General features: G+C 62.1%; 59 protein-coding genes, 1 tRNA gene and 2 pseudogenes (2 of these 62 cut by a window edge). 32 read left to right on the top strand and 30 right to left on the bottom strand.

Annotation, left to right across the window (positions count from 1 at the left end):
- Nucleotides 1–630, top strand: the 3' end of a protein-coding gene (gene deoA / locus ATY76_RS20020) for a thymidine phosphorylase (RefSeq protein ID WP_088676467.1). 678 nt of this gene lie to the left of the window's left edge; 630 of the gene's 1308 nt are visible here — the last part of the coding sequence; its start codon lies beyond the left edge, outside the window; it ends in the stop codon at nt 628–630.
- 6 nt (nt 631–636) lie between these two features.
- On the opposite strand, the gene ATY76_RS20025 is transcribed toward deoA, so the two are convergent.
- The 7 genes from ATY76_RS20025 to ATY76_RS20055 form a co-directional block, all read right to left on the bottom strand.
- Complete coding sequence (locus tag ATY76_RS20025) at nt 637–1206, bottom strand: TIGR02281 family clan AA aspartic protease (protein ID WP_088676468.1); 570 nt, start codon at nt 1204–1206, stop codon at nt 637–639.
- Nucleotides 1207–1332: 126 nt separating this feature from the next.
- On the bottom strand, nt 1333–1962 hold the full coding sequence (gene upp, locus ATY76_RS20030) for a uracil phosphoribosyltransferase (protein ID WP_004674949.1): 630 nt from the start codon (nt 1960–1962) through the stop codon (nt 1333–1335).
- Nucleotides 1963–2092: 130 nt separating this feature from the next.
- Nucleotides 2093–3061, bottom strand: coding sequence for an adenosine deaminase (locus ATY76_RS20035; RefSeq protein ID WP_088676469.1), 969 nt, complete (start codon nt 3059–3061; stop codon nt 2093–2095).
- A complete protein-coding gene (locus ATY76_RS20040) occupies nt 3058–4278 on the bottom strand; it encodes a phosphopentomutase (RefSeq protein WP_088676470.1) in 1221 nt (406 codons plus the stop codon). Before ATY76_RS20040 ends, ATY76_RS20035 begins: the two co-directional genes overlap by 4 nt.
- Before the next feature lie 113 nt (nt 4279–4391).
- A complete protein-coding gene (locus ATY76_RS20045; RefSeq protein ID WP_088676471.1) occupies nt 4392–4973 on the bottom strand; it encodes a TadE/TadG family type IV pilus assembly protein in 582 nt (193 codons plus the stop codon).
- Nucleotides 4973–5608 (bottom strand): TadE/TadG family type IV pilus assembly protein, encoded by a 636-nt coding sequence (locus ATY76_RS20050; RefSeq protein ID WP_088676472.1) that lies wholly within the window; start codon nt 5606–5608, stop codon nt 4973–4975. Before ATY76_RS20050 ends, ATY76_RS20045 begins: the two co-directional genes overlap by 1 nt.
- A 115-nt stretch (nt 5609–5723) precedes the next feature.
- Nucleotides 5724–6131, bottom strand: a complete 408-nt coding sequence (locus ATY76_RS20055) for a pilus assembly protein N-terminal domain-containing protein (RefSeq protein ID WP_088676473.1) — start codon at nt 6129–6131, stop codon at nt 5724–5726.
- 390 nt (nt 6132–6521) lie between these two features.
- On the opposite strand from ATY76_RS20055, the gene ATY76_RS20060 reads away from it, so the two are divergent.
- The 10 genes and pseudogenes from ATY76_RS20060 (at nt 6522) to ATY76_RS20105 (ending at nt 16092) form a co-directional block, all read left to right on the top strand.
- A complete protein-coding gene (locus ATY76_RS20060; RefSeq protein WP_088676474.1) occupies nt 6522–6710 on the top strand; it encodes a Flp family type IVb pilin in 189 nt (62 codons plus the stop codon).
- Between the two features lie 124 nt (nt 6711–6834).
- Nucleotides 6835–7347, top strand: coding sequence for a prepilin peptidase (locus ATY76_RS20065; protein WP_088676475.1), 513 nt, complete (start codon nt 6835–6837; stop codon nt 7345–7347).
- 110 nt (nt 7348–7457) lie between these two features.
- Complete coding sequence (gene cpaB, locus ATY76_RS20070; RefSeq protein WP_088676476.1) at nt 7458–8273, top strand: Flp pilus assembly protein CpaB; 816 nt, start codon at nt 7458–7460, stop codon at nt 8271–8273.
- A 12-nt stretch (nt 8274–8285) separates the two neighbouring features.
- A complete protein-coding gene (locus ATY76_RS20075; protein WP_088676477.1) occupies nt 8286–9776 on the top strand; it encodes a type II and III secretion system protein family protein in 1491 nt (496 codons plus the stop codon).
- Nucleotides 9773–10531 (top strand): CpaD family pilus assembly protein, encoded by a 759-nt coding sequence (locus tag ATY76_RS20080; RefSeq protein ID WP_088676478.1) that lies wholly within the window; start codon nt 9773–9775, stop codon nt 10529–10531. The genes ATY76_RS20075 and ATY76_RS20080 overlap by 4 nt, the downstream gene beginning before the upstream one ends.
- Before the next feature lie 14 nt (nt 10532–10545).
- Nucleotides 10546–11823, top strand: coding sequence for a CpaE family protein (locus ATY76_RS20085; protein WP_088676479.1), 1278 nt, complete (start codon nt 10546–10548; stop codon nt 11821–11823).
- Nucleotides 11824–11845: 22 nt separating this feature from the next.
- Nucleotides 11846–13321, top strand: a complete 1476-nt coding sequence (locus ATY76_RS20090) for a CpaF family protein (protein WP_088676480.1) — start codon at nt 11846–11848, stop codon at nt 13319–13321.
- A 4-nt stretch (nt 13322–13325) separates the two neighbouring features.
- Nucleotides 13326–14333, top strand: a complete 1008-nt coding sequence (locus ATY76_RS20095; RefSeq protein WP_088676481.1) for a type II secretion system F family protein — start codon at nt 13326–13328, stop codon at nt 14331–14333.
- A gap of 15 nt (nt 14334–14348) precedes the next feature.
- Complete coding sequence (locus ATY76_RS20100; protein WP_088676482.1) at nt 14349–15335, top strand: type II secretion system F family protein; 987 nt, start codon at nt 14349–14351, stop codon at nt 15333–15335.
- A gap of 125 nt (nt 15336–15460) precedes the next feature.
- Nucleotides 15461–16092, top strand: a pseudogene (locus ATY76_RS20105) (LysE family translocator).
- 7 nt (nt 16093–16099) lie between these two features.
- Here ATY76_RS20105 and ATY76_RS20110 read toward each other — a convergent pair.
- Entirely contained in the window at nt 16100–16936 is an 837-nt protein-coding gene (locus ATY76_RS20110; protein ID WP_088676483.1) for a tetratricopeptide repeat protein, read from the bottom strand.
- Nucleotides 16937–17079: 143 nt separating this feature from the next.
- Between ATY76_RS20110 and ATY76_RS20115 the strand changes: the two genes are divergently transcribed.
- The 3 genes from ATY76_RS20115 (at nt 17080) to ATY76_RS20130 (ending at nt 19901) form a co-directional block, all read left to right on the top strand.
- Nucleotides 17080–18471 (top strand): M17 family metallopeptidase, encoded by a 1392-nt coding sequence (locus tag ATY76_RS20115; protein WP_088676484.1) that lies wholly within the window; start codon nt 17080–17082, stop codon nt 18469–18471.
- Nucleotides 18472–18682: 211 nt separating this feature from the next.
- The gene (locus tag ATY76_RS20125) at nt 18683–19033 is read left to right on the top strand and encodes a MarR family winged helix-turn-helix transcriptional regulator (RefSeq protein ID WP_088676486.1); all 351 of its coding nucleotides are present in this window, start codon (nt 18683–18685) and stop codon (nt 19031–19033) included.
- Nucleotides 19034–19043: 10 nt separating this feature from the next.
- Complete coding sequence (locus tag ATY76_RS20130) at nt 19044–19901, top strand: NlpC/P60 family protein (RefSeq protein WP_088676487.1); 858 nt, start codon at nt 19044–19046, stop codon at nt 19899–19901.
- Here the strand turns inward: ATY76_RS20130 and ATY76_RS20135 are convergent, their stop codons facing one another.
- The 11 genes and pseudogenes from ATY76_RS20135 to ATY76_RS20185 all read right to left on the bottom strand — a co-directional run bounded on the left by ATY76_RS20135 (nt 19902) and on the right by ATY76_RS20185 (nt 34176).
- Nucleotides 19902–20765, bottom strand: coding sequence for an ABC transporter permease (locus ATY76_RS20135; protein ID WP_088676488.1), 864 nt, complete (start codon nt 20763–20765; stop codon nt 19902–19904). It abuts the gene before it with no gap.
- A 2-nt stretch (nt 20766–20767) separates the two neighbouring features.
- The gene (locus ATY76_RS20140; RefSeq protein WP_088676489.1) at nt 20768–21715 is read right to left on the bottom strand and encodes an ABC transporter permease; all 948 of its coding nucleotides are present in this window, start codon (nt 21713–21715) and stop codon (nt 20768–20770) included.
- Nucleotides 21716–22023: 308 nt separating this feature from the next.
- Complete coding sequence (locus ATY76_RS20145; RefSeq protein WP_190233711.1) at nt 22024–23553, bottom strand: ABC transporter substrate-binding protein; 1530 nt, start codon at nt 23551–23553, stop codon at nt 22024–22026.
- A 143-nt stretch (nt 23554–23696) separates the two neighbouring features.
- Nucleotides 23697–24617 carry a LysR family transcriptional regulator gene (locus ATY76_RS20150; RefSeq protein ID WP_088676490.1) on the bottom strand — a complete coding sequence of 307 codons (921 nt, stop codon included), beginning with the start codon at nt 24615–24617 and terminating at the stop codon, nt 23697–23699.
- Between the two features lie 51 nt (nt 24618–24668).
- Nucleotides 24669–25662, bottom strand: a pseudogene (locus ATY76_RS20155) (P1 family peptidase).
- Between the two features lie 126 nt (nt 25663–25788).
- The gene (locus ATY76_RS20160) at nt 25789–25983 is read right to left on the bottom strand and encodes a hypothetical protein (RefSeq protein ID WP_003544544.1); all 195 of its coding nucleotides are present in this window, start codon (nt 25981–25983) and stop codon (nt 25789–25791) included.
- A 519-nt stretch (nt 25984–26502) separates the two neighbouring features.
- Nucleotides 26503–29430 carry an aminotransferase gene (locus ATY76_RS20165; RefSeq protein WP_088676491.1) on the bottom strand — a complete coding sequence of 976 codons (2928 nt, stop codon included), beginning with the start codon at nt 29428–29430 and terminating at the stop codon, nt 26503–26505.
- 119 nt (nt 29431–29549) lie between these two features.
- On the bottom strand, nt 29550–30434 hold the full coding sequence (gene purU / locus ATY76_RS20170; protein ID WP_088676492.1) for a formyltetrahydrofolate deformylase: 885 nt from the start codon (nt 30432–30434) through the stop codon (nt 29550–29552).
- Between the two features lie 218 nt (nt 30435–30652).
- Nucleotides 30653–31669 carry an acyltransferase gene (locus ATY76_RS20175; RefSeq protein ID WP_088676493.1) on the bottom strand — a complete coding sequence of 339 codons (1017 nt, stop codon included), beginning with the start codon at nt 31667–31669 and terminating at the stop codon, nt 30653–30655.
- A 165-nt stretch (nt 31670–31834) separates the two neighbouring features.
- Nucleotides 31835–33115, bottom strand: coding sequence for a hypothetical protein (locus ATY76_RS20180; RefSeq protein ID WP_088676494.1), 1281 nt, complete (start codon nt 33113–33115; stop codon nt 31835–31837).
- A gap of 2 nt (nt 33116–33117) precedes the next feature.
- Nucleotides 33118–34176: a glycoside hydrolase family 5 protein gene (locus ATY76_RS20185; protein WP_088676495.1), complete on the bottom strand. Its 1059-nt coding sequence runs from the start codon at nt 34174–34176 to the stop codon at nt 33118–33120.
- 136 nt (nt 34177–34312) lie between these two features.
- Between ATY76_RS20185 and ATY76_RS20190 the strand changes: the two genes are divergently transcribed.
- Nucleotides 34313–35920, top strand: a complete 1608-nt coding sequence (locus ATY76_RS20190; protein WP_088676496.1) for a GumC family protein — start codon at nt 34313–34315, stop codon at nt 35918–35920.
- Between the two features lie 61 nt (nt 35921–35981).
- Nucleotides 35982–36314: a hypothetical protein gene (locus ATY76_RS20195; protein WP_088676497.1), complete on the top strand. Its 333-nt coding sequence runs from the start codon at nt 35982–35984 to the stop codon at nt 36312–36314.
- Here the strand turns inward: ATY76_RS20195 and ATY76_RS20200 are convergent.
- Nucleotides 36299–36574, bottom strand: a complete 276-nt coding sequence (locus tag ATY76_RS20200; protein WP_088676498.1) for a hypothetical protein — start codon at nt 36572–36574, stop codon at nt 36299–36301. The genes ATY76_RS20195 and ATY76_RS20200 overlap by 16 nt on opposite strands.
- A 97-nt stretch (nt 36575–36671) precedes the next feature.
- Here ATY76_RS20200 and ATY76_RS20205 point away from each other — a divergent pair, with 97 nt between their 5' ends.
- On the top strand, nt 36672–36968 hold the full coding sequence (locus ATY76_RS20205; RefSeq protein ID WP_088676499.1) for a DUF982 domain-containing protein: 297 nt from the start codon (nt 36672–36674) through the stop codon (nt 36966–36968).
- A gap of 159 nt (nt 36969–37127) precedes the next feature.
- On the opposite strand, the gene ATY76_RS20210 is transcribed toward ATY76_RS20205, so the two are convergent.
- A tRNA-Leu gene (locus ATY76_RS20210) sits at nt 37128–37212 on the bottom strand.
- A gap of 168 nt (nt 37213–37380) precedes the next feature.
- Between ATY76_RS20210 and ATY76_RS20215 the strand changes: the two genes are divergently transcribed.
- A complete protein-coding gene (locus ATY76_RS20215) occupies nt 37381–37794 on the top strand; it encodes a BA14K family protein (RefSeq protein WP_088676500.1) in 414 nt (137 codons plus the stop codon).
- Nucleotides 37795–37806: 12 nt separating this feature from the next.
- Here the strand turns inward: ATY76_RS20215 and ATY76_RS20220 are convergent, their stop codons facing one another.
- On the bottom strand, nt 37807–38100 hold the full coding sequence (locus tag ATY76_RS20220; RefSeq protein ID WP_088676501.1) for a SelT/SelW/SelH family protein: 294 nt from the start codon (nt 38098–38100) through the stop codon (nt 37807–37809).
- Between the two features lie 129 nt (nt 38101–38229).
- Here ATY76_RS20220 and ATY76_RS20225 point away from each other — a divergent pair, with 129 nt between their 5' ends.
- The 3 genes from ATY76_RS20225 to ATY76_RS20235 all read left to right on the top strand — a co-directional run bounded on the left by ATY76_RS20225 (nt 38230) and on the right by ATY76_RS20235 (nt 40063).
- Entirely contained in the window at nt 38230–38967 is a 738-nt protein-coding gene (locus tag ATY76_RS20225) for a type 1 glutamine amidotransferase (protein WP_088676502.1), read from the top strand.
- Nucleotides 38968–38978: 11 nt separating this feature from the next.
- A complete protein-coding gene (locus ATY76_RS20230) occupies nt 38979–39536 on the top strand; it encodes a sugar O-acetyltransferase (RefSeq protein WP_088676503.1) in 558 nt (185 codons plus the stop codon).
- 74 nt (nt 39537–39610) lie between these two features.
- The gene (locus ATY76_RS20235; protein WP_088676504.1) at nt 39611–40063 is read left to right on the top strand and encodes a GFA family protein; all 453 of its coding nucleotides are present in this window, start codon (nt 39611–39613) and stop codon (nt 40061–40063) included.
- A gap of 2 nt (nt 40064–40065) precedes the next feature.
- Here the strand turns inward: ATY76_RS20235 and ATY76_RS20240 are convergent, their stop codons facing one another.
- The 4 genes from ATY76_RS20240 to tenA all read right to left on the bottom strand — a co-directional run bounded on the left by ATY76_RS20240 (nt 40066) and on the right by tenA (nt 43261).
- On the bottom strand, nt 40066–40365 hold the full coding sequence (locus ATY76_RS20240) for a CcdB family protein (protein WP_088676953.1): 300 nt from the start codon (nt 40363–40365) through the stop codon (nt 40066–40068).
- Entirely contained in the window at nt 40365–40595 is a 231-nt protein-coding gene (locus ATY76_RS20245) for a type II toxin-antitoxin system CcdA family antitoxin (RefSeq protein WP_088676505.1), read from the bottom strand. The genes ATY76_RS20240 and ATY76_RS20245 overlap by 1 nt, the downstream gene beginning before the upstream one ends.
- 58 nt (nt 40596–40653) lie before the next feature.
- On the bottom strand, nt 40654–42486 hold the full coding sequence (gene lepA / locus ATY76_RS20250) for a translation elongation factor 4 (RefSeq protein ID WP_088676506.1): 1833 nt from the start codon (nt 42484–42486) through the stop codon (nt 40654–40656).
- Nucleotides 42487–42562: 76 nt separating this feature from the next.
- Nucleotides 42563–43261 (bottom strand): thiaminase II, encoded by a 699-nt coding sequence (gene tenA / locus ATY76_RS20255; protein WP_088676954.1) that lies wholly within the window; start codon nt 43259–43261, stop codon nt 42563–42565.
- A gap of 135 nt (nt 43262–43396) precedes the next feature.
- Here tenA and ATY76_RS20260 point away from each other — a divergent pair, with 135 nt between their 5' ends.
- Nucleotides 43397–43966 carry an XRE family transcriptional regulator gene (locus ATY76_RS20260; protein ID WP_088676507.1) on the top strand — a complete coding sequence of 190 codons (570 nt, stop codon included), beginning with the start codon at nt 43397–43399 and terminating at the stop codon, nt 43964–43966.
- A 24-nt stretch (nt 43967–43990) separates the two neighbouring features.
- The gene (locus tag ATY76_RS20265) at nt 43991–44509 is read left to right on the top strand and encodes a GNAT family N-acetyltransferase (RefSeq protein ID WP_088676508.1); all 519 of its coding nucleotides are present in this window, start codon (nt 43991–43993) and stop codon (nt 44507–44509) included.
- A 15-nt stretch (nt 44510–44524) separates the two neighbouring features.
- Here the strand turns inward: ATY76_RS20265 and ATY76_RS20270 are convergent, their stop codons facing one another.
- Nucleotides 44525–45136: an HAD-IA family hydrolase gene (locus ATY76_RS20270; RefSeq protein WP_088676955.1), complete on the bottom strand. Its 612-nt coding sequence runs from the start codon at nt 45134–45136 to the stop codon at nt 44525–44527.
- A gap of 133 nt (nt 45137–45269) precedes the next feature.
- On the opposite strand from ATY76_RS20270, the gene ATY76_RS20275 reads away from it, so the two are divergent.
- From ATY76_RS20275 to ATY76_RS20285, 3 genes are all read left to right on the top strand, one after another.
- Entirely contained in the window at nt 45270–46295 is a 1026-nt protein-coding gene (locus tag ATY76_RS20275) for a histone deacetylase family protein (protein ID WP_088676509.1), read from the top strand.
- A gap of 9 nt (nt 46296–46304) precedes the next feature.
- Entirely contained in the window at nt 46305–46856 is a 552-nt protein-coding gene (gene recX / locus ATY76_RS20280) for a recombination regulator RecX (protein WP_088676956.1), read from the top strand.
- Nucleotides 46857–46949: 93 nt separating this feature from the next.
- A complete protein-coding gene (locus ATY76_RS20285) occupies nt 46950–47843 on the top strand; it encodes an EamA family transporter (protein ID WP_088676510.1) in 894 nt (297 codons plus the stop codon).
- A gap of 4 nt (nt 47844–47847) precedes the next feature.
- Here the strand turns inward: ATY76_RS20285 and ATY76_RS20290 are convergent, their stop codons facing one another.
- Entirely contained in the window at nt 47848–48315 is a 468-nt protein-coding gene (locus ATY76_RS20290; RefSeq protein WP_088676511.1) for a truncated hemoglobin, read from the bottom strand.
- Between the two features lie 170 nt (nt 48316–48485).
- Here ATY76_RS20290 and mbfA point away from each other — a divergent pair, with 170 nt between their 5' ends.
- Entirely contained in the window at nt 48486–49469 is a 984-nt protein-coding gene (gene mbfA, locus ATY76_RS20295; RefSeq protein ID WP_088676512.1) for an iron exporter MbfA, read from the top strand.
- A 223-nt stretch (nt 49470–49692) separates the two neighbouring features.
- Here mbfA and ATY76_RS20300 read toward each other — a convergent pair whose 3' ends face one another.
- Both ATY76_RS20300 and ATY76_RS20305 read right to left on the bottom strand, forming a co-directional pair.
- Nucleotides 49693–50292, bottom strand: a complete 600-nt coding sequence (locus ATY76_RS20300; protein WP_088676513.1) for a transglutaminase-like cysteine peptidase — start codon at nt 50290–50292, stop codon at nt 49693–49695.
- Between the two features lie 159 nt (nt 50293–50451).
- On the bottom strand, nt 50452–51276 hold the full coding sequence (locus ATY76_RS20305) for an alpha/beta hydrolase (protein WP_088676514.1): 825 nt from the start codon (nt 51274–51276) through the stop codon (nt 50452–50454).
- 176 nt (nt 51277–51452) lie between these two features.
- On the opposite strand from ATY76_RS20305, the gene infC reads away from it, so the two are divergent.
- The 5 genes from infC to pheT form a co-directional block, all read left to right on the top strand.
- The gene (gene infC, locus ATY76_RS20310; protein WP_082928759.1) at nt 51453–51989 is read left to right on the top strand and encodes a translation initiation factor IF-3; all 537 of its coding nucleotides are present in this window, start codon (nt 51453–51455) and stop codon (nt 51987–51989) included.
- A 310-nt stretch (nt 51990–52299) separates the two neighbouring features.
- Nucleotides 52300–52503 carry a 50S ribosomal protein L35 gene (gene rpmI / locus ATY76_RS20315; protein WP_004108077.1) on the top strand — a complete coding sequence of 68 codons (204 nt, stop codon included), beginning with the start codon at nt 52300–52302 and terminating at the stop codon, nt 52501–52503.
- 39 nt (nt 52504–52542) lie between these two features.
- Nucleotides 52543–52947 (top strand): 50S ribosomal protein L20, encoded by a 405-nt coding sequence (rplT, locus tag ATY76_RS20320; RefSeq protein ID WP_088676515.1) that lies wholly within the window; start codon nt 52543–52545, stop codon nt 52945–52947.
- Nucleotides 52948–53095: 148 nt separating this feature from the next.
- Nucleotides 53096–54178, top strand: coding sequence for a phenylalanine--tRNA ligase subunit alpha (gene pheS, locus ATY76_RS20325; protein WP_088676516.1), 1083 nt, complete (start codon nt 53096–53098; stop codon nt 54176–54178).
- A 16-nt stretch (nt 54179–54194) separates the two neighbouring features.
- Nucleotides 54195–54656, top strand: the beginning of a protein-coding gene (gene pheT / locus ATY76_RS20330; protein ID WP_088676517.1) for a phenylalanine--tRNA ligase subunit beta. Its footprint extends 1962 nt past the window's final position; the window shows 462 of its 2424 coding nt (coding positions 1–462); it begins with the start codon at nt 54195–54197; its stop codon lies beyond the right edge, outside the window.

The raw sequence follows: 54656 nt of genomic DNA on the forward strand, positions 1-54656 counted from the left end.
GGCGCAGGCGTGAAAACCTCGGCGCTGATCACCGACATGAACGAGCCGCTCGCCGACAGCGCCGGCAACGCCGTCGAGTTGCGCAACTGCCTGGATTTCCTGGCGGACAGGAAAGGGAATACGCGGCTCGAAGCCGTTGTTCTTGCCTTCGCCGCCGAGATGCTGGTGAAATCGGGCATTGCCGCTTTGCCTGAGGAAGGTGAGGCGATGGCGCGCCAGGCGCTGTCGTCGGGAAAGGCGGCGGAGGTTTTTGCACGCATGGTATCCATGCTCGGCGGCCCGGCCGATCTTGTCGAGAACCCCGACAAATACCTGGCCCGAGCGCCAGTGGAAAAGCCTGTCATGGCCGCCCGGTCCGGCTGGCTTGCCGCCTGCGACGCTCGCGGCATCGGTGTCAGCGTCATCGATCTTGGCGGCGGAAGACGCCATCCCGCCGACCGGATCGATCACCGCGTTGGCTTCTCCGAGCTTCTGCCGCTCGGCACCCGCGTGACTGCCGGCGAGCCGATCGCTCTCGTTCACGCCGCCGACGAAGCCGCGGCCGAGAGGGCAGCCGCAGCGCTTGCCGCGCACTACATCATTGCTGAGCACGAGCCGGCGCTGAGCCCGGTCATTGCGGGCCTTATCTGACGCAGTCTATTGCTTGAGGCTGAGCGAGCCGTCGGCCACGGAATAGGAGGCGAGCTTCTGCAGGAAGCTCATGCCGACCAGCGTCGTCGTCAGCGCTTCATCCTTGAGGACGAAGGCTTCGACATCGCGGACGCGGATGCCGCCGATTTCGATCCGGTCGAGCGTCACATGCGCAGCCTTGGTCTGGCCGTTCGCGGTGTTCACGCCATAGCGGAAATCGAGCTGGTTGGCTGTGAAGCCCAGCCGGCGCGCGAGCGTCTCGTTGAGCGCGACATAGGTGGCGCCGGTATCGATCAGGCCTTGCACCGGCTTGCCGTTGATCTTGAAGCTGCCGGTGTAGTGACCCTGCGCATCCGCCCGCATGCGGATCACATTGCTGCCGGAGACGGGTGCGGAGGCTGCGGGCTTCTCGCTTTCGGTCGAGATGTAATTGGCGGAAAGAGTGTCGGCGGGCGACTGGCCGGTGCCTGTGAAGAAGGACGGCACCTGTGTGGCGAGCACCGCGGCGATGCTGGCGAATATGGCGGTACGCACGAGCATGAAACAGAAATCCTTCCTGTATAAACCCCGCTTCATGCGGGGCCTCATGCTTCCAGACTGCTAAGCCTGAAGTGCTGACAAGTTGCTAATATCGACAGGAAAAAGGCCCGGGCGAACCGCCGGGCCTTGAAAGTCTTTCGATTTGGTAAAGGAAGGCTGAAATTACTTGGTGCCGTACATGCGGTCGCCGGCATCGCCGAGGCCGGGCACGATATAGCCCTTCTCGTTGAGGTGGCTGTCGATCGCCGCGGTGAAGACGGGTACGTCGGGATGCGCCGCGCGGAAATTGCGGATGCCTTCCGGGGCGGCAAGCAGGCAGAGGAAGCGGATGTTGTGAGCGCCGCGCTCCTTGAGCTTGTCGATCGCCGCGATCGAGGAGTTGCCGGTCGCAAGCATCGGATCGACGACGATGATCAGGCGCTCGGCCACATCTTCCGGCGCCTTGAAATAATATTCGACCGGCTGCAGGGTCTCGTGATCGCGATAGACGCCGATGTGGGAGACGCGGGCGGAAGGCACGAGATCGAGCATGCCTTCAAGCAGACCGTTGCCGGCGCGCAAGATCGAGGCGAAGACCAGCTTCTTGCCTTCCAGGATCGGAGACTCGATCGTCTGCAGCGGCGTCTCGATCGTTTCCATCGTCAGCTCGAGATCTCGGGTCACCTCGTAACAGAGCAGCGTGGAGATTTCGCGCAGCAGGCGCCGGAAACTTCCCGTCGATGTCTCCTTGCGCCGCATGATGGTGAGTTTGTGCTGCACAAGCGGGTGATCGATGACCGTGACGCCGTCCATGGGGAAGCCTTTCATTCTTTCTATCGAATGTTTCTTTCACGGAAATTGGCTCAACCGCAAGAGCGGAGCCGAATTTGCGCCAATCTTCCCCAACCTCCGGAACCTTTCCCGGTCAGGGAAGCTCTAGCCCTCAAAGGCGAGAAAGCAAAGCCTTCCGCGTCTCGTCGTCGACGAAAGCCGCTTCGATTGCGGTGCGCGTCATGGCGTCGATCTCCGCATCGCCGAAGCCGAAAGCTTCGGCGGCAAGCGCATATTCCCGCTCGAGCGACGTATGGAAGAAAGGCGGATCATCGGAGCTGATCGTCACCTGCACCCCCGCTTCCTTCAGCCGGCGCAGCGGATGCGAAGCGAAATCGGGAAAGACCCGCAGCGCGATATTTGAGCCGGGGCAGACCTCGAGCACGGTGCCGAGATCGGCAAGCCGCTTCACCAGATCGAGATCCTCGATGGCACGCACGCCATGGCCGATGCGCGCGGGACGCACGGCATCGAGCGCGTCTGCGACGCTGAACGCGCCGCAGACCTCGCCAGCGTGGATGGTAAGTCCCAGGCCGGCATCGCGGGCGATATCGAAGGCCCTGATATAGTCGGCGACGCGGCCCATGCGCTCTTCGCCGGCAAGGTTGAAGCCTGTGATCAAGGGATTGCCGGCCTTGGCAGCATATTCGGCGGCGCCGATCACGCTCTCCGGGCCGAAATGTCGCTCGCCGGTGACGATCAGCCGGGTCTCGATGCCGCTCTTTTCCCGAGCGCGCCGGATGCCTTCGCAGACACCCGAGATATAGGCATCGGCGCCGAGCCCGATGCGCTTGCCGTGATCGGGTGACACGATGAGCTCGCTGTAAATCGTGTTGATGGCGGCCAGTTCGTCGAGATAGGTTTCGGTCAGGAGCGCATAGTCCTCCTCGGTCTTGTAGACCTCCGAAACCTTGTCGTAGCATTCGAGGAAACTTGCGAAATCATGCCAGACATAGGCGCCGTCGCGAAGCTGCCCGCTAATGTCGATGCCGTATTTCCGCGCCTGCGCCTCGGTCAAAGCTGGCGGTGCCGCACCCTCCAGATGGCAGTGCAGCTCGGCCTTCTTCAAATGTGATGTCACAGAAAACCCCTTCCATGCGGCCCGGCGGGAATGCCGAGATGCCGCGCAATACTTTCGCCGATATCGGCATAGGTGCGGCGCACGCCGATCGAACGCGACCTTATGCCGGGGCCATAGGCGATAACAGGCACGCGCTCGCGCGTATGGTCCGTGCCGCGCCAGGTCGGATCGCAGCCATGATCGGCGGTGAGCACGACGAGATCGCCCGGCTTCAACCTCTTATGGACTTCGGGCAGGCGGGCATCGAAAGCTTCCAGCGCCGCGGCATAACCCGGCACGTCGCGGCGATGGCCGTAATTCATGTCGAAATCGACGAAATTGGTGAAGACGAGATCGCCGTCCTCGGCCTCGTCGATCGCCGACAGCGACGCATCCATCAGCGCCTCGTTGCCAGTCGCCTTGATGACCCTCGATATGCCCTGATGGGCGAAGATATCGCCGATCTTTCCCACGGCATGCACGCGCCTGTTGTGCTCGACAAGCCGGTCGAGCAGCGTCGGCTCCGGCGGCAGCACGGAGAAGTCGCGCCGGTTTCCGGTGCGCTGGAAGGTCGAAGCAAATTGGCCGATGAAGGGCCGGGCGATGACGCGGCCGATATTGTAGGGATCGAGCAACCCGCGGGCGACGCGGCAGAAGGCGAGCAGCCGATCGAGGCCGAAATGTCCCTCATGCGCCGCGACCTGGAAGACCGAGTCCGAGGAAGTGTAGCAGATCGGCTTGCCGGTGCGGATATGCTCCTCGCCGAGACGGGCGATGATCTCGGTTCCCGAGGCATGGCAGTTGCCGAGAATGCCGGGCACATCCGCGTCCCTGCACAATGCCTCGATAAGCTCCGGCGGAAAGGCATCGCCTTCCGTCGGGAAATAACCCCAGTCGAAATTGACCGGGGTTCCCGCGATCTCCCAATGGCCTGAGGGCGTGTCCTTGCCGCGGGAGATTTCGGTGGCGGCTCCGTAAACGCCGTAGATCTTTTCCGGCAGAGGCATGCCGGCCGGAAACTGGCCGGACGCGGCCCGCGCGATATGCATCAGCCCGAGCTCGGACATATTCGGCAGGCAAAGCGGCCCGCTGCGCAGACCGGCGCGATCCCCGGCTCCGGCTGCGCAGAACTCGGCGATATGGCCGAGTGTATCGGCGCCCTCGTCGCCATAGGCTGCCGCATCCGGCGCGCCGCCGACGCCGAAGGAATCCAGAACGAAAAGAAAGGCACGCGCCATTTTAAAAACCCGAAAAACCGATCGCCGGCCCCTGAGACTGCAGGGGGTGGCCCAGGCTCAGGCATATAATGCCGCGATCGGCTTGGCAAATTCGTGAAAGAGGTGAAAGTCGGTCAGCAGTCGCCGCAGGGGATCGAGTCTCCCTGCCGCTGGCGATAGAAATAACTCCGGCTGATGGTGATCGTCCTTATGCCGTCCGGCATGAAGTTCGGCGCGAATAGGAACATCGTGTAGGGGATGCTGAGTTCGGTGCGGACCAGGAAGCTGTTCGCCGTCTTCATGTCCGCCGGCACATCGGCCACGGTGGCGTTCTTGGCATAGGGCACCGTCCCGTCCTGCGCCCAGGACCACAGCACTTTGGCGTTGGCGCCGGCGTCGATGGTAATTCCGGTGATCTTCAGCTTCAGCGACGTGGTGTTGTAGGGGACGAACATTGCGGTAGCGACCGACGGCATCTGCGCCAGCGTGCTCTTCGTGACGGATTGCTGCTGGGTGACGATATCGGCGATCGTTCCTGCGGCGCGGGTCACGCGCTTGCTGACGCTGAGGCCGATCGTAATCTCGAAAGCACCGATATAAAGCATGATGAGCACGGGAAACAGGATCGCGAATTCGATCGCGCCGGCGCCCTTGCGCTCCCGTGCCAGCCGCCGCGCCGTCGATACAAGCCTGGTGAACGGGTTGCGCAACGCCATTATGGATACTGCTCGTTCTGGAAGGCCGTGGTCGCGACGATCAGATATTGCGTCGGCATCGAGCCGTTGGACGGCCGTATCGTCGTGATGTAAGGCCGCACCAGGTCCGTAATGATTTCCCAGCGATAGTAGGCGCGCAGCATATTGATGGTGCCGGCGCCGCCCGGCGTATATTTGAAAGCCGCCGCGTTGATGTCTGCATATTTGTCAGTGGAGAGCTTAGGGACCGTCGTCGGGATAGCCGAAAACGTGCTGAACGTCTGCACATCCAGGTACAGTTTGCTCGGTGTAGCGACCTCGGTCGCCGAGCATCTGATCAGGATCGAGATCTCGTTGCAGAAAGCCTGACGGAACTGCGTCTGGCTCATATCGGTCGTGCGGCCGAGATTGTAGGTGATCTGGCCGGTTCTCATCCGCCGGCCCATCGTGTCGACAGCGTTGGAGACGAGTTCCTCGGCGGCGAAGGCGACGAAGGTTTCGAGGATCGCGAAGATCACCATGAAGTAGGGAATGGCGAGCAGCGCGAATTCGATCGCCGCCGCGCCGTCGCGCGAGCGGGCAAGCGAGCGCAATCGCGAAAGACGGAACGGCGCGAAGGCGCGCTGCTTATCCGTCTTCTGATCAGTGACCGTCATTGCCTGGACCCATGCGAGATTTTCCAGCCGTCACACTAAGGGTCGTTCGTTGATTTTCCGTTTCAGCCTGATACGACGATTTTAACAAATGGCCGAAGAAGACGGGGCTAGCCGATCAGGGCGAGGTGGCGGTCGTGGCCTGCTGCGCATGCTGCTCGCAGTTCGGCGTGCAGGAAAGCACCGAGCGCTCTGTCTGCCGGTAGACGCGCACCGTATTGCCCTCGTCGATCGATACCAGAATGCGCTCGTCCAAGATCGCATTGCCGTCGGCATCGAGCAGGACCAGATTGGTGGTGCCGAAGCTGCGTCCCGTCAGCACGATGGTCTTGGCGTCGGCCACGGTCGCATCGGCGACTTTGGCGTTGCCGACGATCACCTTGCTGACCGGGCGATCGAGCTTCAAGACGCGCGCGTGATCCATATAGACACGCAGCATGTCATCGTCCGCGGCCGCACAAATGCCGGAAATACCGAAAACGGCGGCCATGCCGGCAAAGAATATAATTTTGCCGCTCGATGACATCTGGTCCTCTTTCACGATCACAGCGCAATGACACATAGAATGGGAAAAAATGGTGAACGAAGCCTTAAGCCATTTATTCTATGTTCTGGAATGAAGCGCAGTGGCTCGCTTTGAAACGGACGCAATCGCCAGTTGTCATAACGAGACACGCTGCTCGTTCTATTCCGGGATGATCGCAGCCTCAGCCGTGCAGCATCCTTTGGAATATAAGTAGATATTTAGAGAATCGAGTAAGAAAACGCTTACCCTACAAGGGCCTGTTGTCTCATTCACAGGTTGTTAACGCTCTTCTTTAAGCGGATGGAAACGCCCATTCGCTAGGTTGCAGTCATCCGATCAACGGCAACAGTTGGCGGACGTGCTGAACATCAACTGGAGTTAGGAGTAACCATGACCAAGCTTTTTAGCCGTTTTCTGAAGGACGAATCCGGCGCGACCGCAATCGAATACGGCCTGATCGCAGCTCTCATTTCTGTCGCCCTCATTGCTGGCGCCACGACCCTCGGCGGCAAGATCGGCAACACGTTCAACGGTCTGAGCACCAAAATGACGACCGCTGAAACCGCAAGCGGCGGCTGATCTGGTTACCGCCACGCGGCGTACGGATGATATCGGCCGGATTTGCTTCGGCCGAACTTTCGAGCGGGCTCACAGGCTGAACGGCCGTGAGCCTTTTCGTGTCTTGCTATGATCGGGTAAACGCATGATCGCAGCTTCAGTTTTCGTGATACTGCCACTCTGCCTCGCCATGGCGGCGTTTTCGGATCTGTTCACCATGACGATCCCGAACCGCATTTCCCTGATCCTGATCGCCTCCTTTATCGTTCTCGCGCCGCTGTCCGGTCTTGGCCTGCAGGCGATCGGCATGCATCTTGCCGGAGGCGCCATCGTCTTTACCGCCTGCTTTGCTCTTTTTGCCTTCAATGTGATGGGCGGCGGAGACGCCAAGCTGTTGAGCGCCACCGCGCTATGGTTCGGGCTGAACGAATCCCTGCTTTTCTTCATGACCGATGTCGCCGCGGTCGGTGGTCTCGTCACCTTGCTCATCCTGGCGGTGAGAGCGCAGTCGGACACCATCCTTGCCATCGGCCTGCCGGTGCCGAACTCGGTCCTGCTCGCCAAGAAGATCCCCTACGGCATCGCCATTGCGATCGGCGGCTTTATGGCCTTCCCGTCCTCGCCGCTTTTCCTGGCCGCGCTCGAAAGCCTGAAATAACGGCATTTTAAATGCCCGTTAACTTAAAATGTAAGTGTTCCATTAACCATAATTATACCAATTCCTGAGCATTCTGCAGGGCGAACATATCGTGCCCTGAGGAATGACCGATGAAACCGGCCCGCGTTATAATTCTAGGTGTTGCCGTGGTGGCAGCCGGTCTTGCCGGTTTCCTTGCGATGCAAATGGCGGGTAACCCTGACGTCGTCACCCAGGTGCAGTCGGTCGTCGAGAAGGAACCGACTGTCAACGTCCTCGTCTCGAGCCGCACCCTGCCGGTCGGCGCGAGGCTGGACGAGAAGGCGGTCCATTGGATGGCCTGGCCGCAGGACGGCGTCGTCCAGGGGCTGATCACGGAAGCCGAAAAGCCGGACGCGATCAAGGATCTGCAGGGCGCCGTCGTGCGTCTGCCGATCTTCGAAGGCGAACCGATCCGGCCGGAAAAGGTCGCAGATTCCAACAGCCGCATCCTGTCCTCGCTGCTGCCGGCCGGCAAGCGCGCGGTGGCGACCGAGATATCGGTGGCGACGGGCGCCGGCGGTTTCATCCTGCCGAACGACCGCGTTGACGTCATCATGGTCCGCAAGGGCGCCGAGGCCAACAAGCTGATCACCGAAACCGTGCTGAGCAATGTCCGGGTTCTCGCCATCGACCAGCAGATCCAGGAAAATGAGGATGGCTCGAAGGCGGTGGTCGGCACGACCGCGACGCTGGAACTGACCCCGGATCAAACGAAGGTGCTCGCCGTCGCCCAGCAGATGGCGGACCGGCTGTCGCTTGCGCTGCGCTCGGTCGCCGATGCGCAGGAGCAGGATACCAGTGCGGCGGATTATCTGCTGAGCGGCGATAACGGCAGTGCGATCATCCAGGTCATCAAGTCGGGCACCATCGTCACGGATGCCGGCAGCGCGCCGAAGGCGGAGTAAGAGGACGTGCAAATGGGCAATTCAACACGGCGCGCCAAGCTTCTCCTGACAGGCTGCATCTCGCTGGCAATCGGCGTCTCAGGCGTGGCGCCGGTGCCGCTTCTCGGTATCGGCGGGGCGTTGGCCGATTCCGATAGCCTGGTCCGCATCTCGCAGACCGGCCCCAATGCCCATCGCCGGCTGAAGCTCGGGCTGAACAAGGCTGTCGTCGTTGATCTGCCGGAGGATGCGCACGACATCCTCGTCTCCGATCCGACCATGGCTGACGCGGTGACCCGCACCTCGCGGCGGATTTATCTGTTCGGCAAAAAGGTCGGTCAGACGAATATCTTCGTCTTCGGCAGCGACGGGCAGGAGATCGTCAATCTCGACATCGAGATCGAGCGCGACGTTTCCGGCCTCGAAGTCAACCTCCGCCGCTTCATTCCAGACTCCAAAATCAATGTCGAAATCGTCTCCGACAACATCGTGCTCACCGGCACGGTACGCACGCCGCAGGATGCGACGCAGGCGGCCGATCTGGCCCAGGTCTTCCTGAAGGGCGGCGAAGCGACGACGAGAACCGAGACGGCATCCGGCACCGGCGGCGACAGCTCGGTGGCGCTCTTTGCCGAAGGCCGCCAGTCCTCGCAGGTCGTCAACCTGCTGCAGATCCAGGGCGAAGACCAGGTCACCCTCAAGGTGACGATCGCCGAGGTTCGCCGCGAGGTCCTGAAGCAGCTCGGCTTCGACAATCTCGTCTCCAATTCCTCCGGCATGACGGTCGCGCAGCTCGGCACGCCTTCCGCCGACAGCGCGACGGCGACCGTCGGTGGCGGCCTGGCGGCCCTCTTCAAAAGTTCGATCGGCAAATATGACATCTCTACCTACCTCAACGCGCTCGAACAGGCGAAAGTCGTCAAGACGCTCGCCGAACCGACGCTGACGGCGATATCGGGCCAGGCCGCGACCTTCAATTCCGGCGGCCAGCAGCTCTATTCGACGACCGACAGCGACGGCAATGTCACCGTTGTTCCCTTCAACTACGGCATCAACCTCGCCTTCAAGCCGGTCGTCCTGTCGTCGGGACGCATTGCTCTTGAAATCAAGACCAATGTTTCCGAACCCGTGGCCGGCAGCGGCAACGCCACCTATCAGCGCCGTTCGGCGGAGACCTCGGTGGAACTGCCCTCGGGCGGCTCGATCGCGCTCGCCGGTCTCATCCGCGACAACGTTTCCCAGACCATGGGCGGCACGCCCGGCGTCTCGAAGATCCCGCTGCTTGGCACGCTCTTCCGCCAGAAGGGCTTCGAGCGTCAGGAAACCGAGCTCGTCATCATCGCGACGCCCTATCTGGTGCGCCCGGTGGCGCGCAACCAGCTCAACCGGCCGGACGATAATTTCAGCCCCGAGAACGACGGTGCAACCTTCTTCCTCAACCGTGTGAACAAGGTCTATGGCCGCCGCGAGGCGCCTGTCGCCGACGCGCAGTTCCACGGCTCGATCGGGTTCATCTACAAATGAGCGGAGTGCGATCGGCAGCAATGGCACAGAACAGAGATCAGGCGATGGCCCATAAGAATTCGACGACACCCCGCCTCGGAATCTCCAAGGCGCTTCTTGCCACGGCCCTCGTTTCGGCGGCCGTCCTTTCCGGATGCGCCGGCCCGCACGACCAGCTGACGACCGGCGGCATTCCTGACGACTATCGCGCCCGCCATCCGATCATCGTCACGGAAGCCGAGCAGACGGTGGATATTCCCGTCGCATCGACCGACCGCCGGCTGACCATCGCCCAGCGCGATCTCATCCGCGGCTTCGCCGCAAACTATATCTCGCGTGCGTCAGGCCCGGTTTACGTCATGTCGCCGCAAGGCTCGCCCAATTCGGCAGCCGCCTACCAGCTGCGCAATCAGGTCCGCGCCGAGCTGGCGGCAAGAGGGATCGCAAGCTCGAAGATCGTCAATACCTCCTATACTGCCGCCGGTGCCGGCGATGCGGCGCCGATCCGTCTGAGCTTTACCGGCACGACTGCGGTCACCACGCAATGCGGCCAGTGGCCCAAGGATATCTCCGACGATTTCACCAATCAGAATTACTATAATTTCGGCTGCGCCTCGCAGAACAACCTCGCCGCCCAGATTGCCAATCCGGAAGATCTGATTGCGCCTCGCGGCATGACGCCGATCGATGCTCAGCGGCGCAACAACGCCATCCAGGAATATCGGACGACGACATCGACGATCGAAGACGTCGGCGACAGCAGCAGCGGATTCTGAGGCGGAACGGGACGATGAGCGCGATCGAATACGAAATCAGGAACCCGAGCGAGCTTCGCCACGCCGAGGAGGCTGTGCGCATGGCGGATCTGGAAAACATGCGGCCGCTGCCGCGCATTTCCGTCCATGCTTTCTGCGAGAGCGAAGCGCTGCAGCATGTCATGGAGCGCTGCGCCAATGACCGGCGTATGGCGAAGGTCAGCTTGCGCATCACCAGCGGCGGCATCGCCGCTGCCGCCAACATGTTTTCAGGCGCCCCAACGCCGAACCTGATCATCCTGGAGACCAAGGCCAATTCCGGAAGCCTGCTCGGCGAACTCGCGCCGCTCGCCGCCGTCTGCGACCCCACCACCAAGGTCGTGATCGTCGGCTATTACAATGACATCGGCCTCTATCGCGAACTCATCCGCAACGGCATTTCCGAATATATGGTCCAGCCGGTCGCCATGCCGGACATCCTGACGGCAATGGCGTCGATTTTCGTCGATCCGGAGGCCGAGCCGCTCGGCCGCAGCATCGCCTTCATCGGCTCGAAGGGCGGCACCGGCGCCTCGACCGTGGCGCATAATTGCGCTTTCGGCATTTCCAATCTCTTCTCCACCGAGACGATCCTCGCCGATCTAGACCTGCCTTACGGCACGGCGAACATCGACTTCGACCAGGATCCGGCGCAGGGTATCGCCGAAGCGGTCTACGCGCCCGATCGTCTCGACGAAGTCTTCCTCGATCGCCTGCTGACGAAGTGCTCCGAGCATCTGTCCCTGCTCGCGGCGCCCTCGCTGCTCGACCGCGCCTATGATTTCGACGGCCAGGCCTTCCAACCAGTGCTCGACGTCCTGCAGCGCAGCGCGCCGGTCACCGTGCTCGACGTTCCGCATGCATGGTCGGAATGGACCCGTTCTGTGCTGTCGAGCGTCGACGAGGTGGTTCTCTGCGCAGTGCCCGACCTCGCCAACCTGCGCAACGCCAAAAACATGCTGGATGCGCTGCGCAAGATGCGGCCGAACGATAAGCCGCCGCATCTGGTCCTCAATCAGGTCGGCATGCCGAAGCGTCCGGAGATTTCGCCGTCGGACTTCTGCGAGCCGCTGGAGATCGACCCAATCGCCATCATTCCCTTCGACATCAACCTCTTCGGCAATGCCGCCAACAGCGGCCGGATGATTTCCGAGGTCGATCCCAAGTCGCCGACGGCGGAAACCTTTTCGCAGATATCGCATATCGTCACCGGCCGCGTCGCGATCAGGAAGGCGAAGAAGGGCGGCCTGCTTGGCCTCCTGAAGCGCAAGTAGACGAATAGAAAGAAGAAGCGGCATGTTTGGAAAACGCGGAAACGAAGGTTTCGGAAAGGCCGGAGGCACGATCGCTCCTCCGCCGCCGGCTCCGGCCGCCGCTCCCGCGGCTTCCTCTCCTGCCGTCCTCGTCGAACCGTCGCGCGAACCCGCGCGCCAGCAGGTGACGCCGCCGCCGATGCAGGCGCCGCAGCGCAAGCGTCCGGTTCGCACCGACGAATATTACGATACCAAGGCGCAGGTCTTTTCCGCGCTGATCGACACGATCGATCTCTCGCAGCTTTCCAAGCTCGACGGCGAAAGCGCGCGCGAGGAAATTCGCGACATCGTCAACGACATCATCACCATAAAGAATTTCGCGATGTCGATCTCCGAGCAGGAAGAGCTGCTCGAGGATATCTGTAACGACGTCCTGGGTTACGGCCCGCTGGAGCCCTTGCTGGCGCGCGACGACATCGCCGACATCATGGTCAACGGCGCCGGCCAGACCTTCATCGAAGTCGGCGGCAAGACGATCGAATCGGAAATCCGCTTCCGCGACAATGCGCAGCTTCTCTCCATCTGCCAGCGCATCGTCAGCCAGGTCGGCCGCCGTGTCGACGAATCGAGCCCGATCTGCGACGCCCGCCTGCCCGATGGTTCGCGCGTCAACGTCATCGCGCCGCCGCTGTCGATCGACGGGCCGGCGCTGACGATCCGTAAATTCAAGAAGGACAAGCTGACGCTCGATCAGCTCGTCCGCTTCGGCGCGATCACCCCGGAAGGCGCGACCGTACTGCAGATCATCGGGCGCGTGCGCTGCAACGTCATCATCTCGGGCGGCACGGGCTCGGGCAAGACGACGCTGCTGAACTGCCTCACGAATTACATCGACAGGGACGAGCGCGTCATCACCTGCGAGGACACGGCCGAACTGCAGCTGCAGCAGCCGCATGTCGTACGTCTCGAAACGCGCCCGCCGAACATCGAAGGCGAGGGCGAGATCACCATGCGCGATCTCGTCAAGAACTGCCTGCGTATGCGTCCCGAACGTATCATCGTCGGCGAAGTCCGCGGACCCGAGGTTTTCGACCTGCTGCAGGCGATGAACACCGGCCACGACGGCTCGATGGGCACGATCCACGCCAACACCCCGCGCGAATGCCTGAGCCGTATCGAATCCATGATCGCCATGGGAGGCTTCACGCTGCCGGCAAAGACGGTGCGCGAGATCATCTCCACCTCGGTCGACGTCATCATTCAGGCGGCGCGCCTTCGTGACGGCTCGCGCCGCATCACCCAGATCACCGAGGTGATCGGCATGGAAGGCGACGTCATCATCACCCAGGACCTGATGCGCTACGAGATCGAAGGCGAGGATGCGGGCGGCCGGCTGATCGGCCGGCACATGTCCACCGGCGTCGGTAAGCCGCATTTCTGGGATCGGGCGCGTTACTTCAACGAAGAAAAGCGCCTTGCCGCCGCCCTCGACGCAATGGAAGCGAAAACCAAGGATTAGGGTGATGTTCGGCTTCGATCCGATAGTCCTGGCAATCGTCGTGCTCGCCGCAGTTTCCGCGGCGGCGGTCGCCTATGCCCTGATGTTTTCCCGGATCGAGGCCGACAAGAAATCGGCAAGCCGTATCAATCGCGTCAAATCGGCTGAGGTCGACCGGGTCAAAGTCAAGGCTGCCCGCGACCGCGTGCAGGAATTGTCGAAGCGCCGCAAATCGGTGCAGGACAATCTGAAAGATCTGGAAAAGCGCCAGAACGAAAAGACCAAGAAGACGCTGTCGCTGAAATCCCGGCTGGTGCAGGCCGGCTTGTCGATCACGCTGACGCAGTTCTATCTCTTCAGCGCCGTCTTCGCCTCGGTGCTGCTGCTCATGGCTTTCATCGTCGGTGCGTCATGGATGATCTTGGTCGGCATCGCCGTCGTCGCCGGGCTCGGTCTGCCGCGCTGGATCGTCGGTTTCCTCATCAAGCGCCGCCAGAACAAGTTCCTCAACGAATTCCCCAACGCGCTCGACGTCATCACCCGTTCGATCAAATCGGGCCTGCCCCTCAACGATGCGATCCGTCTCATCGCGACCGAAGGCGTAGAGCCGGTCAAGAGCGAGTTCCGCCGCGTCATCGAGGCGCAGCAGGTGGGATTGAGCATTCCTGACGCCTGCGCCCGTATGACGAACCAGATGCCGCTCCAGGAAGTCAACTTCTTCGCCATCGTCATCGCCATTCAGTCGCAGGCCGGCGGTAATCTCTCGGAAGCGATCGGCAATCTCTCGAAGGTTTTGCGTGATCGCCGGAAGATGAAGGCCAAGGTTTCGGCGCTCTCCATGGAAGCCAAGGCATCGGCCGTTATCATCGGCGCTCTGCCTTTCATCGTCGCGACCCTCGTCTACCTCACCTCGCCGAATTACATGATGGTTCTTTTCACCGATCCGCGCGGCCATTTCATCATGGGCGTCTCCGCGATCTGGATGTCGATCGGCATTTTCGTCATGCGCAACATGGTCAATTTTGACATTTAGCGGGAAGGAAGCACCATGTCGCAGGACCTTGCCGCAACGTTGACCAATCCGAGCATGCTGATTGCCGTCTTCGTCGCGATCGCCGTTTTCGCCACATTTTATACGATCGCCATTCCATTCTTCGAGCGTGGCGATCTCAACAAGCGCATGAAGGCCGTGTCGACCGAGCGCGAACAGATCCGTGCCCGCGAACGTGCCCGCATGAACGCGGAACCCGGCGCCAGCAAGGCGTCGTTGAGGACACAGAACAGCCGCCCGGTCCGCCAGATCGTCGAGCGCTTCAACCTGCGCAAGGCGCTCGTCGACGAAAATACGGTCAACAAGCTCAAGTCCGCCGGCTTCCGTTCGGAAAATGCTCTGAATACCTTCCTTGCGGCGCGTTTCCTGCTGCCTTTCCTTTTCCTGGCGCTTGCCGCCTTCTGGGTCTTCGGTCTCGGCGGGCTTGCCGATCGCGGCATGCCCATGCGCTTACTGGCCGTCATCGGTATCGGATATCTCGGATTCTACGCGCCGAATATCTATATTTCGAACAGCGTGACCAAGCGCCAGCACTCGATCAAGCGCGCCTGGCCGGATGCGCTGGACCTGATGCTGATCTGCGTCGAATCCGGCATCTCGATCGAGGCGGCGATGCGCCGCGTGTCCGAAGAACTCGGGGAGCAGTCGCCGCCGCTCGCCGAGGAGATGGTACTGACCACGGCCGAGCTCTCTTTCCTGCCCGATCGCCGCGTGGCGCTCGAAAATCTCGCCACGCGCACGCAGCTCGAGCTGGTGCGGTCGGTGACCCAGGCCCTGATCCAGGCGGACCGTTACGGCACCCCCATCGCGCAGGCTCTGCGCGTTCTCGCTCAGGAAGGCCGCGACGAACGGATGAACGAAGCGGAAAAGAAGGCGGCCGCGCTGCCGCCGAAACTGACGGTGCCGATGATCCTGTTCTTCCTGCCGGTGCTGATCGCCGTCATTCTCGGCCCGGCCGGCATCCAGGTGGCCGACAGGTTCTGACGGTTATTCCGGCGCCGCACCGCGACATCGAAGACCCAGACTGCGTGACCGGCGCTGGCATAGCTGATAAACAGGGAATGTATTTCGACGCCCGGCTTCCATCCGGTCTCGAAAGAGAGGTTTCGATGTCTTCCGCAGGTGTTTTCATCAGCATCATGGCAGCCTTGATCGTCGGTGCGATGAGCCCCGGCCCAAGCTTTGTCGTCGTCTCCCGGATTGCCATCTCCCGTTCAAGACTGGATGGGCTTGCGGCCGCATTGGGCATGGGCGCCGGCGGCGTCGTTTTTGCCGCGCTGGCGCTCGCCGGTCTGACGCGCTGCTGTCGCAGTTCGAATGGCTCTATGTGCTGCTCAAGGTCGCGGGCGGCGCCTATCTTGTCTATATCGCGGTCAATATCTGGAAGGGTGCGGGCGAACCGCTCGAGGTTTCCGACGCCGTCAATGGCCGCCGCGCCCCTCTGCGCAGCTTCACGACCGCATTGCTGACGCAGCTCAGCAACCCGAAGACCATCATCGTCTACGCCAGCCTTTTTGCGGCACTGCTGCCGAGGGACGTGCCGCTCGATCTGGTCGTCGCGCTGCCGCTCGGCGTCTTTGCGGTGGAGGCGGGGTGGTATTCGATCGTGGAGCTCGCCTTTTCGGCCCGCCACCCGCGGCGGCTCTATCTGGCTGCCAAGGGCTGGATCGACCGGGCCGCCGGCGCCGTCATGGGCGGCCTTGGCCTGCGTCTCATTCTTTCAGGCCTCAGCGTCCGCTAAACATTGTTTAGTTGGTATTGCCGCCATCCGCCGCGCCCGGAGTTTTGTCCTTGGCGGCGAGCTTCTGCCAGGAGTTTTGCTGCGAGAGCATGCTTCTGAGATAGGCGACATTGGCATCGGCCTGCTGCGGCGAAAGTTCGCGCCGCGCGATCTGCTCGGCCTCAGGGAAGCGTCCCTGCAGGCCGACGACGAGGGCGAGGTTCTGCCTGACGCGGCTGTCGGCTGTCGGCTGGCTGGCGGCGGACCGTAGATAGGTTTCGGCCGTGCGCAGGTCGCCGGTCAGCACATAGGACATGCCGAGATTGGAAAGAATCGAAGGTTCGTTCGGCTGGATGTCGAGCGCGTCGCGGTAGCGTTTCCTGGCGTCTGTTGCCTTGCCCATCTGGTCGAGGATCGCGCCTTCGGCCGAGATCAGCCGCCAGTCCGGGCGGTCGGGCGTCTGGGCGCGGCCGATCGTGTTGAGCGCCTGCTCGAACTGGCCGGCGGCGGCCTGCGCCTTGCCGTAGGCGGCCAGCACATTGCGGTCGCCGGGATTGGCGATTGCCACCTGCTGCATGACGGCGAGCGCCTGGGCATCGCGCCCGTTCATGCGTAAGAGATTGGCATAGTTGACGCCGTTGACGGGATCGCGCGGGTTCTTCTCATAGGCCTGGCCGATCCGGTCCGTCGCCGAGCGCAGCTCGGTCGCGTCCATCTCTTCGACCGGCTTTGTAATCTTCGGCACCGAACCCGTCGTCATCCGGTCCTTGGTCGTCGAGCAACCGGCAAGCGCCAGGATGACCAGCGATGCCGCAGCACCTTGCAGGATACGATTGGTGAATGTGGTGGTGAGCGAGGCAGGCATGACGCGTTCCCGGATTCCAAAATCGGCGCCTGACCTCGAACGCGGAACAGGGAAAGGTTTGACGCAATCTTCACTCCAGCAATAGTCTGTTAACCCTAACAGACCGTTAAGGAGTGATTCCTGACGACCGCCGAAGGACAATCATGGCCCCCTATCAGTTTATCGAGAGACCGACCCCCTTCAACACGAAGGGCGGTTCGACGCTGCCGATCTTTGCCGTCACCCCCGCCCATATCGAAACCGGCACGATCGATCCGATCGCGCTCGACTGGGCGAAAAAGGCAGGGTTCAAGGCCGAAAGCGGATCGCTGCTGCTGATCCCGACGGCCGAAGGCCATCTTGGCGGCGCGCTTTACGGTCTCGGCACCAATCCGTCCGAACTGCCATACATCACCGGCAGGCTTGCGCGCGCGCTGCCGGCCGGCGACTGGCACATCGAGACCGCGCCGCTGACGGCAAATCGTCTGGCCCTCGGCTTCGGCCTCGGCAGCTATCGTTTCGACCGCTATAAATCCGAAAAATCGACGGCGGCGACGCTGATGATTCCCCGGGATGCCGACGCCGCCGATATCAAACGCCAGCTCGCCGGCGTCTTTCTCGCCCGCGACCTCATCAACACCCCGACCAACGATATGGGGCCGGAACAGCTCGAAGCCGCGTTCCGTGGGCTGGCCCAGCATTACAAGGCGGAGATGTCGGTCATATCGGGCGACGAGCTGCTCGAGCAGAATTTCCCGCTGGTCCACACCGTCGGCCGCGCCAGCGCCGATGCGCCGCGCCTCCTTGAGCTGCGCTGGGGCAAGAAGGGCCATCGCAAGGTGACGCTCGTCGGCAAGGGCGTCTGCTTCGATACCGGCGGCCTCGACATCAAGCCAGCCGCCTCCATGCTGCTGATGAAGAAGGACATGGGCGGCGCCGCCAATGTCATGGGCCTTGCCCTGATGATCATGGACGCCAAACTGAAGGTCGATCTGCGCGTCATCATCCCGGTCGTCGAAAATGCGATCTCGTCCAATGCCTTCCGTCCCGGCGACATCTACCGCAGCCGCAAGGGGCTGACCGTCCAGATCGACAATACCGATGCCGAAGGCCGGCTGATTCTTGCAGATGCGCTCGCCTATGCCGACGAGGAGGAACCCGACCTGCTGATTGATATGGCGACGCTAACGGGAGCTGCCCGCGTCGCGCTCGGTCCGGATCTGCCGCCCTTTTTCACCGACGACGCCAATCTGGCGCATGACCTGACCGAGGCCAGCCTCGAAACCGACGATCCGATCTGGCGCCTGCCGCTTTATGCCGGCTACGAAAAGGATATCCGCACCAAATTCGCCGACCTGACAAACGCCCCGGCCGGCGGCATGGCGGGGGCGATTACGGCGGCGCTCTTCCTCAAGCGTTTCGTCAGCAAGACGAAGAGCTGGGCGCATTTCGATATTTACGGCTGGGCCCAGTCCGAGCGGCCGCACTCACCGGGCGGCGGCGAGGCGCAGGCAATACGCGCGCTTTTCCACCATATTCGCCAGACGGCAAGATGAGCATGTCGCGCAGAAGTGTGCAGCGGTTTTGCGGCAACGACACGCTCAAAGACAAGGACCTAAAGCGCCGGGAGCGAGAGATCGCGATGCGCTTTAGGCCGATCGTTAAAATTTTATTCACCCTAAGGGGCGGCAGTTTCTGCCGCCCCTTGCATGTGTATGGCAACTGCCGGAAAATGGAACGCTAGCGTAACGATTTTCCGGAGGGGCCGTGCCGATCGAACTGACCGCCTCGCAGGCCCTGGGGCTTTGGCATGGCGTGGCGCTCGATCAGGTGCGCCACGATGACCGCGATTTGACGTTGCGCCAGATGGCGATCCTGCTGCATATTTATCTGGTGCCGCCGCCGCACACGGTACGCGGGCTTGCCGCCACGCTCGGTGTCACCAAGCCGGTCATTACCCGCGCGCTCGATACCATGGGCGAGATGGGCCTGGTCGATCGCGTGCGCGACGATGCCGACCGGCGTAATGTGATCATCAAGCGCACCGTCGGCGGCGCGCTTTATCTGGAAAAGCTTGGCGATCTCGTCCGCGATCAGGGTCGCAGGCTGCCGATCTGAGAGGACACCAATGACGATACTCGACCGCCGCCTGCATGCCTATCGGCCGGATCTCGCGGAAGCGGGACTTGAAGGCAAGGTCGAGGCGTCGCGCTTCGTTAAAGGCGCCCCGGCGCGGGTCGCCGTTCCCGTCGTGCCCTTGCGGCCTGCACCGGATTTTGCGCGCGGCATCGATACGGAACTGCTGCTGGGCGAAGAGGTGACTGTTTTCGATCGCGCCGGCGGCTGGTGCTGGGTGAAAGCGGCGTCCGATGGTTACGTCGGCTATCTCCCGGCAGAAGCGCTTTTAGAAGGCAAGCCGGCGCCGACCCATATCGTTACCGTGCAGCGCAGTTTCGTCTATCCGGAACCGGAACTGCGTAAACCTCATCAGGCCATTCTTTCGATGGGAAGCCGTGTTCATGTGGCAGGCGAGGCGGCGGCGCGCGGCAATCGGTATGTCGTGCTGGAGGATGGAACGGCGCTCTTTTCCCGGCATGTCCAGCCGATCGGCGCGCTCGACGGAGCTGACTATGTCGACATCGTCGCCCGTTTTCTCGAAGCACCCTATCTCTGGGGCGGGCGTTCCGGCCTCGGCATCGATTGCTCCGGCCTCATCCAGCTTGCGATGCTGATGACGGGCAGGCATGCGCCGCGCGATACCGACATGCAGGCGGCAGGTCTCGGCGAGCCGATCGATCGTTCCGAAATTCGCCGCGGCGACCTGGTGTTCTGGAAGGGCCATGTCGCCGTCTTCGAGGATCGGGAAACGATCATCCACGCCAACGGCTACAGCATGACGGTGGCGCGCGAGAATTTCGAGGCTGCCGTCAGGCGCATCGGCTCGCTCTACGAGAAGCCGACCGGCTATCGCCGCCCGATCGCCTGATCAGCGGTTGGCCTCGCGCGGATCGAGGAGATCGCGCAACCCGTCGCCGAGCATGTTGAAGCCGAAGACCGCAAGCGCGATGGCAAGGCCGGGCAGGATCGCCAGCCAAGGGGCCGCTCCCAGATAGGTCTGCGCATCGGCCAGCATGCGGCCCCAGCTCGGGGCCGGCGGCGCCATGCCGAGCCCAAGGAAGCTCAGACCCGCTTCGGTCAGGATCGCGAGCCCCAGCTGGATCGCGCCATGCACGATGATCGCGCTCAAGATGTTTGGCAGCACGTGCCGCAGCGAAATGGAAAGCCGCGTATTGCCGATGGCGCGCGCCGCGGTGACATAATCGCGGCTCCAGGCCTGCAGCGAGGCGGCAAGCGTCACCCGGGCAAAGACGGGTACCATGAAAACGGCGATCGCGGTAATCGCGGTGAACCGCCCCGGACCAAGAAAGGCGCCGAGCATCATGGCGGAGAGGATCGGCGGCAATGCGAAGATGACGTCGCAGATCCGCATCAGCAGTGCTTCGAATGGGCCTCGGATCGCGGCTGCCGAAATTCCGGCGATCGAGCCGAGCGTCCCGCCGATGGCGAAAGCGGTGATGGCGATGGAGAGCGAGTTCCAGCACCCCGCCATCAGCATCGACAGCACGTCGCGGCCCAACTGATCCGTACCGAGCAGGCCGAAGGCAAGCGGCGGCTGGAGCTTGTGCACGATCTGCATTTTCGCCGGCGGCAACGGCGTCCAGACGAGCGACAGCAACGCGACGGCGATCAGCGTGCCGATGATGACGGCTCCCGAAATCAAATTCATTCGCCGGCTAAGTTTAAAACCCCGGCGGCGAGAGGGGGGAGCGGAGGAGATGACGGGCGCCATTCTCAGGCCGCCTTTCTCATCCGGGGATCGATCGCCGGGTAGGAGAGATCGATGATGAAATTCATCACGATGACCAGTGCCGCGAAGAACAGCACGACATCCTGCATCACGATGATATCGCGCTGGGCGAGCGCCTGAAGCGCCAACCGTCCAAGGCCGGGCAGGTTGAAGACGTTTTCCACCAGCACGGCGCCGGCGACGAGGAAGGTGAATTGCAGCCCGATCACCGTGAGGATCGGGATCAGCGCATTCGGCACGATATGCCGCCACAGGACCGCGCTGCGCGAAAGCCCCTTGGCCACCGCGGTGCGGGCGAAATCCTCATGCATCGTCTCCAGCACCGCGGAGCGCGCGACGCGCGTCAACACGCCGGCCTGCGGCATTGCCAGTGCGACGGCCGGCATAACAAGCGCCTGCAATGCCGGCAGAAGGCCGGCGCTCCAGCCTGGAAAGCCGCCTGCCGGCATCAGCCCGAGCGTCGTGGAAAACAGGATGATCAGCAGCAGGCCGACCCAGAAGCCGGGCACGGCGATGCTGATTTGCGAAAAGACTGTTGCGATGACGGCGAGGAAGCCGCCGCGCCGGGCGGCGGCCAGCGCGCCGAGCGGCAAGGCGATCGCCACCGAAAGCACGATCGCCATCAGCGCCAGCGGCAGGGTCACCGCCAGCCGCTCGACGATCAGCCCCGCGACCGGGACGCCGTAAGTGTAGGACTGCCCGAGATCGCCGGAAAATACGCCGGCCAACCATTGCCCGTAACGGAGGATGAGCGGTTGGTCGAGTCCGAGATCGCGCCGCAGCGCCGCCAGCGTCTCCGGGCTTGCCGAGGTGCCGAGCATGATCGCGGCGGGATCGCCGGGCAGGAGATCCATGACGGTGAAAATCAGCAGCGAGACGATGAAAAGGGTGAGGAGAAGACCGGCGAGACGGCGGGCGAGCAGTGCGATCATGTGAGCCACGCTGCCGGACTGGCTTCTGGGACCGCGTGGTAGCCCCCTCGCCAAGCTTTCGAAGTGACGCGACCGCCACCCCACCCATCCACATTCCTGTGCTTGTCACAGGAATCCAGCCACGGCGCGTCCGCGCCGTGAGTGTCTCTCATCCGGTCGAAAGAGTCTTTCGCGCCCAAGGACTTGGGCGCACTGGATTCCTGTGACGAGCACAGGACTGAGGGATGGAGAGGGCAGTGACCGGCATTGAACGGTTCGCCGCCCGGCATTCCTTCGCTCATCTCTGCGCCTCACGCATTCAACGATGCCTACTCTTCCCAAGAAACCCCAGACAGCACATTGGACGGAATCGGTTCGTTCTCCCACAGCCCCTTCAGCTTCCTGTCCCAGACGCCGAGCTTCGGCATGACGAAAAGGTAGAGCGCCGGCACGTCCTCGGCGAGGATCTTCTGCGCTTGCCCGTAGATCGCATTCTGCGCAGCCGGATCCGTGGTCTCCTGGACTTTCTTCATCAGCGCGTTGAAATCAGGGTTCTTGTAGTTGAAGTAATAGGGATCGCGCGCGTAGATATCGATGTCGAGCGGCTCGGCATGGGCCACGATGGTCATGTCGAAGTTGCGGTCCTTCATGATGTCCTGGACCCATTTCGCCGGAAATTCCGTTGGCTCGATATTCATCGTCACGCCGGTCTCGGCCAGCATCGCCTGCATCACCTCGGCACTGCGCGGCGCATAAGCCATCTGCGGCGTCTTGATGGTGAAGGTGAAGCCGTTGGGATAGCCGGCCTCGGCAAGCAGCGCCTTGGCCTTCTCGACGTTGTAGGGAAGCACGCCGGTCATATCCTGATAGCCCGGATCGTTCGGCGTGTAGTGGCTGCCGATCGGCGTGCCGAGGCCGGACCAGGCTCCGTCGATCACCGTCTTGCGGTCGATCGCCATCATCAGCGCCTGGCGCACGCGCTTGTCGTCGAAAGGCTTCTTGGCATTGTTCATGCCGGCAACGACCTTGAGTTCGGTATTGCCGATCCTGGTGACGAGCCTGGCATCGCTGTCGAAGGAACTCATCAGCTCGGGTGCCGCAAATTCCGGAAACGCATCGAGATCGCCGGCTTTCAGCGCCGCGGCCTGCGCCTGCGGATCGGCGATGAAGCGGAAGGTCACCTTGTCGAGCCTGGCGGCCGCGTCCTTGTTCCAGTAATCGGCATTTCTTTCGAGCTCGACCTTGTCGCCCTTCGCCCAGCCCGCGAATTTGAACGGGCCGGTGCCGATCGGCGTCACCTTGTCCTTGGCGGCCGTCTTCGGACCGACCATCACCGAGGCCGGCCAGCCGAGCCAGTAAATCAGGCTGCCGGTCGGCGCCGAGAGGTGCAGCACCAGCGTTTCGGCGTCGGGCGTGTCGATGGAGGCGATCGAGGCGAAGAAGCGTTTCTGCGGATTGACCGAATCCGGTCCGCGGGCGCGGTCGAGCGAAAATTTGGCGACGGCGGCATCGAAGGCTTCGCCGTCATGGAATCTGACGCCGCTCTGCAGCTTGAACGTATAGGTCAGCCCGTCCGGTGAAATCTCCCAGCTTTTCGCCAGCTGCGGCTGAACCTTGCCGGCCTGGTCGATCCTCACGAGGCCCTCGAACACGTTCTGCCAGGTCACCTGGCCGATCGCGACCGGTGCCGCGATCGTCGGATCGAGTCCGGTCGGCTCGACGCTCATGCCGAGATTGAGAGTGGTCTTCGCCGCTTCGGCCGGCGCCATCGCCGCCATCACGAGTCCCGCCGAAAGCACGGCACTGAGGGAAGACTGCCGGGCGAAGCGCGCCGAAGGCACGAAGGAAAGCTTGATCATCATATTCCTGTCTGGCCGCGCGCGGGCGAAGGCCTTCATCAATAGGCTGCGGCTTACGACGTGCACACATTATGATAATTTTCTGCGCTCCGTGTAGCTAAAAAAGCTACACCGCAAATCCGCCGAAAATGCAAGGGCAGGCGCTAGGCTTTGGTCTGCAACCGGCGGCCCGTACGGTCGCGCATGAAATCTTCGATGAAATCGACCAGTGTCGCCGCCGCGAAAGACAGTTTCCGGTCCGGCGCGACGCAGAGATCGATATGGGTGCGGATGCCGCTCTTGCCGGCAAGCGGGATGGCACGCAGCTGGCCGGCTTCGATCTCGCGGCGAACGGCAAGCGCCGGCAGCAACGTGGCGGCAGCGCCGCTGAGCACAAGCTCCTTCAGCATCTCGATCGAGCTCGTGACGAAGACGGGATCGAGGTCCAGCCCCTCCTTTTCGACCAGCGCATCGAAGGCCTGGCGGAAGCCGAAGGAATGCTCGGGCAGCGCCAACGGGTAGTCTGCAAGCTTTCTCAGGCTGATATCGACTTGCGCGGCAGCCGGATGCTGCGGCGTGACGATCAGATCATAGGCGATCTCGGAACGCAGCCGGACGCTGGTGCCCGACATAACGGGGGCAAACAGCGTCACGGCGATATCCGCCTCGGCGCTGCTGACGGCGTCGACTGCCTGCCGCGCACTGGTGATCGTCACCTTGAAACGCAGTTTTGGGTATTGCAGACTGAATTCGGCGAGCGCCGGTGCCAGCAGATTGGTGACGGTGGCGCCATTGGCATAGATGCTGACATGGCCGTGTTGCAGCCCCTTCAGGTCTTCGATCAGCTGCTGGACGTGATCGAGTTCGCGCAGCGTCCGCCCGGCGCGGGCGGCAAGCAGCTCACCGGCGGCCGTCAGCTTGACGCCGCGCGAGCTGCGCTCGACGAGCGGCGCGCCGAAATGAGATTCCAGGTTTTCGATCTGCCGGCTGATCGCCGTCGGCGCGACGTTGAGGTTCTCGGCGGCCTGGCGTATCGAATTGGTCCTGACCAACTCGTCGAAATACATCAGCGCCCGGATCTGCATTCACGTCTCTCCGCCATTCGGCCTTTTTGTTCCAGGTGCGACCCTATCCAATCAACCGGCGTTCGGGTAGCGGTCGCGCCATGCCTTTTGCGCCTTCGGCGGCAAGGGCGGTTGCCTCATAGACGCCGCGGGCGACCGCCCGCGCCATGACGACAGCGGCAAGATGACAAAGCTCCATCAGGCTTGCCATATCGTCTCGTTGATGCCTGGCTGTCGACGCGGCAAAGACGGTGTCGCCGTCAAGCGGCAGGTGCGCTGGCAGCAGCGCTCGGGCAAGGCCGTCATGGCCGGCGAGCGAAAGCCGGTGCGCTTCGGCCTTGGTCAGCTGTGCGTCGGTCACCACCGCGCCGATCGTCGTCGCGGGCGCACTCATCCCTTTGAGCCGCATCCGATGGTCGACTGCTGCAGGCATGCCGAGGCCGCCGAATTCGCCGTTCTTTTCGAAGGGCGCCGCCCAGAAATGCGGTCCGTCGCCGATCGTTGCCGAACCGAGCGCATTGACGGCGACGATCGCTGCCACACGATGCCCGGCGCTGCTGACGGCGCTTGCCGAGCCGAGCCCGCCCTTGAAGGTTGCCGTCGTTGCTCCCGTGCCGGCGCCGACGGTCCCGAGCGCGAATGCGCCCTTGATGGCGGCCTTCAATGCCGCATAGCCCATGTCGCGATAGGGGGCGTGAAGGCCCCAATCCTTGTTGCCGCCGTTCAGCAGGTCCATCAGGATCGCCTGCGGCACGATCGGAATCCTGACCGGCCCGACTGCAAAACCGCGGCCGGCTTCGCGCAGGCCGGATTGCACGCCGCCCGCGGCATCCATCCCGAAGGCGGAGCCGCCCGAAAGCACGAAGGCATCGACGGCGCTGACAGTCATGGATGGGTCGAGCAGGCTGGTGTCGCGCCCGCCGGGCGCGCCTCCCAGCACCGTGCCGGATGCGACGGCCGGTTCGTCGAAGACGATAACCGTGACGCCGGAACCGAGCGCAAGGTCGGTCGCATGGCCGACGGAAACACCTTCGATATCGGTGAGCAGATTGAGAAGATCGGGCAAGGGCTGATCCTGGTGGCGCTGATCCGGCCGATAGGACTGCAATTGCCCTCAAAAAACAAGACCGGCCCCTGTGGCAGGACCGGTCACATCGGAAAAGCCGCGACAGTCGGCAGCGGCCGCATGCCGTCAGGCATGAAGCGGCTTCGGATGACGGCGGGTCATCAGGTCGTGAATTGCCAGCCGCACCTCATCGGGCGAGCCGAACCGCTGTTCGTCGAGGTCGTGCACGTGGAATTTCACGGCGATGAATTTCAACCGGTCTTCATCCGGAATGACAATCCCGACGGGGACGCCTGCATATTCGATAACTTGCTTCTTCATAGATAGAACTCCTGCCGCGCGAAATGCGCAGCCATGGCGAATTGACTTGTCTGGTACCGTTGAAAGGAGGACGAACGTCACATTCGACAGTTCGGGCGGGAGAGGGCGCCCGGACGGTCATTGCCAAGCACGGATCGCCCAAGGACAGTGGCGAGAATATCGATGTCTATCATGTCTCGTTCCTTGTGTTGGCGTTGCGCTTGCTAGGCCCCGGCATGACCCGGGACCGGTGAAGGCTGTCTTCAATATCTACTAACTTAGTAGAGATTACCCGATAGCCTGTCGGAAACATATTCCGAAACGTGTCAAAATATCGACGATCCGAAAAAATTAATTCCGCACTATCTGAACTTACGGAAAGAAACATATCAGCTCTTCGTAAAATTCGCGTGACAGAATCGCAATCGATCGATCGTCGCAGCAGACATAGGAAGCCCGTCCGATTCAGGCAATGGGCCGCATCATTAAAAATCGAAGTGCCGCGAAATGACCGATTTGGTTAACGCCGAAAACCCTGTGTCACCAGCCTTCATCGAGCACCTTTTCCAGCATGTCGGCGAAGAAATCCGCGTTTTCGGTGCTGAGGCAGAGCGGCGGTTTGATCTTCAGCACATTTTGGTGATCGCCCGTCGGCTGCATGATCACGCCGAGTTCGAGAAGCCGGTCGCAGATCGCTGCGGTTTCTTCCGTCGCCGGCTCCAGCGTCGTTCTGTCGCGCACGAATTCAAGGCCGAGATAAAGCCCCATGCCATGGACGGCGCCGGCGATCGGATGGCGGTCGATCAGCGCGGCAAGCCGCCCCTTCAGATGATCGCCGACCGTTCGGGCGTTTTCCTGCAGCTCCTCCTCGGCCATGATGTCGAGCACCGCCATGCCGGCGGCGCAGCTGACCGGGCTGCCGCCGGTCGAGGAAAAGAAACTGCCTTCTTTCTCCAGCGATTCGGCGATCTCGCGCGTGGTGATGACGGCGCCGAGCGGATGGCCGTTGCCCATGCCCTTGGCGATGGTGACGATGTCGGGCACCACCCCCTGCTGCTCGAAGCCCCAGAAATAATGGCCGAGCCTGGCGTAACCGACTTGCACTTCGTCGGCGATGCAAAGCCCGCCGCGGGCGCGCACCTGCGTATAGACATCCCTGAGATAACCGTCCGGCAGCGGGATGCCGCCGGCATTGCCATAGACCGATTCGCAGATGAAACCCGCCAGGCCCTCGCCGCCAGCGTCGATCGCCTCCAGCGCCGGCGTTATCGCATGCAGATAGCTCGCCGCCGTATCGGGACCACGGAACGCGCCGCGATAGGTGTTCGGCGAAACGACGGCATACACCCAGTCCGGCCGGGTGGTCAGAGCTTGCGGATTGTCGGCGATCGAGGTGGAGACGGCATCGCTCGCCGCCGACCAGCCGTGATAGGCTTCGAGCAGGCAGAGCATGTTCGGGGCGCCGCTATGGGCCTGCGCCAGCCGGATCGCCAGATCGTTCGCCTCCGAGCCGCTGTTGACGAGGAAGACCGTGTCGAGTCCGTCCGGCGCAAGGGCGGCGAGACGTTCGGAAAATTCCGTGATCGCGGCATAGTGAAAGCGTGAATTGGTGTTCAGCCGCAGCCACTGGGAATTGATCGCCGCCGCGAGCCTGGGGTGGCCATGGCCGAGGATGGTGACGTTGTTGACCATGTCGAGATAGGCGCGGCCCTCGACATCGAACAGATATTCTTTCCAGCCGCGCTCGATCTGCGGCGGCGTTGCGTAATAGTTTTTCTGCGCGCCCGCGAGGTGCGCCTGGCGCCTGGCCAGCAGCTTATCGGTTTCCGGCTGCGGCGCATCGGCGTCCCTGCCGAGAAGCAGCGAAGGCGAAGGGCAGAGCACCGACCAGGCCGCAGTTTCACGCGGTGTGGCAAAAAGCGGTGGTTCGAGCCCCGCGACGCTGCAGAGCTGGACACGCAGCCCGCCGAGCGATGGAGATTTCCCGAAAACCGCGCCGAGCGGATCGCCGGCGGCGACCTCCGCCCCATCCTCGACCGCAGCGTCGAGCCCGTCGAGATGCAGCGTGATATTTTCGCTGGTCAGTGTCAGGTGCTGCTCCTTCCAGCCGATACGGCCGGCAAAGGGGGCGGCAGCCGCGCTTCCGGCGGCAAGGCATATATCGACATGCAGGGCGCAGGTCGCCTGGGCCTTGGCGCTTCCGAGGCCGGCGCGGGACAGCCGGTATTCGCCGTAGCGGGTTGCGGCTGCGCCGTTCTCGGTCGCGGCGCGGGCGAGCAGCCGCCAGTCCATATCGGCGTTCAGCCAGTTGCCGGCCGAAAAATGCGGGCTCTGCACCCCGAGATCGACATAGGCGATCCCGTCGGGATCGATATCGGGCAGCAGAGGCTGCCATTCCGACGCTTGCAGAGCGGCGGTCTCGGTGCCCGCCGCCTTGAGGATCGCCGCTTCCATCAGTTCGAAGGGAACCGACATTGCCGTATCGAAGATCGCCCGCTCATGGTCGAGATTGCCGCGGACATAATCATTGTCGGGATCGAGTGAAATCTGCTGCTCGCTGCTTGCGACCAGAATGACCGCGCGGGCGACGACCAGCGGCCACAGCGCCTTCAGTTCGTCCTCGCTCAGCGGATAGATCGCCTGATAGGCGGTGACGGCGGGCAGGATATGAAAAGGGTCGCCGTCCGCCTGATGCAGCAGCGAAGCGCAGGTGACGGCGAGATCGCCGACCAGCCAGCCGCGGATGATGTCGCCGAAATCGATCACCCCGTCGGGAATCGTGTGGCCGCGGGCGTTGCGATGGCCGACGACATTGTCGCCGGTGACGTCGTGATGCACGGCCTGCAGCCGAAGCGACGGCGCCAAGGGCTGGATGCGGCGAACGGCCATCACCATGGTCTTGGCGATCCGGTCGCGCGCGGCGCTGTCGGTGATGGCTGAAAGCAGCTGCACGGCGACCGGCCCGGCGCGCCGGAGATCCCATTGCAGGCTGCGATCGAGGCCGGGATGGCTGAAATCGGCAAGCGCCTGCGCCAGCCGCGCACAGAGCGCGCCCAGGGCCGCAACGGAAGCCGGGGCCACATATGTCAGTCCCGTCAGGCCCTGGCCTTCCAGATATTCCAGCAGCCGGACCTGATAATTCCGCTCCCGCAGCGTCACGCTAACGATCTCCTGCCCGTCTTTGGCGGGGATCACATCGGGAACGCGCGGCGCGTTTTCCTTGCTCCTGAGGTGATGGATCGCGGCATTCTGCGCTTCGAGTTCGCGGGCCTCGTAGGCGGCGTGGCAGATTTTCAGGACGTAGCGGCCGCTCGCGGTATCGACGCGGTAGTTCCGATCCTGCTGGCTGCCGAGCTCGGCAGCCACGCCGGAGAGGCCGTAATGGGTAAGGAGGATCTCTTCCGCGTCCGCGACGCTAACGTCGGGACGCGGCAGCGCCATGCGATCAACAAGCACCTCGTCGGTCATGGCACCCCTCCCGCAGCATGATTCGATGATCTGTTGGCGAGATAATCAAATACTTACTGCTGGGAGGCAACGGGAGATCGCCGTCCACGAACAAAAGAGATGCAGGTCCCTGCCTTCACTCAACCCATGCGTTCGGAGGCATAGCTTCCGGGGCTTGCCGGGAAGACGACGGTGCGGTTGCCGTTGATGAAGGTGCGGTGATGGATATGGGCGTGGATGGCCCGTGCCAGCACCTGGCTTTCGACGTCGCGGCCGATCGAGACATAATCGTCGGGCGACTGCGCATGGGTGATGCGCGCCGTATCCTGCTCGATGATCGGGCCTTCGTCGAGATCGGCGGTGACGTAATGGGCGGTGGCGCCGATCAGCTTGACGCCGCGCTGATAGGCCTGCTTATAGGGATTGGCGCCCTTGAAGGACGGCAGGAAGGAATGGTGGATGTTGATGATCTTGCCCGACATCTGCTTGCAGAGCTGATCGGAGAGAACCTGCATGTAGCGGGCGAGCACGATGAGCTCGGTGCCGGTCTGGTTGACGAGATCGACGAGCTGGGCTTCGGCCTGCGGCTTGTTCTCCTTGGTCACCTTGATGTGGTGGAAGGGAATGTCGTGATTGACCACGACCTTCTGGTAGTCGAAATGGTTGGAGACGACGCCGACGATGTCGATCGGCAGCGCGCCGATCTTCCAGCGGTAGAGCAAGTCGTTGAGACAATGGCCGAAGCGCGACACCATCAGGAGCACCTTCATGCGCGTCTCGCTGTCGTGGAATTCGTAGTCCATCTCGAAGGGCGCGGCGACTGCGGCAAAATCGGCGCTGATCGCGGAGCCGGACAGGCCCTCTTCCGAAATGAAGCTGACGCGCATGAAGAACTTGCCGGTATCGAGATCATCGAATTGCGAGCTGTCGATGATGTTGCAGCCCTTCTCGGCCAGATAGCTCGAAATCGCCGCCACGATGCCGCGCGTCGATTTGCAGGATACCGTCAATACATAGTTTGTCATGTCTCTCCCTCTTCCCTCTTGAAGGCCGCCGCCGTGCTTAGATCAAAGCCCCGGCCGCGAATAGGTCGGCGCACTTTCATTCATGCGACAAATTGCAAGAGAAACCATCACGTTTCTGCAAGTTCTCTCATTGCCAGGCCCGCAGCTTAGAAGAACTTGCGCGAAAAACTGTGCCGCCAGCGCCGCCTGCATGCGTATTCTCGCCTTCGATGCGAAAGTCAGGCGGGTGGACGGCTCGCCACCGCCACTTTCCGGCGGGGCGTGGTGATTTCGTGGATGATGGCGCCGCCGATCGATGAAAGCACGAGCGAGAAGATCACGAAAAGCACCGGCTGCTGCAGGATGCCGATCGGCAGGCGGTCGGCGACGACCCTCAGGAAAGCCAGGGTGAAGGCGTGGGTGATATAGATGCTGTAGGAGCAGTCGCCGAGATAATTCAGCCACCCCAGAACCGGTAGCCGGGAAAAGTCGATGGAAACCACGCCGTAGATGATGAAGATCGCCGGGACTCCCCAGGCGTAGAACCGGCTCTCTGGCGGCATCAGCGCTTCGTTGACGAAGAGGAACGCAAAGCCGGTGGCGAGTGCGGCCCATGCCCAGCGGTTCGGCAGGACGATCTTCTGCCCGTAAAGCCGGCCGAGCACGACGCCGGCGAGAAACTCCAGCATGATCGGCTCGCCGTAGAACCGGGTGGCCGTCGTTTCCGGCAGCAGCCGGCAGGCAATCAGAATCACGGCAAAGACGGCAAACATCGCCGGAATCCGGCGTGCTTCCGAAAGCGGCAGCAAGAGCGCAAACACGAAATAGAAGAACATCTCGTAATTCAGCGTCCAGCCCGGCACGACGACCGGTGTGATCGTGCCGGGATCGGCGGCATTGGCCCAGGGCAGGAAGAACAGCGAGGCGACGAGATGCGGAAGATCGAATATCGTTGACTTCAAGAGCGACGGCGCCAGCAGCGCCACAACAGCCGAAAACAACGTCGCCAGCCAATAGAGCGGCACGATCCGTCTGATGCGGCGGCGGGCGAAATCGACGGGGCTCATGGCGCGCCCGCTCGTCGTCAGCCACATCACGAAACCGCTGAGGACGAAGAAGATGTCGACGCCGGTTTCACCATAGAGAAAGGCCGTGGCATCGACGGCGGGATTGACTTTGGCAAGCTGCAAGATTGCATGGAAATAGACGACCATCAGCGCTGCAATGGCGCGCAGATATTGAAGCTGGACAAGCATCGAGCGTCTTGCTCCAGAGCATGATGCCGAAAAGTGTGGGCGGTTTTCGGACGACATCATGCTCTATTTTTTGATTTAGAACAGGATTCAGATTTTAGGCCGATCTGGCCTAAAATCATCCTGTTCTAGGGCTCGCGGCCGCCGGTCCCTACCGTGCTGCTGCGGTCAACTCTCTACATCTGCCGCACGACCCTGCCGGATGCGCGGGCTGTCGTGGAAGCGCATATATCCGACGACGAACCAGAGGAGGCCAGCAATCTTCATCGAGAAAACAGCGGTCCCCCCGATCATCATATTCAGAAAAATGAAAAGAGAAAGTGAATGGGCGCAACGCCGCTGCGCCGCCGTGCGGCCGGCAGGAAACAGGCAAACGAACAGCCACAAGGCGATGACGCCGAAGATCGTCGCTGCGTAGATCAGGTAGACGTAGCCGCTGTCGGCGAATTCGGCGACCCGGTCGACAGAAAGGCCGAGTACGGCGAGCGGATCGAGCTCCATGATCTTCTTCATCGTCAGGTTGATGCGGCCGGTGAAATTGTCGCCCGTCGCATTTGGTTTCATGGTGTAGACGAGGAATCCCGCCGCGACGATCAGCGGCATCAGTGCCAGATTGAAATTTCTCGGTATCTTCGGAAAGACGAAATAGCCGACAATGCAGGCAAAACAGAAGATCAGCATCGTGCGCGTATCGTTCGTCACCAGGATCAGCACCGCCGTAGCGATGAACAGCAGCCGATCCCAGCGGCTTATTCTTTCCCACATGGAGATCAGATAGATTGCGATCACGCCGCAGAAATTGGCGAGCGACACCTGCTCGAGGAAGATCGATGACGAGCGGTGGTCGATGATGCCGAAGGAGAAGCGCTCGGGAAAACCGAGCGCGTTCTGGAACAGGCCTGTCGTGTTGTAGCTCAGCGGCAGCAATCCGCGCGTATTGGCGAAATAATCGGACGGATGCACGATGCTGACATAAAAGGGCACGCTGACGATCTCGAAAATCAGGAAGATCAGCACGACGAGGCTTGCCCAGCGGAAGGCAAGCTTCATCGATCTCTCATTGCTCCAGCCGCCGAGGCCGGAAAAGCAGAAGATGATCAGCACATTGCGGAAATGATCGACGAACGGCGTGCGGTTGAGCACGCTGACATAGATGGTCACCACGAGCGTGAACAGCAGAAAGAGAAAGGCCGGCAGATCCGTCTCGTAGATCCCCTTGTGAAGGATGTAGATGATGGCGCTTGCCAGGATCAGCCCTTCGCTGGCGGCGACATGCGTCATTGAGAGCGGCATGATGTTGTGGTTGATGAAGGCGAGAATGCCGTTGTAGAGCATGGAGAGCAGGCCGAGCCAGAGCACCACGTGATCGACGTGCGACGCCGCGTCGGCGGCATCGAGCCGGTTGCCTGTTATAGTGAAGGCCGTAGCCTTGTGGTCGCTGACGGCCATGCTCAGTTCCCCGCTGCCTTGACGGCGGCACACGCGCGGGCGCCGGCTTTGGCCTTCGCCGCTTCGGCGAGAAGCCGCATCTGCGGCCGTTCGGCCTCGCCCTTGCGCGGCTGGACGTTGAAAGGTTCGTTTGCCGGCCACCATTCGCCCGCCGCCCAATAGGACCAGCCGAGCCAGACGTCGCTATTGCCTGACATGGTGGCATAGATTTCCTTCAGCCCGCTCATGCAGTCCTTGTCCGTGGAGGCGCCGAATTCTCCGAGAAAGCCGCGCTTGTGGTTCCGCTTCAGCCAGGCGGTGACACCGGCGATTGCCTCGACCGCACCATCCCTACCTTCACAGGTCGGATGCGTTCCGGAGGAATCGACGTCGAGATATTGGTGGACCTCGTAAGCGTAGAAGTCGAGCGGATCGCGCACGCCGAGCATGACTGTGCCGTTGGCGCCGCCGATCACATCCTTTTCCCAGCTGTGAGCTCCGCTCCATGCGGTGCCCGGCACGAGGATGAGGTTGCGCGCGCCCACCGCACGGATGCTCCGGATCGCTGCATTGGCGGCATCAAGCCAATCCGTCGCCTTGACGTCGTGCGGCTCGTTCATCAGGCCGAAGAGGATGCCTTCCTGGCCGGCGAATTCGACGGCGAGCCTCGCCCAGAAATCCGCAAATGCGGCATTCGTCGCCGGCGCCGTGCCGACCTGCGTCTTGTCGTAATAGCCGAAATTGTGCGGGTCGAGCAGAACGGCCATGCCGTGCTTGCGGACCAGTCCGACGGTATCCTTCAGCCGCTTGAGTTCGTCGTCGTCGAGCCGCCCGCCAAGCGCCGGCTGCAGCCGCTCCCAGCGGAAGGGCAGGCGGATGATCGTCATGCCCTGCCTGGCGAAATAGGCGATCGTGTCTTCGGTGGGATAGGTGTAGTTCGTGCCGTAAATACCGCCGCGTTCGCCATATTCGCCGCCGGAAAGATTGACGCCGCGATAACAGGGGCTGCCGGCCGCAAGCGCCGGGGCGGGGCCGAGAGCGGCCGCAAGCAGCAGCGCCATCAGATGTCGTATCGTCCTCATGGCCGTCCCTCGCAGCAGCGGCAAATGCAACATCAGCGTCGCGGCCGATATTTTAACGGTCCGTTAGCTAAGAATTTCTAAAGTCTCAGCCACCTCGGCTTCAGTCTTTCACGCTGGGCGGGACACGAGTGCGCGTATGAACCAGTATGACAGGAACAGGGTAAGCCGGCTTCCAGGCTGGCGCAGTTATGAGTCGTCTCAGACTGCGCCGGAAGGTGTGCGCATGCGCAGCCCTGTCGTGCGCCCGGATGACTTCGCCCGTCCTGCGCCTGAGCCCGCTATGCCTCCCGTCGTGCCGCCGGCAACCATTGCGGAAAGCCGCCAATACGAGCGTCCCGCGCCTCAGCCGGCCAGACAGCCCATCCCCGATGCGCCGTCGAACGCGGCACCCGTGGCTGCCGGCCCGCTCATCGATCTCCGCTCCAGCATCGCCGCGATCTGGAGCCGGCGGCTGGTGGTGCTCGGCCTGGCGCTTCTCGGAGCCGTCGGCGGCGCAGTTGTGGCGCCGCGCATCGCGCAGAAATACACTGCCGTCAGCAGCCTCTATTTCGACCCGCGCCAGATCGGCCTTGCCGATGCCGGCGCGCAATCCTCGGGACCCTCGCCGGAAATGATCTCGGCACTGATCGACAGCCAGGTGCAGATCCTGACTTCGGGCAACGTCCTGCGCCGTGTCGTCGACGCCATGAAGCTCGATCAGGATCCTGAATTCACCGGCGGCAGATCGGATGGCGCCGCCGTGATCGGCGCGCTGCAGAAGGCGCTTGTCATCACCCGCGAGGCCAGCACCTATGTCGTCTCGCTTGCCGCGACGACGAACGATCCGGAGAAATCCGCAAGGCTCGCCAACCAGGTCGTCACCTCCTTCACCGAGGAGGAGAACAGCGCGTCGAACGGCCTCTACGAAAATACCTCCTCGACGCTCGATGGCCGCCTTGACGATCTGCGCCAGAAGGTGCTGGAGGCGGAGCAGGCTGTCGAAACGTTCCGCGCCGACAATGACATGGCCGCGACCGAGGGCAACCTGATCTCCGATCAGCGGCTCGCCTCTTTGAACACGCTGCTGGTGACGGCCCAGGAAAAGACCATCCAGGCCAAAGCCCGTGCCGATGCCGTCGCCGATCTCCGCGTCGAGGACATCGTCGCCGGCAACCAGGCGGAGGGCGGCGTGACATCGCCGCTCGTCAGCCTGCGTCAGCAATATGCCACCCAGGCCGCCGCCGTCGGCAGCCTCGAAAGCCAGATGGGCACGCGCCATCCGCGTCTGCAGGCGGCCCGATCCTCGCTCCAGAGCATATCGGGCGAAATCAAGGGTGAATTGCAGCGACTCGCCACGTCGGCAAGGGGCGAATACGAGCAGGCCAAAGCCGCCGAAGACAGCGTCGCCAAGGAGCTCGCCGTCCAGAAGGCGCTGCAGGCGACGACCTCGGATAAGCAGGTGGAATTGAATGAATTGCAGCGCAAGGCGACTGCGGCGCGCGATATCTACGAGACGGTGCTGAAACGCTCCAGCCAGACGAGCGAGGAGCAGAGCCTCAGCCAGAGCAATATCCGCGTCATCTCACCGGCCGAACCGCCTGTTAAGGCCGATGGTCCCGGCAAGACGATCCTGCTGATCGCAGGCATCATCGGCGGCTCGCTGGCCGGTCTCTTCCTCGGCGCGGGCTTTGCCATCCTCGCCGGCCTCTTCGCCCATCCCGTCATCAGAAGTTATTTCAGGAAATCGCCGGCCGCGTCGGCTTGATCGTGTGCGCCGATCTTCCTACATCCGCAAAAGCGGCTTATCGCCGGCAGGAGAGCGTCCCATGCGGCTGTTGATCATGTTTCTGATATCGCTCGGCGTCGCGCCCAGCCTCGCCCCGGCCTCCGCCTTTGCCGTCGACTGGAGGAAATCCGTCACGTCAGACGTTCAACCCCTCTACCCTTATAAGGGCCTTCCCGGCGTCAAGGCGCAGCCGGACAAGAAGGAAGAGGAATCTTACAATTGCCGCACTGAAACCGTTCAGATCCGCCTCCGCTACGACGAGATCTTCCGCTCCGGCGGCATGCCGACCCTGATGTACGTCTGCGAACGCGACGGCTTCATCTCCATGGGCGGCAAGGTTCCGCTCCGCGGCCATTATCAGCCGGTGCGGTAGGCGTTTCGGCTGATTGGCAAAGCCCCTGGATGCAACTGCCGGAAACGTTCGGCCGGAAGCTCCATCTTGAGATAGTCGAAGCCCGCATTTGCTTGCGATCGATCGACGACTGAATATTTCACCGTGCCCTCTTCTTCTGTGCGCCGCAGCGGCAGGCTTTCTGCCGCCGCAAAGCCCAGCCGCCTGTAAAGGCCGATCGCCTTCTCATTGTGAGCGAAGACCTGCAGCTCGGCGGTTTCGATCTCAAGCCGGGAAAACATCTCGTCCGCGGCTCCGTCAGCAACGACACCGTTTCCACCTTGCGCGGCACGCTTCTTGCATTATTACTAATATTCTAATTCTTGGGGAGAAAGTGCCATGCAATGGAACACATCGGCGGATTTTGCGCCTCTTGTTCTTTTTGTTGGAGGCCGGCGAAAGCACAAGATCGTCAGGACGCTCCGAGACGCAGCCGAGGTTCTGATGATCGACTGGCCCCTTGACGACGGAGAGGAATACGTCGCGGCCGTGAAGGCCTGCGCCGATGCCGTCACTGGGCAAGCCGGGATGCACGAACTCAGGGAATTGCTTTTGAGCGCCGCCAGAGAGGCCGGCATCGCGGTTTTGTCGGTGATAGCAGACAACAGGAAGATGGCGCCGAATATGGCTGCGTGAAGACCGGAAGCCACGCTTGTGTCGTCTGAGCTGGTTCGACCTCCGGAATCGGCATCAGGTTTGTAGACAAAACATCGTCAATGGCCTTCGTTGGAAGGCGCCGATGTACGATTTCTGGAAGATTTGATTATCTGATCTTGGTAGCGATCAAGATTGGAATGGTGCCCAGAAGAGGACTCGAACCTCCACGCCTCGCGGCACAGGTACCTGAAACCTGCGCGTCTACCAATTCCGCCATCTGGGCGACGGAGAGCGATGTAAGGGGGTGGCCTGCGACTGTCAACTGGGTTTTTGAAGTTTTCCTGACAGTTGGCAAAAAACTGCAATTCACATCGGGAGAAGTGCGGCCGGATAGGCATAGCGCCGGTGCCTGCGCGCCCTATATAAGGGAAGGATCAAAAGGAATTGGATCATGCCCGCTCCCCGCACGCTTCTGCTCGCCGGCCTTTTGGCCGTCCTGTCGCCCGCAATGGCAGCCGCCGATTCGCTGAAGGTGGGTAGGCCGGGGCTCGGGCCGGTCAATACGGGATCGACGCTCTGCGATTTTCGCGGCTGCTTCGGCTTCGGACCGCAGCAGTGGCATCGCCCCGCCTATGTTCAGCCGAATTACCGTCCGAGGGGCGCGGGGCCGACCTATTACCTGCCGGGGGCGGCCGGGCGGCCGCAGCTCACCTATGATCCGCCGCCGGTGCGCCGCGTGCAGCCGAAGGAGCCGAACAAGCACATCGCCTGGTGCACCAATGAATACCGCTCCTACAATCCGAGGACGGATCACTTCCTCACCTATGAGGGTGTCTACCGGGTCTGCCGCTCGCCCTACCGCTAAGGGATGCCGCAGTTAGCTTTCGAGCGAAGCGCGGTCGACATGGCCGAGATCGCGGCCGGGCTCGACGATGTCGCGGACCCGCTGCTTCAGCTCCTTCGGCCCGGGAAAGCCGCCGTCGCGCTTGCGTTCCCAGATGAGGTCGCCATTGACGCGGATCTCGAAATTGCCGCCGGTGGCGGGGATCAGCGCCACTTCGGCGAGGCTGTCGGAAAAGGTGTGCAGCAGTTCCTGCGCCATCCAGGCGGCGCGCAGCAGCCAGTTGCATTGAGTGCAGTAGAGGATCGAGACACGGGCTTTGTCGGTCATGGCGATTTCCTTTCGTTCAGGCTGGTTTAAGCCGTGCGGGCTGCTCGCGCAATCGGCCTCGCACAACCGTCTTGCCTGCTGCTTGCGGGCATGGTCTTCTCCCGCCGTCGGCCATATCGGAAAAAGCCAATGCGAGTCGCTGTCGTCGAAAACATGAGGAACACCGGCCTTGGCGCGCTTGCCAAAGCGCTTGACGAGGCGGGAGCGGAGATCGAGTGGTTCCGGGTCTGGCAGGACGGTACCCTGCCGCAGGACATATCGGGCCATGACGCGCTCGTTGTTCTCGGCGGCGAGCAGAGCGCGCTGGATGACGAGACGCACCCGTACCTGCCGGAACTCGTGCGGCTGGCGCGCCGCTTCGGCGATGCCGGCAGGGCCGTGCTCGGCATCTGCCTCGGCAGCCAGATCCTCGCCCGGGCCTATGGCGCCGACAATCTGCTGGGCGCCGCCCACGAGTTCGGCTGGCACAGCATCGGCGTCACCAGTGAAGGCCGGGCCGATCCGCTGTTGTCCGATGTGGGCGGCGAATTCACCATCTTTCAGTGGCACGCCGATACGTTTTCCTTGCCCGAAGGTGCGGTTCGTCTCGCGTCGAGCCCCATCGCCGAGAACCAGGCCTTCCGTATCGGCCGCGCCGTCTACGGCACCCAGTTTCACTTCGAGGCCGATACTGCGGTCGTCGGGCAGTGGAAGGCCGAATTCCCCGGCACGATCGATCGCATCGCTCCCGGCTGGCTGGAGAATTATAGTGAATTGGCGGCGCGCCATGGTGCCGCCGCCGATGCCACAGGCCTTGCCATCGCGCGCGCCTGGGTCAGCCTTATCGATCGGCAGGCGGCCCGGCCGCTGTCGCAGGCGATTGCGTGAGGGGCGAGGCCATGCCGGCAAGCGAACGCGAAAAGATGGCGGCCGGTGAATGGTATTGCTGCCTCGACGACGAACTCGATCTGCTGCGCCGCCAGGCGCGACTGGCCGTCCACGCCCATAACACCCTGCCGCCCGACGAGCGCGGCGCCGCGGCACCTGCCCTGAGGGCGCTCTTTGCCGAGGCCGCGCCCGATATCTTCATCGAAGCGCCGTTCCACTGCTCCTACGGCATCAATATCGTTCTCGGCGAGCGCGTCTATTTCAATGCCGGCTGCACCATCCTTGACTCCGGTAGCGTCATGATCGGCGATCGCACCATGTTCGGGCCGGGCGTGCAGATCTATTGCGCCGAACATCACAAGGATCTCGCCCTTCGCCGCGCGGGCATCGAAATCGCCCGGCCGGTCGAGATCGGCAGCGACGTCTGGATCGGCGGCGGCGCCATCATCCTCGGTGGGGTGGCGATCGGCGATGGCGCGATCGTCGGCGCCGGTGCCGTCGTGACGAAGGACGTACCGGCAGGTGCAACCATCGTCGGCAATCCCGCGCGCCAGATAAGCCGCTTCTGAGATTCGCGGCCCGCGGGCTCCCTCGACAATGGTGCCGGCTCCGCTAGATCAGATGACGGAAGGGGAGAAATATCATGACAGCACGGAACTTACCCATGGAAGGCGGCTGCCGCTGCGGCCGGGTGCGGTTGAAGATCAGCGCGCCGCCGCTACTCACCATGGCCTGCCATTGCACGGGCTGCCAAAGGATGACGGCAAGCGCCTATTCGCTGAGCGCCGCCATCCCGAGCGAAGGTTTCGAGGTCACGAAAGGCGAGCCCGTCATCGGCGGCCTGCATGGCACGACGAAGCATTATTTCTGCGCACACTGCATGAGCTGGATGTTCACCCGGCCGGAAGGCATGGACTGGTTCGTCAACCTGCGCGTCACCATGCTCGATGATCCGAGCTGGTTCACGCCCTTCATCGAGACATGGACCAGCGAAAAGCTGGCCTTCGCCGAGACGGGAGCGGTCTACAGCTACGCGACACTGCCTGAGATGGCGGCGTATGAGGGGTTGGTGAAGGAGTATATGGCGGGAAACTGAATTCAAAAGCCCTGGAAGAGAAAATCCAGGGCGCCGGTAATGATATCGCTTTTATCGGATAGATCCGCGACCGCTATTCCCAATTCGGTTGTCGGAATCGATGCCATGCGCTGAGTCGCCATGACATGGATTTCACCGTCGATGGCAAAGCGCGGATTCAGTCGCGAGATTGACCAGCTCATTTCTAGCACTGGATACAGCGGAACCATGACTCGCGAAGGCAGATCGTCAAGCAGGTTGGCTTGAAGGTCGATGGCGAGGGCATTCCCGCTTTTCAGGCGATAGACATGAAAGCGCGCCATCAAAACTGACGATACTTGGCAAACGGCAGCCCGTGCTTTTCGACATACTCGTTTTCCAGCCGGATAGCCTCGGCGTTTTCGATACGCCACAGCCGCTCGCGTTCCGCCTTTATGGCCTTTGCGATCCCATCTTCTGCCGCCCGGGATATATTGATCTTCAGCTCGCGGGCCTGCGAGACAAGTCCCTCATCGAGAGAAAGGTTCGCTGCTTTTCTCGCCTGATGCGCCATAACGATCTCCTGGATCTCATGCGCAGATCATATGCGCATGAGATGTCGTTGAGAAGCGTTATTCGTCGCCCATCTTCAATGCGGCGATGAAGGCTTCCTGCGGAATCTCCACCTTGCCGAACTGGCGCATGCGCTTCTTGCCGGCCTTCTGCTTGTCGAGCAGCTTGCGCTTGCGCGTGGCGTCGCCGCCGTAGCATTTCGCCGTCACGTCCTTGCGCAGCGCTGAGATCGTCTCGCGGGCGATGACGTTGCCGCCGATCGCGGCCTGGATCGGGATCTTGAACATGTGCTTCGGGATCAGCTCTTTGAGCTTCTCGCACATGTCGCGGCCGCGCTTTTCGGCGGCGGTGCGGTGCACCATCATCGACAGCGCATCGACCGGCTCGCCGTTGACGAGGATCGACATCTTCACGAGGTTGCCCTCGCGGTGGTCAGTGAGCGTATAGTCGAAGGAGGCATAGCCCTTCGAGATCGATTTCAGCCGGTCGTAGAAATCGAAGACGACTTCGTTGAGCGGCAGGTCGTAGGTCAGCATCGCGCGCGTGCCGACATAGGTCAGCTCGATCTGGATACCGCGCCGGTCCTGGCAGAGCTTCAGGATGCCGCCGAGATAATCGTCGGGTGTCAGGATCGTCGCGCGGATCCACGGCTCGTGGATTTCCGAGATCTTGACGACGTCGGGCATGTCGGCCGGATTGTGCAGCTCGCGCTCCGTGCCGTCGGTCATGAACATCTTGTAGACGACGGAAGGGGCGGTGGCGATGAGGTCGAGGTCGAACTCGCGCTCCAGACGTTCCTGGATGATTTCGAGATGCAGCAAGCCGAGGAAGCCGCAGCGGAAGCCGAAACCTAGAGCAGCAGACGATTCCATCTCGAAGGAGAAGGAGGCATCGTTGAGGCGAAGCTTGCCCATGGCGGCGCGCAGATCCTCGAAATCGGCGGCGTCCACCGGGAAGAGGCCGCAGAACACCACCGGCTGCGCCGGCTTGAAGCCCGGCAGCGCCTGGGCCGTCGGCCGCTTGTCTTCGGTAATCGTATCACCGACGCGGGTATCGGCCACTTCCTTGATCGAAGCGGTGATGAAGCCGATCTCGCCGGGGCCGAGGCTTTCGACATTGACCATCTTCGGCGTCAGCACGCCGACACGCTCCACCTGATATTTGGCATCGGTGCCCATCATGCGGATCGTCTGGCCCTTCGTCAGCACGCCGTCGATGATGCGCACGAGAACCATGACGCCGAGATAGGTGTCGTACCAGCTGTCGACGAGCAGCGCCTTCAGCGGCGCCTTTTCGCCGCCCGCGCTCTTCGGCGCCGGCAGCTTGTGGACGATCGCTTCCAGCACGTCGGGAATGCCGAGACCTGTTTTGGCCGAGATCAGCACCGCCTCGGAAGCGTCGATGCCGATCACTTCCTCGATCTGTTCCTTGATGCGGTCGGGTTCGGCCGCCGGCAGGTCGATCTTGTTGAGCACGGTGACGAGCTCGTGGTTGTTGTCGATCGCCTGATAGACGTTGGCGAGCGTCTGTGCTTCCACGCCCTGCGAAGCGTCGACGACGAGCAGCGAACCTTCGCAGGCCGAAAGGGATCGCGAGACTTCATAGGCGAAATCGACGTGGCCGGGCGTGTCGATCAGGTTGAGAATGTACTTTTCGCCGTTGTTCGCCTGGTAGTGCAGGCGCACGGTCTGGGCCTTGATGGTGATGCCGCGCTCGCGCTCGATATCCATATTGTCGAGCACCTGCTCGGACATTTCGCGCTCGGCAAGGCCGCCTGTCGTCTGGATCAGGCGGTCGGCCAGCGTCGATTTGCCGTGGTCGATATGGGCCACGATCGAGAAGTTGCGGATATGGGACAGCGGAGTGGTGGAATTGGTGCTCATGCGCGCCATATAGCAGCGCCGCCCCGTGCCGCAAAGCGGTAATTATCCCGGAATTTACGCTATTTTGCCGCCTGCTGCAGGCGCGTCAGACCGGCCAAGTCTCCAGCCGCCATGCCGAATCCCAGAACATCCATTCATATTGGGAGGCGCGCACGAAGACATCCATCATTGCGGCACGTTCCACCGGCGATGCGGCGCGGGCGGCGATATCGGTCAGCGCGATCACCTCGCGCGCGCCGGCTGCGAACTGCGGATCGCCGTAGGTGTTGATCCACGCCTGGAAAACATTGCCCTCGATAACAGGCTTGTTCTTGATGCCTTCGCCGACATGCCAGTAGATCCAGAAGCACGGCAGAATGGCGGAAAGCGCGACGGCATAGGAGCTGTGATAGGCGGTCGCCAGAAGGAAATTCGTATAGGCAAAGCAGGAGGGCGAGGGCTCGGCTGCCGACACATCCGCGCTCGAAATGCCGAACTGCGAGAGGAAGCCCGCATGAAGGCCCTGCTCGACGGTTATTGCCTTCTGCGCCGAGCCGAGAAAGCGCAGCACCTGCGCATTATCAGGCGCTTTGGCGGCGACGATGGCGAGGCACCGGGCATAATGTTTCAGGTAGATCGCGTCCTGCAGGATGTAGTGACGGAAAATCTCCGGCGGCAGCGTGCCGTCCGAAAGCCGCTGCAGCAGCGGCAGTGCTTCGATCTCGGCCATGACGGGGTTGATCCGGTCCCAGGCATCAGCAGTGAAGCTCCCGGTGATTTCCGTATTCTGCATGCTGCCGTCCATGATGTCCTCCGTATCGAGCGCCGCCGCCATATATCGGCGGCGCTGCCGTGAAGGCAAGCGGAATGCAGTGTCAGGGCGCACTTGATTCCATCATGAGATAATGTATTTCTCTTATAGTGGAATAAGGAATTCACCATGGAACAGGAACTCGAACAAGCGATCGGCATCCGCATCCGCAAGCTGCGGCTGGAAAAGGGTCTGACGCTGGATGATCTGGCCGAAGCCTCCGGTGTCAGCCGGGCGATGATCTCGCGCATTGAGCGGGCGGAGGCGAGCCCCACCGCCTCGCTGCTGGCAAGGGTCTGCGCCGCCCTCGGCCTGTCGCTCTCGGCTTTCTTCGCGGAGGAGGGGCAGCGGGCCTCGCCGCTCGCCCGCCGGCAGGAGCAGCAGGTCTGGCGCGATCCGGAGACCGGTTATCTCAGGCGCGCGGTGTCGGCGCCCGGCACGGCTTCCGCCGTCGACATCGTCGAAGTCGAATTTCCCGCCGGCGCCCGCGTCAGTTTCCCCCCGCATGCCGCATCGCATGGCATGACGCAGCATGTTTGGCTCTTCGATGGCGAATTGGAGATGACGGCGGGCGAGACGGTCTATCGGCTGCGTCCCGGCGATTGCCTCTTCATGCCCGTTGGCGACGGCCATTCCTTTCATAATCCCGGCAACGCGCCGGCGCGCTACTGCGTCGTGCTCGACCGCGGCGGCCGCTAACGATTTTCATTTCAGGAGAAGAACATGCCCGACATTCGCACCCTTTCGGCCGAAGAAGCCCGCGCCGCCATCCCTGATCTTGCGGAGGTGCTCGCCGATTGCGTGGCCGGCGGTGCTTCCGTCGGCTTCATGCAGCCCTATGCGCCCGAAGACGCCGCGCGCTACTGGCTAGAAGTCGCCGAGGCGGTCGCCGGCGGCAGCAGCCTGTTGCTGGTCGCCGAACTCGACGGCCGGATCGTCGGCACGGTGCAGGTCGGCGCCGCGCAAATGCCGAACCAGCCGCATCGCGGCGATCTGAAGAAGCTCCTGGTGCATCGCTCCGCCCGCGGCAAAGGCCTTGCCCGCTTGCTGATGGAAGCCGCCGAACGCGAGGCGGCCACCCGCGGCAAAACCCTGCTCGTGCTCGATACCGCAACCGGCAGCGATGCCGAGGCCATCTATCCGCGCCTGGGCTGGCAGCGCGTCGGCGTCATTCCCGATTATGCGCTGTGGCCGGAAGGCGGCTTCTGCGACACCACCCTATTTTACAAGCGGCTCTGCTGATTGCACTCGTCTCGCTCATGCTGCTCTGACGAATTCGGAAAGAGCGCCGGCCAGCGTCGCGCCTGCTGTCCATTGCGCCGCGTTCCAGCCGAACTGCCGCGCCGCTTCGATATTCATCGCCATGTCGTCGATGAAGGCGATCTCGTTGGGCATGGCCCCGGCCCGTTCGGTCGCCAGTCGGAAGAAGTCGGGCGAAGGCTTGCTGTGGCCGAGGGCTGCGGAATAGAGGATGTCGTCGAAATGGGTGCTGAGGCCCAGTTCCTTCATCAGGTAGTGCGCCCGCCGGTGCTCCTGATTCGTCGCCAGGAAGAGCCTAACACCGCTTTTCCTGAGCAAGGCGAGATCTGTCAGCAGATTGCGGTTAAGGCGCGCATCGTTTTCGAACCAGTAGTCGATCAGCGTCGCAGCGCGGAGATGGGGCGCAATCCTTGCCAACACGCTGGCGAGCCGTGGCTCCAGCTCGTCGCGGCCGATGATGATGTCGCCCCAGTGGGTCTGGAAGAATTCCCGTTGCAGCAAATCAGGCCGCAGTCCGAGGTCGCGTTCGAGATAAGTGAAGTGGGGCAGCCCATCGGCCGGGCGGCCATGAATGAGCACGCCGTCGACATCGACCATCAGCACTTTCATGCGGAATTTCCTTCGGTCTCGAAACATGGAGAAGGTGCAGTCATCCTCCTTGGCGATCAAGAGCGCCGCGCCGGCTTTTTTGTCGCGGCCGACCCATTTAAACATCGACTCTCAATCAGCGACAGGATCTGAAATGCGCGTCATCTATTCCGAAGATCATAAGCTGCGCGATGCCAGGACCGAGCTCTATGCCGGCCGGCTGGTGACGCCTTTCGAGGCGCCGTTTCGCGCCGAATGGATCCTGGCGGCGGTGAAGAAAGCAGGCCTTTCCGATGTCGTGGCGCCGGATGCGCACGGGCTGGAAACGGCCCGAAAGGTGCATGATCCCGCCTATCTCGATTTTCTCGCCACCGTTTGGGACCGCTGGGTGGCGGCGGGCTTCGAGGGTGAGGCGATCGCCAATTCCTTTCCGGTGCGCCGCACGAGCAGCCGCGTGCCCGACAATATCGTCGGCGCGATCGGCCATTACGCCAATGCCGCCGATACCTCCATCACCAAAGGCTCCTACGAGGCGGCGCTTGCCGCGATGCGATGCGCGATGACGGGCGCGGATTGGCTGAATGCCGGCCACCGTTTCGCCTTCGCGCTCTGCCGTCCGCCCGGTCACCATGCCGGCATCGATCTCTTCGGCGGCTATTGCTTCATCAACAATTCCGGCGTCGCAGCCCAGCGTCTCATTTATCACGGCGCCAAGAAGGTCGCCGTGCTCGACGTCGATTTCCATCACGGCAACGGCACGCAGGATCTCTTCTACCAGCGCGGCGATGTGTTCACCGCGTCGCTGCATGGCGATCCCATGTTCGCCTTTCCTTATTTCCTCGGCCATGCCGACGAAGAGGGCGAAGGGGAGGGCGCAGGCGCCAACCGCAACTATCCGATGCCGCCCCATACGCCCTGGGAGACATGGTCTTCGGCCCTTGCCGATGCGCTCGCCCGCATCAAGGCGTTTGGCGCGGAGGCGATCGTCGTAGCGCTCGGCGTTGATACGTTCGAGCGGGATCCGATCTCGTTTTTCCAGCTGAAATCGGAAGATTTCATCCGCATGGGAGAGATGATCTCAGCCACCGGCCTGCCCATCGTCACCTGCATGGAGGGTGGTTACGGGGTGCCGGAAATCGGCCTCAACGTCGCCAATGTCCTCAAGGGTCTCGAAGCGTGATTGCTTGATATGACCGAGGAGACCCTTCCATCCGATATCCCGACACCGCGCATGCTGAGCTGGGCGCGCAATTCCGCCATCTATCGCTTGGAGCGGCGAATGATGACGGAAAAGCAGCTCTTCGACGCCATCACCCGCAAGGCCAGGGAAAAGTTCGAGGGTATCAGCGCGGCACAGCTCAAGGCCGTTGCCGATTTCGCCGTCAAATTTGCCTATGATAACAAAGTGCTCGACGATAGCGCCTATGCGGAGATCAGCACGCGCTCTGCCGTGCGCGGCGGCAAATCGAAGCGTGCCATCGCCCAGAAGCTTGCCGCCAAGGGCGTCTCCAGCGACAAGGTCGAGGCCGCGCTCGGGGAGGCTGACGATCTCTATGCTGCCGCGATATTTGCCCGCAAACGCGCCTTCGGCCCTTTTCGCCGGGTCGAACTTGATGAAAAACGCAAGGCGAAAGAGCTTTCGGCCTTCGCCCGCAACGGCTTCAGCTTCGACATCGGCAGGAAGGTGTTCGAAATGAGCTTCGAGGATGCCGAAGAGGTCATTCTGGCCGGCCGTCTCTGATATCGCATCAAACCTCTTTCTGGCTGGATCAGAAGTTTGAATTTGTCGCTCGCCCATCGCCTTCGTAAAAAGAGGCGCGATCGGGAGATGAGCATGGAAGAAAAAGCGAATGCCGGCGCAGGCACGCTGAGCGCAGAGGCATCCACGGCATTCGGCGGCGTGGCGGCCGGCGGGCTGATGTGCCTGCTGTCCATGTCGTCGATCCAGTTCGGCGCAGCGCTTTCCTCCTCCGCCATCGCCACCTATGGACCGGCCGGCGCCAGCTGGCTGCGGCTTGCGTTTGCGGCCCTCATCCTGGCCATCGTCGTGCGGCCGCGCATCTCAAGCTACAACAGGGCGCAATGGACGAGCGCTCTGGTTCTCGGTACCACGACGGCGCTGATGACCATAAGCTTCTTCGCGGCGATCGAGCGCATTCCGCTCGGGCTTGCCGTGGCGATCGATTTTCTCGGCCCGCTGTCGGTGGCGACCATTGGTTACGGTTTTGGCCGGCGTCTCGTCTGGCCCCTGCTTGCCGCGCTCGGCGTGCTGGCTCTCGCCCATGATGGGGAAGGCTGGGTCGGCGACATCGAGGGTATTCTCTTCGCGCTCGGCGCAGGAACCGGCTGGGCGATCTATATCGTCCTGACGAAAAAGATCGGTGCGAGCTTCAAGGGGTTGGAAGGGCTTTCCATGTCGCTGATGGTCGCCGCGCTGGTCGCGACACCCTTCGGCTTCGCCGGCGCCTTGCCCAAGCTCGATGGCTCCGGCCTGATTGAAATGGTGGGCCTTGCCATTCTCGTGCCGCTGCTGCCCTACACGCTGGAACTGATCGCTCTGCGGCGCATGCCGACAGCCTCCTTCGGCATTCTCATGAGCCTCGAGCCGGCCATCGCCGCACTTGCGGGCTTTCTCATCCTGACTCAGCCGATGACGCTGCTGCAGATGGCCGGAACGGCCCTGGTCGTCGCGGCAAGCGCCGGCGCGACCTTTTCCGCGAAGCAGTGAACGATCAGCCCGCTCTTTTCGCCGGATCGTCGAGCGCGGGATTGTAGAACAGCGACAGCGTCAGGCTTTTGGCGATCCGCTCTGCGGTCGCCATGAACCAGGCCTTGGCCTCCGGCGAGGGGGCGACATCGTCGAGCGTCGCGGCAAACAGCGACAGCCATTTCGGAAAAAGATCGGGCGTCAGGTTCTGAACGCCCGTATGCGCCTGCACCGGCTTGCCGCCATAGGCGCCGCTGCGAAAGGCGACGGCCGACCAGAAGCTCTTCATCTTCTGCATATGCTCCGGCCAGCGGCCGGAAAGCCGGGCGTCGAACACAGGGCCGAGATCGGGATGCTCCAGCACGCGTCCGTAAAAAGTCTCGACCAGCCTGTCGATGAAGGCTTCGTCGACGCCCATCACCCGCATTTCGGCCTCCGCCTTTTCGCGGATCGCCGCGATATGGGCAGGGCGGCCCTGAATCTCATTGTCCATCAAAAACCCCGGCGCCGCATGATGCGGCGCTCCTCATATAGGTGTTTGTGCCGGCGCGCCAAAGCCATGCTTGCAGCTTGCGGCAATCTGTCAGCCGGCCCGTCTGTGCACTTGACCGCCATTGGCTGCTTCTTTAGATTTAGAATAATTCTAAATTATGGAGAATAGTTATGCTGGCGCGATTTTTCAGATCACCGAAACGGTCTTTCGAGTCGCTGTCCGAGCAGGAGATCCTCGCCCTCGCAATCGCCTCCGAGGAAGACGATGCCCGCATCTATCTTGCCTATGCCGACAGGCTCCGGAACGAATTCCCGGCCTCGGCCAAGGTTTTCGAAGATATGGCCGAGGTCGAGGATACGCATCGCAAATCCCTGATCGAGATCCATCGCCAGCGTTTTGGCGAGCGCATCCCGCTGATCCGGCGCGAACATGTGCAGGGCTTCTACGAACGCAAGCCCGACTGGCTGAGGGCAAATCTTTCGCTCGATGCAATACGGCAGGAAACCGAAGCGATGGAGGATCAGGCATACCGTTTCTATATCGAGGCGGCCAAGCAGACCTCGGATGCCTCGACGCGAGAGCTTCTCGGCGATCTCGCGCTTGCCGAACAGGGGCATGAAGATATTGCCCGCATGCTCGGCGACAAACACACGCCCGAAGACGTCAAGCGCGACGAGGACGAGACGGCGCACCGGCAATTCGTGCTGACCTATGTGCAGCCGGGTCTTGCCGGCTTGATGGATGGCTCGGTTTCGACGCTGGCGCCGATCTTCGCCGCCGCCTTTGCCACGCAGGATACCTGGCAGACATTCCTCGTCGGTCTTTCCGCCTCCGTCGGCGCCGGCATCTCGATGGGTTTCACCGAGGCCGCCCATGACGACGGCAAGATCTCCGGCCGGGGTTCGCCCGTCAAACGCGGCCTTGCCTGCGGCATCATGACGACGCTCGGCGGTCTCGGCCATGCCCTGCCTTACCTGATCCCGCATTTCTGGACCGCGACGATCACCGCCGCCGTCATTGTCTTCTTCGAACTCTGGGCGATTGCCTTCATCCAGAACCGTTATATGGAAACGCCCTTCCTTCGCGCCGCCTTCCAGGTCGTCCTTGGCGGCAGCCTGGTTCTCGCCGCCGGTATTCTGATTGGGAATGGGTGAGCTGCGGTCGGGCAAAGCCCGCGCAATCGATCCAGCGAATCGATTGCAGCAGCGAACGCCAGAAGCCATGCGAAGGACCGGGAGACGGTGCGACAAACCAATTCCTATCTCACCAGAGCGCGCGGTTCAGCCCTTAGACCTCGTCAGGGAGCACCCTGCAGCACCCCAAAAACAAAAAGGCCGGCTTTCGCCGGCCCTTTTCCCCACATCCCCCCGAAAATTCTCAGCGCAGAGCGCCGACCAGAACGTCGCGGCCGTTTTCGATGGTGACCCAGCGGCCGGCATTGTAGCTCGACTGGCGCTTGACGAAGGTATAGGGCGTCCCGAACCACGGCTTCACGTCGGAGGCGAGATTGTCGAGCACGAAATCGCCTTCGGCGGTGCGCAGCGTCAGCACGGCATGGCCTTCGCCATCGGGCTTGCGAACGACGGTCATCAGCAGGTCGGCAGCGGGAACGCCCCGCTGGATCAGGATGCGGCGCTTCAGGAGCGCGAAGTCCTCGCAGTCGCCGGCAGTGGTCGGATAAGCCCAGACCTCGTCCTTGCCGTAGATTTCCTTGTCGGTCATCGGGGTGATCGTGCGATTGACCGTGGCATTGACCGAACGGACGAGCGACCATTTCGCCGGGTCCATCTCGATCGGGCCGGAATTGCGGTTTGCGCCGCATTCATTGCGGTGAATCTGACAGAAATCGTAGTGGCCGATCGGTTGGGAAGTGGCATTGCCTGTTACCATGGAAGCATTTCTGCTTGGTGCCGGGATGGCGGCAGTCGCCATCGCAAACACGGCCATCATGGCCACGAAGATACCCTTGATCCGCACGCCCGCTCTTCCTCGCATCGCCCCTTAATTATTAACAAAGTGTTAATGGAGAGGGCCGAGAAGAGTCAATCGTTACTTCTTAGGAGGACCTGGCAACTCGCCGACATGGTTAAAATGCAACGGAACCGGGAACTTGCTTCGGGATGATCGCCTCCGCCCTCAAGCGGGCTTTTCTCTATTTGCCGATGAGCGGAGGATGCCTTTGACGGCGCTGACGAGAAGCGCGATGTCGCCGGGACGGGAAAGGCGGTGGTCGCCGTCGCGGATGAGGGTCAGCACAACGTCGTCGGCGGGAAGATGCTCGACGAGTTTCATTGCATGCTGATGCGGCACGTCGGGGTCCTTCATGCCCTGGAGGATATGCACCGGGCAGCCTGTCTCGATGATGCCGTCGAGCACCCGGTTTTCGCGGCCGTCCTCGATCAGCGCCCTGGTATAGATGTTCGGTTCCGGGCTGTATTGCGAGCGCTCTTCGAAATAGCCGCGCTCTGCAAGCGACTTCTTCTCCTTGGCCGTCAGGTGCGGCTCGATCAGTTCGGAGGTGAAATCCGGCGCAGGCGCGATCAGCACCATGCCCTGGAGCTTCGGTCCGCCCTGCCGCGCAAGCTCCTGCGCCAGCCTGAGCGCGATCCAGCCGCCCATCGAGGAGCCGACGAGGAGCACGCGTTCAGGCGTGGCATGACGCAGCACGGCAATGGCCTCTTCCAGCCAGCGGGAGATCGTTCCGTCGCGGAAGCTGCCGCCGGAAAGCCCGTGGCCGGAATAGTCGAAACGAATGCAAGCGAGGCCGAGCTCGGCGGCCAAGCCGTCGAGTTCCACCGCCTTGGTGCCGCTCATGTCGGAACGATAGCCGGACAGCCAGACGAGCGCCGGCGTGTCTTCGCCGGCTTGCGCCGGGCGGACGAGGAGAGCGATTTCACGCGCCGCTTCGCCTTCGCCGACCGTCAGGAATTGCGGCGCGGGATTGGGCTTCTGATCGGACATCGGTCAACTCCTGTTGTTTTGGCCTATAAAACAGATTCTTGGCAGGCTGACAGCAGGTGATTTTTCCGCTAAAGGATGATATTGACTCCGTTGCAGCGATAACGAGACACGTTGGTGCACCCTCACCGGGAGCGCGCGGCTGCAACGTTCCGAAACAACGCGAGGAGAATACGACCATTCGCAGACCTTTTAAGACCGATGCGCCCGTGAAGGACGGCCCGCGCTCGAACCGTGAAATCCGCATTCCCAAAGTTCAGCTGATCGCGGCTGACGGACAAAATATGGGCATCGTGCCCACCGACCAGGCCCTGAGAATGGCTGAGGAAGCCGGCCTCGATCTCGTCGAAATTTCCCCCAACGCCGAACCGCCGGTGTGCAAGATCCTCGATCTGGGCAAGCTGAAATATGCCAACCAGAAGAAGGCTGCCGAGGCACGCAAGAAGCAGAAGATCGTCGAAGTCAAAGAAATCAAGATGCGCCCGAACATCGACACCCATGATTATGAGGTGAAGATGAAGGCGATGGGCCGCTTCTTCGATGAAGGCGATAAGGTCAAGGTGACGCTGAAGTTCCGTGGCCGCGAAATGGCCCACCAGGAACTCGGCATGAAGCTTCTGCAGCAGGTCAAGGCCGATACGCTTGAGATCGCCAAGGTGGAAGCCGAGCCCAAGCTCGAAGGCCGCCAGATGATGATGGTGCTGGCGCCGAAGTAAGCGCCAGATACCCTTTTGCCCAAGGCCGTCCGCAAGGGCGGCTTTTGTGCTTTCGGTAATGTGCATTGGGTCGGCGAAGATTCCTCTCGGGCCCCGTTGCACTTTCATGACGCTGCGGTTATAAGCGCGCGTCCGAACTGACCGGCAGGGCATGCCGTGGCAGTTTCGAATGCTTGCGGAACGGTTCGTCGCCGATGCCGCAGATCAACAACAAACGCTCCCGCACCTTGTTGCGACGGCCGGAGAACCGGACTTCGCGAGGAGGGCTTTTTGATGAAGCGCGCAGGGAGGACAGAAACGGAGTAGCAAAATGCCCAAGATGAAGACGAAGTCCTCTGCCAAGAAGCGGTTCAAGATCACCGCTACCGGCAAGGTCAAGGCGGCTGCCGCCGGCAAGCGCCATGGCATGATCAAGCGCACGAACAAGTTCATTCGCGATGCACGCGGCACGATGGTTCTGGCAGAACCCGATGGCCGCAAGGTCGTGAAGAACTATCTGCCGAACGGTCTCTGAGACTATTCCGGTAACGCGTTAGATTAAGGAGATCATGAAATGGCACGTGTAAAAAGAGGCGTCGCTGCCCACGCCAAGCACAAGAAGGTTCTGAAGCAGGCCAAGGGTTTCTACGGCCGCCGCAAGAACACCATCCGTACCGCCAAGGCTGCCGTCGACCGCGCCAAGCAGTACGCATACCGCGACCGCAAGGTCAACAAGCGCAACTTCCGCGCCCTCTGGATCCAGCGCATCAACGCTGCTGTCCGCGAATTCGGCCTGACCTATGGCCGCTTCATCGACGGTCTGAACAAGGCTGGCATCGAAGTCGACCGTAAGGTTCTGTCCGACATGGCAATCCACGAGCCGGAAGCATTCGGCGCGCTGGTCAACGCTGCCAAGAAGGCCCTTGAATACCTCAAGGAAACCGGCACGGCCAACGAGTTTGAAGGCGCGGTTCGTTAACCAGCGCTTCCCAAGCTTGACGCTTTTTTGAATTTTGGGAAACCCGCGCTGGTTTGGGCTAGCGCGGGTTTTTCTTTCTCTATACTCCTTGCGCCGGCCTCCCCAGCCTGCATTTCGAACGCCGCCTGATCTGGACGGAAAGAAGACAATGTCAGATATCGACCAGCTTAAATCCTCCTTGCTTTCCGAAATTGCCGCCGCTGGCGATGAGGCCGCGCTCGAAGCCGTGCGTGTTTCCGCGCTCGGCAAGAAGGGCTCGATCTCGGAACTCCTGAAGACGCTCGGCGCTATGACGCCGGAGGAGCGCCAGACCCGGGGTGCCGCGATCAACGCGCTGAAGAATGCGGTGACGGACGCCATTGCCGAACGGAAGTCGGTGCTGAAGATGGCGGCGGTCAATGCGCGGCTGAAGGCCGAGACGGTCGATGTCAGCCTGCCGGTGCGCTCTTCGCCGGCCGAGCGCGGCCGCATCCATCCGATCAGCCAGATCGTCGACGAGATCACCGCGATCTTCGCCGACATGGGTTTCTCGATCGCCGAAGGTCCCGATATCGAGACCGACTATTACAATTTCACCGCTCTGAACTTCCCCGAAGGCCATCCGGCCCGTGAGATGCACGACACCTTCTTCTTCAATCCGGATGAAAACGGTGAACGCAAGGTGCTGCGCACGCACACGTCGCCGGTGCAGGTGCGCACCATGGAAGCGCAGAAGCCGCCGATCCGCATCATCATTCCCGGCAAGACCTACCGCCAGGACAGCGATGCCACGCATTCGCCGATGTTCCATCAGGTCGAAGGCCTGGTCATCGACAAGAAGGCCAATGTCGCCAACATCCGCTGGGTGCTCGAGGAATTTTGCAAGACCTTCTTCGAGGTCGACAGCGTCACGATGCGTTTCCGCCCGTCCTTTTTCCCCTTCACCGAGCCCTCCTTCGAGGTCGATATCCAGTGCGACCGCTCCGGCCCGATCGTCAAGTTCGGCGAAGGCACCGACTGGATGGAGATCCTCGGTTGCGGCATGGTCCACCCGAACGTGCTGCGCTATGGCGGGCTCGATCCGGATGAATATCAGGGCTTTGCCTGGGGCATGGGCCTCGACCGCATCGCCATGCTGAAATACGGCATGCCCGACCTGCGCGACTTCTTCAATGCCGACGTCCGCTGGATGACGCATTACGGCTTCCGCCCGCTCGACATGCCGACGCTGTTCGGCGGCCTCAGCGCTTGAACGGAGAATTGGAACGATGAAATTCACGCTCTCCTGGCTGAAAGAGCATCTGGAAACGGATGCCACGCTCGATGAAATCTGCACGCGCCTGACCGAAATCGGGCTCGAGGTGGAGGATGTCGACGACAAGGCGGCATTCAAGCCCTTCGTCATCGCCAAGGTCCTGTCCGCGGAAAAACATCCGCAGGCCGACCGCCTCAAGGTGCTGATGGTCGATACTGGCGCCGGCGCGCCGGTTCAGGTCGTCTGCGGCGCCCCGAACGCGCGCGCCGGCCTCGTCGGCGCCTTCGCAGCACCCGGAACCTATGTTCCGGGCATCGACGTGACCCTTGCCGTCGGCAATATCCGCGGCGTCGAAAGCCGCGGCATGATGTGCTCCGAAAAGGAGCTGCAGATCTCCGACAGTCACGACGGCATCATCGATCTGCCCGAGGATGCGCCGGTTGGCCAGAGCTACGCCGCCTATGCTCACCTCGAT

It is taken from the genome of Rhizobium sp. R339, assembly GCF_002211395.1.
Lineage (GTDB): Bacteria > Pseudomonadota > Alphaproteobacteria > Rhizobiales > Rhizobiaceae > Rhizobium.

What these genes read in the sequence shown, in the direction of transcription:
- purU (WP_088676492.1), bottom strand. Translation starts at nt 30,434, where the DNA reads ATGACAAACTATGTATTGACGGTATCCTGCAAATCGACGCGCGGCATC.
- ATY76_RS20135 (WP_088676488.1), bottom strand. Translation starts at nt 20,765, where the DNA reads ATGGCGCCCGTCATCTCCTCCGCTCCCCCCTCTCGCCGCCGGGGTTTT.
- tenA (WP_088676954.1), bottom strand. Translation starts at nt 43,261, where the DNA reads ATGGACGGCAGCATGCAGAATACGGAAATCACCGGGAGCTTCACTGCT.
- ATY76_RS20180 (WP_088676494.1), bottom strand. Translation starts at nt 33,115, where the DNA reads ATGGCCGTCAGCGACCACAAGGCTACGGCCTTCACTATAACAGGCAAC.
- ATY76_RS20165 (WP_088676491.1), bottom strand. Translation starts at nt 29,430, where the DNA reads ATGACCGACGAGGTGCTTGTTGATCGCATGGCGCTGCCGCGTCCCGAC.
- ATY76_RS20065 (WP_088676475.1), top strand. Translation starts at nt 6,835, where the DNA reads ATGATCGCAGCTTCAGTTTTCGTGATACTGCCACTCTGCCTCGCCATG.
- ATY76_RS20160 (WP_003544544.1), bottom strand. Translation starts at nt 25,983, where the DNA reads ATGAAGAAGCAAGTTATCGAATATGCAGGCGTCCCCGTCGGGATTGTC.
- ATY76_RS20050 (WP_088676472.1), bottom strand. Translation starts at nt 5,608, where the DNA reads ATGACGGTCACTGATCAGAAGACGGATAAGCAGCGCGCCTTCGCGCCG.
- recX (WP_088676956.1), top strand. Translation starts at nt 46,305, where the DNA reads ATGACCGAGGAGACCCTTCCATCCGATATCCCGACACCGCGCATGCTG.
- ATY76_RS20130 (WP_088676487.1), top strand. Translation starts at nt 19,044, where the DNA reads ATGACGATACTCGACCGCCGCCTGCATGCCTATCGGCCGGATCTCGCG.
- ATY76_RS20080 (WP_088676478.1), top strand. Translation starts at nt 9,773, where the DNA reads ATGAGCGGAGTGCGATCGGCAGCAATGGCACAGAACAGAGATCAGGCG.
- ATY76_RS20085 (WP_088676479.1), top strand. Translation starts at nt 10,546, where the DNA reads ATGAGCGCGATCGAATACGAAATCAGGAACCCGAGCGAGCTTCGCCAC.
- ATY76_RS20090 (WP_088676480.1), top strand. Translation starts at nt 11,846, where the DNA reads ATGTTTGGAAAACGCGGAAACGAAGGTTTCGGAAAGGCCGGAGGCACG.
- ATY76_RS20175 (WP_088676493.1), bottom strand. Translation starts at nt 31,669, where the DNA reads ATGCTTGTCCAGCTTCAATATCTGCGCGCCATTGCAGCGCTGATGGTC.
- mbfA (WP_088676512.1), top strand. Translation starts at nt 48,486, where the DNA reads ATGCTGGCGCGATTTTTCAGATCACCGAAACGGTCTTTCGAGTCGCTG.
- ATY76_RS20205 (WP_088676499.1), top strand. Translation starts at nt 36,672, where the DNA reads ATGCAATGGAACACATCGGCGGATTTTGCGCCTCTTGTTCTTTTTGTT.
- ATY76_RS20195 (WP_088676497.1), top strand. Translation starts at nt 35,982, where the DNA reads ATGCGGCTGTTGATCATGTTTCTGATATCGCTCGGCGTCGCGCCCAGC.
- ATY76_RS20145 (WP_190233711.1), bottom strand. Translation starts at nt 23,553, where the DNA reads ATGATCAAGCTTTCCTTCGTGCCTTCGGCGCGCTTCGCCCGGCAGTCT.
- ATY76_RS20040 (WP_088676470.1), bottom strand. Translation starts at nt 4,278, where the DNA reads ATGGCGCGTGCCTTTCTTTTCGTTCTGGATTCCTTCGGCGTCGGCGGC.
- ATY76_RS20115 (WP_088676484.1), top strand. Translation starts at nt 17,080, where the DNA reads ATGGCCCCCTATCAGTTTATCGAGAGACCGACCCCCTTCAACACGAAG.
- ATY76_RS20265 (WP_088676508.1), top strand. Translation starts at nt 43,991, where the DNA reads ATGCCCGACATTCGCACCCTTTCGGCCGAAGAAGCCCGCGCCGCCATC.
- ATY76_RS20190 (WP_088676496.1), top strand. Translation starts at nt 34,313, where the DNA reads ATGAACCAGTATGACAGGAACAGGGTAAGCCGGCTTCCAGGCTGGCGC.
- cpaB (WP_088676476.1), top strand. Translation starts at nt 7,458, where the DNA reads ATGAAACCGGCCCGCGTTATAATTCTAGGTGTTGCCGTGGTGGCAGCC.
- ATY76_RS20220 (WP_088676501.1), bottom strand. Translation starts at nt 38,100, where the DNA reads ATGACCGACAAAGCCCGTGTCTCGATCCTCTACTGCACTCAATGCAAC.
- ATY76_RS20240 (WP_088676953.1), bottom strand. Translation starts at nt 40,365, where the DNA reads ATGGCGCGCTTTCATGTCTATCGCCTGAAAAGCGGGAATGCCCTCGCC.
- upp (WP_004674949.1), bottom strand. Translation starts at nt 1,962, where the DNA reads ATGGACGGCGTCACGGTCATCGATCACCCGCTTGTGCAGCACAAACTC.
- ATY76_RS20095 (WP_088676481.1), top strand. Translation starts at nt 13,326, where the DNA reads ATGTTCGGCTTCGATCCGATAGTCCTGGCAATCGTCGTGCTCGCCGCA.
- ATY76_RS20045 (WP_088676471.1), bottom strand. Translation starts at nt 4,973, where the DNA reads ATGGCGTTGCGCAACCCGTTCACCAGGCTTGTATCGACGGCGCGGCGG.
- rplT (WP_088676515.1), top strand. Translation starts at nt 52,543, where the DNA reads ATGGCACGTGTAAAAAGAGGCGTCGCTGCCCACGCCAAGCACAAGAAG.
- lepA (WP_088676506.1), bottom strand. Translation starts at nt 42,486, where the DNA reads ATGGCGCGCATGAGCACCAATTCCACCACTCCGCTGTCCCATATCCGC.
- ATY76_RS20140 (WP_088676489.1), bottom strand. Translation starts at nt 21,715, where the DNA reads ATGATCGCACTGCTCGCCCGCCGTCTCGCCGGTCTTCTCCTCACCCTT.
- ATY76_RS20290 (WP_088676511.1), bottom strand. Translation starts at nt 48,315, where the DNA reads ATGGACAATGAGATTCAGGGCCGCCCTGCCCATATCGCGGCGATCCGC.
- ATY76_RS20245 (WP_088676505.1), bottom strand. Translation starts at nt 40,595, where the DNA reads ATGGCGCATCAGGCGAGAAAAGCAGCGAACCTTTCTCTCGATGAGGGA.
- ATY76_RS20215 (WP_088676500.1), top strand. Translation starts at nt 37,381, where the DNA reads ATGCCCGCTCCCCGCACGCTTCTGCTCGCCGGCCTTTTGGCCGTCCTG.
- ATY76_RS20110 (WP_088676483.1), bottom strand. Translation starts at nt 16,936, where the DNA reads ATGCCTGCCTCGCTCACCACCACATTCACCAATCGTATCCTGCAAGGT.
- rpmI (WP_004108077.1), top strand. Translation starts at nt 52,300, where the DNA reads ATGCCCAAGATGAAGACGAAGTCCTCTGCCAAGAAGCGGTTCAAGATC.
- ATY76_RS20235 (WP_088676504.1), top strand. Translation starts at nt 39,611, where the DNA reads ATGACAGCACGGAACTTACCCATGGAAGGCGGCTGCCGCTGCGGCCGG.
- ATY76_RS20305 (WP_088676514.1), bottom strand. Translation starts at nt 51,276, where the DNA reads ATGTCCGATCAGAAGCCCAATCCCGCGCCGCAATTCCTGACGGTCGGC.
- ATY76_RS20200 (WP_088676498.1), bottom strand. Translation starts at nt 36,574, where the DNA reads ATGTTTTCCCGGCTTGAGATCGAAACCGCCGAGCTGCAGGTCTTCGCT.
- ATY76_RS20225 (WP_088676502.1), top strand. Translation starts at nt 38,230, where the DNA reads ATGCGAGTCGCTGTCGTCGAAAACATGAGGAACACCGGCCTTGGCGCG.
- ATY76_RS20025 (WP_088676468.1), bottom strand. Translation starts at nt 1,206, where the DNA reads ATGAAGCGGGGTTTATACAGGAAGGATTTCTGTTTCATGCTCGTGCGT.
- ATY76_RS20185 (WP_088676495.1), bottom strand. Translation starts at nt 34,176, where the DNA reads ATGAGGACGATACGACATCTGATGGCGCTGCTGCTTGCGGCCGCTCTC.
- ATY76_RS20100 (WP_088676482.1), top strand. Translation starts at nt 14,349, where the DNA reads ATGTCGCAGGACCTTGCCGCAACGTTGACCAATCCGAGCATGCTGATT.
- ATY76_RS20075 (WP_088676477.1), top strand. Translation starts at nt 8,286, where the DNA reads ATGGGCAATTCAACACGGCGCGCCAAGCTTCTCCTGACAGGCTGCATC.
- ATY76_RS20270 (WP_088676955.1), bottom strand. Translation starts at nt 45,136, where the DNA reads ATGAAAGTGCTGATGGTCGATGTCGACGGCGTGCTCATTCATGGCCGC.
- ATY76_RS20230 (WP_088676503.1), top strand. Translation starts at nt 38,979, where the DNA reads ATGCCGGCAAGCGAACGCGAAAAGATGGCGGCCGGTGAATGGTATTGC.
- ATY76_RS20055 (WP_088676473.1), bottom strand. Translation starts at nt 6,131, where the DNA reads ATGTCATCGAGCGGCAAAATTATATTCTTTGCCGGCATGGCCGCCGTT.
- pheS (WP_088676516.1), top strand. Translation starts at nt 53,096, where the DNA reads ATGTCAGATATCGACCAGCTTAAATCCTCCTTGCTTTCCGAAATTGCC.
- ATY76_RS20275 (WP_088676509.1), top strand. Translation starts at nt 45,270, where the DNA reads ATGCGCGTCATCTATTCCGAAGATCATAAGCTGCGCGATGCCAGGACC.
- ATY76_RS20150 (WP_088676490.1), bottom strand. Translation starts at nt 24,617, where the DNA reads ATGCAGATCCGGGCGCTGATGTATTTCGACGAGTTGGTCAGGACCAAT.
- ATY76_RS20260 (WP_088676507.1), top strand. Translation starts at nt 43,397, where the DNA reads ATGGAACAGGAACTCGAACAAGCGATCGGCATCCGCATCCGCAAGCTG.
- ATY76_RS20285 (WP_088676510.1), top strand. Translation starts at nt 46,950, where the DNA reads ATGGAAGAAAAAGCGAATGCCGGCGCAGGCACGCTGAGCGCAGAGGCA.
- ATY76_RS20060 (WP_088676474.1), top strand. Translation starts at nt 6,522, where the DNA reads ATGACCAAGCTTTTTAGCCGTTTTCTGAAGGACGAATCCGGCGCGACC.